General features: G+C 60.9%; 45 protein-coding genes and 1 pseudogene. 28 read left to right on the top strand and 18 right to left on the bottom strand.

From position 1 onward, the window contains the following. The first annotated feature begins 9 nt into the window (after positions 1–9). Complete coding sequence (locus KTN04_RS17105; RefSeq protein WP_328515988.1) at positions 10–162, top strand: DUF1302 family protein; 153 nt, start codon at positions 10–12, stop codon at positions 160–162. A gap of 89 nt (positions 163–251) precedes the next feature. Beyond that, positions 252–1,430, top strand: coding sequence for a beta-ketothiolase BktB (gene bktB, locus KTN04_RS13600; protein ID WP_328515987.1), 1,179 nt, complete (start codon positions 252–254; stop codon positions 1,428–1,430). An 82-nt stretch (positions 1,431–1,512) separates the two neighbouring features. Here the strand turns inward: bktB and KTN04_RS13595 are convergent, their stop codons facing one another. Continuing rightward, on the bottom strand, positions 1,513–2,256 hold the full coding sequence (locus tag KTN04_RS13595) for an enoyl-CoA hydratase-related protein (protein WP_217335781.1): 744 nt from the start codon (positions 2,254–2,256) through the stop codon (positions 1,513–1,515). 16 nt (positions 2,257–2,272) lie between these two features. After that, positions 2,273–3,718 (bottom strand): aldehyde dehydrogenase family protein, encoded by a 1,446-nt coding sequence (locus tag KTN04_RS13590; RefSeq protein ID WP_217335780.1) that lies wholly within the window; start codon positions 3,716–3,718, stop codon positions 2,273–2,275. A 202-nt stretch (positions 3,719–3,920) separates the two neighbouring features. On the opposite strand from KTN04_RS13590, the gene KTN04_RS13585 reads away from it, so the two are divergent. From KTN04_RS13585 to KTN04_RS13515, 15 genes are all read left to right on the top strand, one after another. Beyond that, positions 3,921–4,889: a flavin reductase family protein gene (locus tag KTN04_RS13585; RefSeq protein ID WP_217335779.1), complete on the top strand. Its 969-nt coding sequence runs from the start codon at positions 3,921–3,923 to the stop codon at positions 4,887–4,889. Between the two features lie 33 nt (positions 4,890–4,922). Next, the gene (locus tag KTN04_RS13580; protein ID WP_217335778.1) at positions 4,923–5,693 is read left to right on the top strand and encodes a glucose 1-dehydrogenase; all 771 of its coding nucleotides are present in this window, start codon (positions 4,923–4,925) and stop codon (positions 5,691–5,693) included. 10 nt (positions 5,694–5,703) lie between these two features. Continuing rightward, positions 5,704–6,495, top strand: a complete 792-nt coding sequence (locus tag KTN04_RS13575; protein ID WP_217335777.1) for a fumarylacetoacetate hydrolase family protein — start codon at positions 5,704–5,706, stop codon at positions 6,493–6,495. A gap of 88 nt (positions 6,496–6,583) precedes the next feature. Beyond that, on the top strand, positions 6,584–7,495 hold the full coding sequence (locus tag KTN04_RS13570) for an acetaldehyde dehydrogenase (acetylating) (RefSeq protein ID WP_217335776.1): 912 nt from the start codon (positions 6,584–6,586) through the stop codon (positions 7,493–7,495). A gap of 14 nt (positions 7,496–7,509) precedes the next feature. Beyond that, entirely contained in the window at positions 7,510–8,538 is a 1,029-nt protein-coding gene (dmpG, locus tag KTN04_RS13565) for a 4-hydroxy-2-oxovalerate aldolase (protein ID WP_217335775.1), read from the top strand. A gap of 76 nt (positions 8,539–8,614) precedes the next feature. Next, a complete protein-coding gene (locus tag KTN04_RS13560; RefSeq protein WP_217335774.1) occupies positions 8,615–9,937 on the top strand; it encodes a spinster family MFS transporter in 1,323 nt (440 codons plus the stop codon). A 69-nt stretch (positions 9,938–10,006) separates the two neighbouring features. Beyond that, on the top strand, positions 10,007–10,774 hold the full coding sequence (locus KTN04_RS13555; RefSeq protein WP_217335773.1) for an SDR family oxidoreductase: 768 nt from the start codon (positions 10,007–10,009) through the stop codon (positions 10,772–10,774). A gap of 14 nt (positions 10,775–10,788) precedes the next feature. Further along, positions 10,789–12,129: a serine hydrolase domain-containing protein gene (locus KTN04_RS13550; RefSeq protein WP_217335772.1), complete on the top strand. Its 1,341-nt coding sequence runs from the start codon at positions 10,789–10,791 to the stop codon at positions 12,127–12,129. 138 nt (positions 12,130–12,267) lie between these two features. Continuing rightward, positions 12,268–14,238 (top strand): GGDEF domain-containing protein, encoded by a 1,971-nt coding sequence (locus KTN04_RS13545; RefSeq protein WP_217335771.1) that lies wholly within the window; start codon positions 12,268–12,270, stop codon positions 14,236–14,238. A 66-nt stretch (positions 14,239–14,304) separates the two neighbouring features. Then, complete coding sequence (locus KTN04_RS13540) at positions 14,305–15,396, top strand: 4Fe-4S dicluster domain-containing protein (protein WP_217335770.1); 1,092 nt, start codon at positions 14,305–14,307, stop codon at positions 15,394–15,396. 185 nt (positions 15,397–15,581) lie between these two features. Next, positions 15,582–16,733 (top strand): iron-containing alcohol dehydrogenase, encoded by a 1,152-nt coding sequence (locus tag KTN04_RS13535; RefSeq protein ID WP_217335769.1) that lies wholly within the window; start codon positions 15,582–15,584, stop codon positions 16,731–16,733. Between the two features lie 199 nt (positions 16,734–16,932). After that, positions 16,933–17,775: an FAD/NAD(P)-binding protein gene (locus KTN04_RS13530; RefSeq protein WP_217335768.1), complete on the top strand. Its 843-nt coding sequence runs from the start codon at positions 16,933–16,935 to the stop codon at positions 17,773–17,775. Continuing rightward, positions 17,775–18,611, top strand: coding sequence for an NADH-quinone oxidoreductase subunit B family protein (locus tag KTN04_RS13525; protein WP_254262557.1), 837 nt, complete (start codon positions 17,775–17,777; stop codon positions 18,609–18,611). The genes KTN04_RS13530 and KTN04_RS13525 overlap by 1 nt, the downstream gene beginning before the upstream one ends. Continuing rightward, positions 18,604–19,899, top strand: a complete 1,296-nt coding sequence (locus tag KTN04_RS13520) for a Ni/Fe hydrogenase subunit alpha (protein WP_217335767.1) — start codon at positions 18,604–18,606, stop codon at positions 19,897–19,899. Before KTN04_RS13525 ends, KTN04_RS13520 begins: the two co-directional genes overlap by 8 nt. Beyond that, positions 19,896–20,405 (top strand): hydrogenase maturation protease, encoded by a 510-nt coding sequence (locus tag KTN04_RS13515; protein ID WP_217335766.1) that lies wholly within the window; start codon positions 19,896–19,898, stop codon positions 20,403–20,405. Before KTN04_RS13520 ends, KTN04_RS13515 begins: the two co-directional genes overlap by 4 nt. Here KTN04_RS13515 and KTN04_RS13510 read toward each other — a convergent pair. The 8 genes and pseudogenes from KTN04_RS13510 to KTN04_RS13470 form a co-directional block, all read right to left on the bottom strand. Further along, positions 20,360–20,686: a DUF2149 domain-containing protein gene (locus KTN04_RS13510; RefSeq protein WP_217335765.1), complete on the bottom strand. Its 327-nt coding sequence runs from the start codon at positions 20,684–20,686 to the stop codon at positions 20,360–20,362. The two genes, KTN04_RS13515 and KTN04_RS13510, sit on opposite strands and share 46 nt — an antisense overlap. Next, complete coding sequence (locus tag KTN04_RS13505) at positions 20,683–21,189, bottom strand: MotA/TolQ/ExbB proton channel family protein (RefSeq protein WP_217335764.1); 507 nt, start codon at positions 21,187–21,189, stop codon at positions 20,683–20,685. The genes KTN04_RS13510 and KTN04_RS13505 overlap by 4 nt, the downstream gene beginning before the upstream one ends. A 40-nt stretch (positions 21,190–21,229) precedes the next feature. After that, positions 21,230–25,324 carry a cobaltochelatase subunit CobN gene (cobN, locus tag KTN04_RS13500; RefSeq protein WP_217335763.1) on the bottom strand — a complete coding sequence of 1,365 codons (4,095 nt, stop codon included), beginning with the start codon at positions 25,322–25,324 and terminating at the stop codon, positions 21,230–21,232. 11 nt (positions 25,325–25,335) lie between these two features. After that, the gene (locus tag KTN04_RS13495; RefSeq protein ID WP_217335762.1) at positions 25,336–27,603 is read right to left on the bottom strand and encodes a TonB-dependent receptor; all 2,268 of its coding nucleotides are present in this window, start codon (positions 27,601–27,603) and stop codon (positions 25,336–25,338) included. Between the two features lie 2 nt (positions 27,604–27,605). After that, positions 27,606–28,388 carry a TonB family protein gene (locus KTN04_RS13490; protein ID WP_217335761.1) on the bottom strand — a complete coding sequence of 261 codons (783 nt, stop codon included), beginning with the start codon at positions 28,386–28,388 and terminating at the stop codon, positions 27,606–27,608. 17 nt (positions 28,389–28,405) lie between these two features. Next, a complete protein-coding gene (locus KTN04_RS13485; RefSeq protein WP_217335760.1) occupies positions 28,406–28,816 on the bottom strand; it encodes an ExbD/TolR family protein in 411 nt (136 codons plus the stop codon). Positions 28,817–28,831: 15 nt separating this feature from the next. After that, positions 28,832–29,334: pseudogene (locus KTN04_RS16895) on the bottom strand (MotA/TolQ/ExbB proton channel family protein). Between the two features lie 139 nt (positions 29,335–29,473). Further along, positions 29,474–30,292 carry an ATP-grasp domain-containing protein gene (locus KTN04_RS13470; protein WP_217335757.1) on the bottom strand — a complete coding sequence of 273 codons (819 nt, stop codon included), beginning with the start codon at positions 30,290–30,292 and terminating at the stop codon, positions 29,474–29,476. A gap of 168 nt (positions 30,293–30,460) precedes the next feature. Between KTN04_RS13470 and KTN04_RS13465 the strand changes: the two genes are divergently transcribed. Then, a complete protein-coding gene (locus KTN04_RS13465; RefSeq protein ID WP_217335756.1) occupies positions 30,461–31,405 on the top strand; it encodes a DMT family transporter in 945 nt (314 codons plus the stop codon). A 72-nt stretch (positions 31,406–31,477) separates the two neighbouring features. On the opposite strand, the gene KTN04_RS13460 is transcribed toward KTN04_RS13465, so the two are convergent. The 4 genes from KTN04_RS13460 to KTN04_RS13445 all read right to left on the bottom strand — a co-directional run bounded on the left by KTN04_RS13460 (position 31,478) and on the right by KTN04_RS13445 (position 35,450). Beyond that, a complete protein-coding gene (locus KTN04_RS13460) occupies positions 31,478–31,777 on the bottom strand; it encodes a DUF3817 domain-containing protein (RefSeq protein ID WP_217335755.1) in 300 nt (99 codons plus the stop codon). 109 nt (positions 31,778–31,886) lie between these two features. Further along, positions 31,887–33,338 (bottom strand): DNA recombination protein RmuC, encoded by a 1,452-nt coding sequence (gene rmuC / locus KTN04_RS13455; RefSeq protein ID WP_217335754.1) that lies wholly within the window; start codon positions 33,336–33,338, stop codon positions 31,887–31,889. Positions 33,339–33,743: 405 nt separating this feature from the next. After that, a complete protein-coding gene (locus tag KTN04_RS13450; RefSeq protein WP_217335753.1) occupies positions 33,744–34,979 on the bottom strand; it encodes an OmpP1/FadL family transporter in 1,236 nt (411 codons plus the stop codon). A 138-nt stretch (positions 34,980–35,117) separates the two neighbouring features. Further along, a complete protein-coding gene (locus KTN04_RS13445) occupies positions 35,118–35,450 on the bottom strand; it encodes a 4a-hydroxytetrahydrobiopterin dehydratase (protein ID WP_217335752.1) in 333 nt (110 codons plus the stop codon). 141 nt (positions 35,451–35,591) lie between these two features. Between KTN04_RS13445 and doeB2 the strand changes: the two genes are divergently transcribed. The 4 genes from doeB2 to KTN04_RS13425 all read left to right on the top strand — a co-directional run bounded on the left by doeB2 (position 35,592) and on the right by KTN04_RS13425 (position 40,862). Next, positions 35,592–36,749, top strand: a complete 1,158-nt coding sequence (doeB2, locus tag KTN04_RS13440) for a N(2)-acetyl-L-2,4-diaminobutanoate deacetylase DoeB2 (protein ID WP_217335751.1) — start codon at positions 35,592–35,594, stop codon at positions 36,747–36,749. A gap of 222 nt (positions 36,750–36,971) precedes the next feature. Next, on the top strand, positions 36,972–38,234 hold the full coding sequence (locus KTN04_RS13435; RefSeq protein WP_217335750.1) for an aspartate aminotransferase family protein: 1,263 nt from the start codon (positions 36,972–36,974) through the stop codon (positions 38,232–38,234). Further along, positions 38,227–39,492, top strand: coding sequence for an ectoine hydrolase (gene doeA, locus KTN04_RS13430; protein WP_217335749.1), 1,266 nt, complete (start codon positions 38,227–38,229; stop codon positions 39,490–39,492). The genes KTN04_RS13435 and doeA overlap by 8 nt, the downstream gene beginning before the upstream one ends. Further along, positions 39,492–40,862 (top strand): NAD-dependent succinate-semialdehyde dehydrogenase, encoded by a 1,371-nt coding sequence (locus KTN04_RS13425; RefSeq protein ID WP_217335748.1) that lies wholly within the window; start codon positions 39,492–39,494, stop codon positions 40,860–40,862. Before doeA ends, KTN04_RS13425 begins: the two co-directional genes overlap by 1 nt. Here the strand turns inward: KTN04_RS13425 and KTN04_RS13420 are convergent. Then, complete coding sequence (locus KTN04_RS13420) at positions 40,859–41,176, bottom strand: SMR family transporter (RefSeq protein WP_217335747.1); 318 nt, start codon at positions 41,174–41,176, stop codon at positions 40,859–40,861. The genes KTN04_RS13425 and KTN04_RS13420 overlap by 4 nt on opposite strands. Continuing rightward, positions 41,173–41,517, bottom strand: coding sequence for a DMT family transporter (locus KTN04_RS13415; RefSeq protein ID WP_217335746.1), 345 nt, complete (start codon positions 41,515–41,517; stop codon positions 41,173–41,175). Before KTN04_RS13415 ends, KTN04_RS13420 begins: the two co-directional genes overlap by 4 nt. Before the next feature lie 127 nt (positions 41,518–41,644). Here KTN04_RS13415 and KTN04_RS13410 point away from each other — a divergent pair, with 127 nt between their 5' ends. The 4 genes from KTN04_RS13410 to KTN04_RS13395 all read left to right on the top strand — a co-directional run bounded on the left by KTN04_RS13410 (position 41,645) and on the right by KTN04_RS13395 (position 47,093). Next, a complete protein-coding gene (locus KTN04_RS13410) occupies positions 41,645–42,547 on the top strand; it encodes a LysR family transcriptional regulator (RefSeq protein ID WP_217335745.1) in 903 nt (300 codons plus the stop codon). A gap of 123 nt (positions 42,548–42,670) precedes the next feature. Continuing rightward, entirely contained in the window at positions 42,671–43,534 is an 864-nt protein-coding gene (locus KTN04_RS13405; RefSeq protein WP_217335744.1) for an MBL fold metallo-hydrolase, read from the top strand. Between the two features lie 49 nt (positions 43,535–43,583). Next, a complete protein-coding gene (locus KTN04_RS13400; RefSeq protein ID WP_217335743.1) occupies positions 43,584–45,320 on the top strand; it encodes a bifunctional protein tyrosine phosphatase family protein/NAD(P)/FAD-dependent oxidoreductase in 1,737 nt (578 codons plus the stop codon). Between the two features lie 27 nt (positions 45,321–45,347). Further along, a complete protein-coding gene (locus KTN04_RS13395; RefSeq protein ID WP_217335742.1) occupies positions 45,348–47,093 on the top strand; it encodes a SulP family inorganic anion transporter in 1,746 nt (581 codons plus the stop codon). Here KTN04_RS13395 and KTN04_RS13390 read toward each other — a convergent pair. Both KTN04_RS13390 and KTN04_RS13385 read right to left on the bottom strand, forming a co-directional pair. Then, positions 47,077–47,535, bottom strand: coding sequence for a methyltransferase family protein (locus tag KTN04_RS13390; protein ID WP_217335741.1), 459 nt, complete (start codon positions 47,533–47,535; stop codon positions 47,077–47,079). The two genes, KTN04_RS13395 and KTN04_RS13390, sit on opposite strands and share 17 nt — an antisense overlap. Then, a complete protein-coding gene (locus KTN04_RS13385) occupies positions 47,532–47,978 on the bottom strand; it encodes a phosphate-starvation-inducible PsiE family protein (protein ID WP_217335740.1) in 447 nt (148 codons plus the stop codon). Before KTN04_RS13385 ends, KTN04_RS13390 begins: the two co-directional genes overlap by 4 nt. 114 nt (positions 47,979–48,092) lie before the next feature. Here KTN04_RS13385 and KTN04_RS13380 point away from each other — a divergent pair, with 114 nt between their 5' ends. Further along, positions 48,093–49,415: a DASH family cryptochrome gene (locus KTN04_RS13380; protein WP_217335739.1), complete on the top strand. Its 1,323-nt coding sequence runs from the start codon at positions 48,093–48,095 to the stop codon at positions 49,413–49,415. A gap of 181 nt (positions 49,416–49,596) precedes the next feature. After that, positions 49,597–49,935 carry a GreA/GreB family elongation factor gene (locus KTN04_RS13375; RefSeq protein WP_254262556.1) on the top strand — a complete coding sequence of 113 codons (339 nt, stop codon included), beginning with the start codon at positions 49,597–49,599 and terminating at the stop codon, positions 49,933–49,935. Positions 49,936–50,001 lie beyond the last annotated feature (66 nt).

The following is a 50,001-nucleotide window of genomic DNA, read 5'->3' as shown; positions in this document are numbered from 1 at the left end:
CGCTTCAGCATCGGCGCGGATTTCACTCATCGCACCGGCCTGCAAGTGGGCGTGAATTACCTGACCTACCTGGGTGATGCCGACGAGGACGACAAGCCGTACGAGCAGCTCAGCCTGTCCGACCGTGACAACCTGTCGCTGTCGGTGAAATACGCTTTCTGATACAGGGCGGCTGATAACATTTCTTCACTTCATTTTCCGGCCTCTTCTGAGGCCGGCTTTTTTTCCGGCACCCGTCAAGGAGCATGACCATGCAAGATGTCGTATTCATTCAGGGCCTGCGAACCGCCATCGGCGGCTTTGGGGGCGCTCTGGCCCAGCAGCGCCCGACCGACCTGGCCGCTGCGGTGGTCCGTGAACTGATCAACCAGACCGGCTGCGACCCTCAGCGGGTCGGACAAGCCGTGTTCGGCAACGTATTGCACAGCGAGAACGCCGACATGTACCTGTCACGCGTAGCGGCCCTCAACGGCGGCCTGCCGCACTCGACCACCGCCCTGACCCTCAACCGCCTGTGCGGCAGCGGCCTGCAGGCGATCGTCACCGGCGCCCAGCAGATTCAGCTGGGCATTGCCGATGCCGTCGTCGCCGGTGGCGCCGAATCCATGTCGCGCACGCCCTACCACCTGCCCAGTGCCCGCTTCGGTCAGCGCATGGGCGATGCCCAGATGACCGACCCCATGACCGGGGTCCTGACCTGCCCGTTCAACCTCTATCACATGGGCGTAACCGCCGAGAACGTGGCCGAGCACTTCAATGTCAGCCGCGAGGACCAGGATGCGCTGGCCGTGAGCAGCCACCAGCGCGCTCAGCGGGCATTGGAAGAGGGCCGCTTCGAGTCACAGATTGTCTCGATCGAGGTGGGCAAGCGCGGAAAAAGCGAACTGTTCAGTCGCGATGAACATGTGCGCGTGGACTGCCAGCTGGAGCAGTTGAGCAAAATGCGCCCCGTGTTCAAGCAAGACGGCAGCGTCACCGCCGGCAATGCCTCCGGCATCAATGACGCCGCAGCCGCCGTGCTGATGACCAGCGCCGCCGAAGCCGAGCGCCAGGGGCTCACGCCGATGGCGCGACTGGTGGACTATCACCTGGTGGGCGTAGACCCGCAGATCATGGGTATCGGGCCGGTACCGGCCATTCGCGAGCTGCTGGAGCGCCATCAGTTGAGCGTCGATGACATTGACCTGTTCGAGGTAAACGAAGCCTTCGCGGCCCAGGCGCTGGCGGTTCAGCGCGAACTGAACCTGCCCAACGAGCGCCTCAACCCCAATGGCAGCGGCATTTCACTGGGTCATCCGATCGGGGCAACCGGCAGCATCATCATGGTGAAAGCCCTGCACGAACTGCAGCGCAGCGGCGGCCGCTACGCCGTGGTGGCCTTGTGCATCGGCGGTGGTCAGGGTATCGCCACCCTGATCGAGCGCTGCTGAGCCAGCTAGCCCCCAACAAAAACGGCCGCTGAATCAGCGGCCGTTTTACGTCATGGGGTGTCAAGGCACGACCCTGATACCTTCATCGGTTCACGAATGCGTGCAAGGCCTGCTGCGCCGCCTCGCCCTCAAGCAGCTGCTCGAACAGGTCCATCTCCGCACGCATCAGTGCCTCCAGTTGCGCGCCGGCGGCCTGCTGCAGACGGCGACGGGACTGCTGTACCGCCTCGGGATCCAGCGCCGCCAGTCGGGCTACCGCCTTGTCCACCTGTACCGTCAGCTGCTCCGGCGGCAGCACCGCATTGATCAAACCATACTGGGCCGCATCCGCCGCAGTACAAGGCTGGCCCAGTACCAGCCATTCAAAGGCTTTGACATGTCCGGCCAGCTGCGGCACCAGCTGGGTACTGCCGCCTTCCGGGCACAGTCCCAGCGCCACGAACGGAAACATCAGCGCCGAGCCTTCACCGGCATAGACAAGATCGCAGTGCAGCAGCAGCGTGGCACCGATGCCCACGGCCTTGCCGTTGACCTCGGCCACGATCGGCTTGCGGCAGCGCCGCATCGCCTGCAGCAGATGCAGCGGCGGATCGGTCCGCCGCCCCTGCTCCGGCTCGGCCAGAAAGTCGGCAATGTCATTGCCGGCACTGAAACAGCCGCCTTCGGCGCCCAAACGTATCACCCGCACGTCGGGGTCGGCATCCGCTGCCTGCAGCGCCGCGGTCAGCTCAGCATAGAGTTCGCGGTCAAAGGCGTTACGCTTGTCGGCCCGGTTGAGGGTCAGGCGCAGTACGCCGTCCTCCCGGTATTGCAGCAATGTGCTCATGTTCACCTTGCCTCCCTCAGTCGCGGGTTACCTGGGCACGCATCATCGCCTCGAAATGGTCATGGTGCGGCGGCAGCATGCCCCACTCGCCCCGCGGATCATATTCGGGGGCGCGGAATACGGTGCGTGCATGGCTGAACTCCAGGAAGCCTTCATAGCCATGATAGTGCCCCATGCCAGAGCCGCCTACACCACCGAAGGGCGCTTCATGCATGGCCGCGTGCATCAGCAGGTCGTTGACGGTCACGCCGCCGGACAGGGTATGCGTCAGGACATGCTGCTCTTCATCCTGATCGGTGCCGAAATAGTACAGCGCCAGCGGGCGCTCGCGGCTGTTGATGTCCTCGATGGCGTTATCCAGCGCCGTATAGGGCTTGATAACCAGAGCGGCGCCGAAAATCTCCTCCTGCATGATCAGGCTGTCAGCCGGCGGATCGATCACCAGCCGTACCGGGCGCTTGCGGCTGGTGCCGGAAGCTTCGGGATGACTGGATTCGATGCGCACACCACGCCCCTTGGCATCCGCCAGGTAGCTTTCCACCCGCTGCAGGTGCGGCTCATTGATCGCCGCCACCAGGTCCGGGTTGTCATCCACCGTCGGGTACAGGCTGCGGAACTGCTGCTTGAGCCCGTCCACCAGACCTTCGAGCTTGTCCGCCGGGACATAGACGATATCGGGGCAGATGCAGATCTGGCCGCCATTGGTACCCTTGGCGATGGCGAGCCGACGGCAGGCATCGTCCAGATTGGCGCTGGCACCGATGACCACCGGCGACTTGCCCCCCAGCTCCAGCGTGACCGGCACCAGGTTGTCCGCCGCTGCGCGCATGATCTTGCGTCCCACCGCCGTACTGCCGGTAAAGACCAGATGGTTGAAGGGGGCTGCTGCAAAGGCGGCACCGATATCGGCATCGCCCACCGCCACGCCGACAACCTCGGGATCAAAGTGGGCACTGATCAGTTCGGCCACCAGGGCGGCCGTGCGCGGCGCAACTTCGGAGGGTTTCAGGATGGCACGGTTGCCCGCTGCCAGTGCGCAGGCCAGCGGGCTGAACAGGGTAAACAGCGGCGCGTTCCAGGTCCCGATGATGCCGACGCTGCCCTTGGGCTGATGCATCACTTCGGCACGGCCGCCCAACTGGTCATAGGGTGCGAACGCCGTGCGCTCATCCACCTGCAGCCACTGTTCCAAATGGTCGCGACTGTGCTTGAGCGATCCCAGCGAGCCAAGGATGTCATTCATGATCGAGAAGGCGCGGGGACGGCCGCCGTTTTCGCCTTCGCCGAAATCGGCCCCCATGGCATCGGCCAGGGCGTCACAGTGCTCGACCAGCAGATCGATCACCTGCTGAATGCGTGCCTTGCGGGTGGCGGCACTGACAGTACCGGCCTGATTGAATGCCTGCTGTTGGCGACTCAACAGCGTCTGTATTCCGGCGGGGGTGGTGACGGCTTCGGCCATGGGGTGTCTCCTGAGTTGGGCGGCAGCATCCGAACTGCCTGAGTTCTTGTTATTGCTGTCACATTACTACCGCCTGAGGCCACTGAAAACCTCGTCCAGATGGACGACAGCGCCACATTCGCCTTAGTCCATAAAGACGATGATCCCCCTTGTGCCCGCTGCAATACTCGACTCAGACTCACCGGCCAGCAGAGGCAACGCCATGACCAATACCAGCTTCGATTCCAAAGCCTTCCGCTCCGCGCTGGGCACCTTCACCACCGGTGTGACCATCATCACGGCCACCGCCGCCGATGGCACCAAAGTGGGCATGACCGCCAACAGCTTCAACTCCGTCTCCCTGGACCCGCCGCTGGTGCTGTGGAGTTTGGCCAAGACGGCCAACAGCCTGCCGGTCTTTACCGAAGCCAAACACTGGAACGTGCATGTGCTGTCGGTCGAGCAGGAACCGCTGTCCGGCCGCTTCGCCTCCCGTGGCGAAGACAAGTTTGCCGGCCTGGATCTGGATGACGGCCTGACCGAAGCGCCACTGTTGCCCAACTGCACCGCCCGCTTCCAGTGCCGTACCGCCTTCATGCATGATGGTGGCGATCACATCATTTTCATCGGCGAGGTGCTGGGCTTTGATCAGACAGACCTGCCGCCGCTGGTATTCCAGAGCGGCCAGTATGCCCTGACTGCACGCAAGCCGCGCGAAGAGGTTCGTCTGGCCAAGTCCGAGCCGCCGCCGGAGTGCAGTTACACCGAAGACCTGCTGGGCTATCTGCTGGGCCGTGCGCATTTTCAGATGGTCAATCGTCTGCAGACCCTGCTCGACCAGCAGCAACTGGAGCAGGCTCAGTTTTTCATCCTCTCGGTGCTGTGCATCCGTGATCGTCTCACGCTGGCTGGCATCAACGAATACATCGCCTACACCGGCTACACCGTGGATCAGGCCGATATGGAGGTACTGATCAGAGGCGGGCATGTCGTGATTGAAGAGGGGCGTTTCCGCCTCACCGCCGACGGGCGTGATGCTTCGCTGCACCAGATTGCCCAGGCCAAGGCGATTGAAGAAGAGCTGGTCGAGGCGCTGGGACCGGGTGACGCCATGGCCCTGAAACTGCTGCTCAAGCGCCTGATCGAACGCACGGACCCGGGCCTGCCCGATCTCTGGTCCGTATCCGCCTGAACCATCGATAACGTATAAAAACAAGGAGTTGTCATGTCCATTCTCAACCGTTTCACTCTCGAAGGTCAGGTTGCCGTCATCACCGGCGCAGGCCGCGGTCTGGGTCGCGCCATCGCCCTGGCCTACGCCGAAGCGGGTGCCGATGTGGTCTGCTCGGCCCGCACCCTGGCCGATGTGGAAGCTGTTGCCGACGAGATCCGTGCCCTGGGCCGTCGCGCCTTGGCCGTGAGCTGCGATGTCAACGATCAGAGCCAGCGCGAAGCCCTGGTGGCCGCCGCCGTGGAAGGTATGGGCACGATCACGCACCTGGTCAACAATGCCGGCGGCTCCGGCCCCAATGACCCGCTCAAGATGAGCCCGGAAGACTTTGCCGGTGTGCTCGAATTCAACGTCACCTCCGCCTACTCCCTGACTCAGCTGTGCGTGCCGCACATGCGTGCAGCCGGTGGCGGTAACGTGATCAACATCACTTCCGGTGCCGCCCGTTACATCCAGAAGCACTTCAGCGCTTACGGCACCGCCAAGGCCGCCCTGACTCATATGACCAAGCTGCTGGCGCAGGACTTCTCGCCGGAAGTGCGCGTCAACGCCATCGCGCCGGGCCCGATCCGCACCGCCGCGCTGGAAAATGCCGCCCCCGCCGCCATGCTCAAGACCATGGCCAAGAACACGCCGCTGCAGCGCATCGGTGAGCCGGAAGATATCGCCGCCGCCGCGCTCTATTTCGCCACGCCCGCCTCTGCCTGGGTCACCGGCAAGGTGATCGAAGTGGATGGCGGTGCCGAAGGCAGTGTCTGGGGTTGAGGAGCTGAACATGACCACATCTCTGGTTGCCCAGCTGGGCGAAGAACTGCATCAGGCGCTCAAGGGCGCCCACACCCTGCCGCCACTGGTAGAACGCCACGATGGCCTGACCATTGATGATGCCTACCATATCTCCCTGCACACGCTGAAGCTGCGCGAAGCCGATGGCGAACGCGTCATCGGCAAAAAGATCGGCGTTACCTCCAAGCCGGTGCAGGAGATGCTCAACGTGCATCAGCCGGACTTCGGCTTCCTCACCGATCGCATGCACTTTGCCGATGGCGCGGCTGTGAGCCTGGCCAAGGCCGGGCTGATCCAGCCCCGTGCCGAGGGCGAGATCGCCTTCTGCCTGAAAGCGGATCTGGTCGGCCCCGGTGTCACCGCCGAGGACGTGCTGGCCGCCACCGAATGGGTCGCGCCCTGCTTCGAGATCGTGGACTCGCGCATCGACGACTGGCGCATCAGCATTGTCGATACCGTGGCCGACAACGCCTCCTGCGGCGTCTTCGTCATTGGCGAGACCCACACTGACCCGAGCACTCTGGATCTGGCCGCCGTGGCCATGGCGATCGAGAAGAATGGCCAACCGGCCGGTTCCGGCCTGGGCTCGGCCGTGCAGGGCCATCCGGCCGAAGCGGTGGCCTGGCTGGCCAATACGCTTGGCGAGTACGGCATCCCCTTCCGCAAGGGCGAGATCATTCTGTCCGGCGCGCTGGCACCGTTGATCCCTGCTCAAGCCGGTGACCACTTCAGCCTCACCGCCGAAGGCCTGGGCCGCTGCTCGATCAGCTTCGTTGAATAAATCTTCACGCATGGCAGGCACTGGCTGTCGCGAAATAGAGAGTGCCTGCCGCGTTCGAACCGGTCTACACGAATAACTGGAACTGACTATGTCCAAAAAACTGAAAGCGGCCATCATCGGCCCGGGTAACATCGGTACGGATCTGCTGATGAAAATGCAGCGCTCGGAATGGATCGAGCCGGTGTGGATGGTCGGCATCGACCCGGAATCCGAAGGCCTCAAGCGTGCCGCCGAGATGGGCATCAAAACCTGCGCCACCGGCGTCGACGGTCTGCTGGAGCATGTAATCAAGGATGACATCCGCGTGGCGTTCGATGCCACCTCCGCCTATGTGCATGCCGAGAACAGCCGCAAGCTGAACGAGCTGGGCGTGATCATGATCGACCTGACCCCGGCTGCCATCGGTCCCTTCTGCGTGCCGCCGGTAAACCTAGCCGACCACGCCAAGAACCTGGAGATGAACGTCAACATGGTCACCTGCGGTGGCCAGGCCACCATCCCCATGGTCGCCGCGGTCAGCCGCGTGCAGCCGGTGGAATACGGTGAGATTGTTGCCACCGTCTCCTCCCGTTCCGTGGGGCCGGGCACGCGCCAGAACATCGACGAGTTCACCCGCACCACCGCCGGTGCCGTGGAGAAGGTCGGCGGCGCCAAAAAGGGCAAGGCGATCATCGTCATCAACCCGGCCGAGCCGCCGCTGATCATGCGCGACACCATCCACTGCCTGACCGAGGGCGAGCCGGATCAGGCCGCCATTACCGAGTCCGTGCATGCCATGGTGAAGGAAGTGCAGAAGTACGTGCCAGGCTACCGCCTGGTCAACGGTCCGGTGTTCGACGGCAACCGCGTCACCTGCTTCATGGAAGTGGAAGGTCTGGGCGACTTCCTGCCCAAGTACGCCGGCAACCTGGACATCATGACCGCCGCCGGTCTGCGTACGGCCGAGATGTTCGCCGAAGAAGCGGCCAACGGTGCCATCACCCTGCCTGAGCGTGGCTAACGGAGAATTACGATATGAATCTGAACGGTAAAAAAGTCACGCTGCATGATATGTCTCTGCGTGACGGCATGCACGCCAAGCGTCACCAAATCAGCTTGGACGAGATGGTCAACATCGCCACCGGCCTGGACGAAGCGGGCATGCCACTGATCGAAGTCACCCACGGCGATGGCCTGGGCGGCACCTCGGTCAACTACGGCTTCCCCGCCCACAGCGATGAAGAATACCTGGGCGCCGTCATTCCGAAGATGAAAAACGCCAAAATCTCCGCCCTGCTGTTGCCGGGGATCGGCACGGTGGATCATTTGCGCATGGCCAAGGATCTGGGCGTCTCCACCATTCGCGTCGCGACCCACTGCACCGAAGCGGACGTATCCGAGCAGCACATCGGCATGGCCGCCAAGATGGAAATGGACACCGTCGGCTTCCTGATGATGGCGCACATGGTCAGCCCGGAGAAGATTCTGGAGCAGGCCAAGCTGATGGTCAGCTACGGCGCCAACTGCATTTACGCCACCGACTCGGCCGGTTACATGCTGCCGGATGAAGTGACGGCCAAAATCGGCCTGCTGCGTGCCGAACTGCCCGCCAATGTGGAGATCGGCTTCCACGGCCACCACAACCTGGGCATGGGCATCGCCAACTCGCTGGCGGCGATCGATGCCGGTGCGTCCCGCATCGATGGCTCCGTCGCGGGGCTGGGTGCCGGTGCCGGCAACACCCCGCTGGAAGTGTTCTGCGCCGTGCTGGATCGTATGGGCGTCGAAACCGGGATCGACCTGTACAAAATCATGGATGTGGCCGAAGATCGCGTGTTCCCGATCATGGACCAGCCGATCCGCGTTGACCGCGACGCTCTGACCTTGGGGTACGCCGGTGTCTACTCTTCCTTCCTGCTGTTTGCCCAGCGCGCAGAGAAGAAGTACGGCATCCAGGCCCGTGACATCCTGGTCGAGCTGGGCCGTCGCGGCACCGTGGGCGGTCAGGAAGACATGATCGAAGATCTGGCACTGACCATGGCCCGGGAGAAGGGCCTGATCTGAACAACGTCTACCAACCGGCCTGGACAGGGTCGGTTGCTGCCGTTGACAGCCCTGTTGACCAACAAGGAGAGTACCCGTGGTGAAACACGCTGCCTCACGCTCGATTCCCGCCTGGCGTCGCCACGGCCTGCTGCTCCTGCTCACCCTGCTGTACACCGACACCTTCATCGGACGCCAGATCATGGCGGTGATGATCGAGCCGATCAAGCAGGAGTTCAACGCCAGTGATACAGCCATGGGTCTGGTATCCGGGCTCGCCTTTGCCGGGGTCTATGCCCTGTTCGGGCTGGGAGCCGGCCGGCTGGCTGACCGCTTGCCGCGCACCCGCGTACTGGCGGTCAGTGCACTGCTCTGGAGCGCCACAACCATCATCTGCGGCTTTGCCACCGGCTTCATGTTGCTGGTGATGGCGCGCATGCTGGTCGCCATCGGCGAGTCGGCAGTCACCCCCAGCTCCATTTCGATGATAGCCGACCTGTACCCGGTCAACCGTCGCGCCTTTGCCATCAGCTGCTACAGTACTGCTCCGACGCTGGCGGCCATTGTGGCCATGAGTGCCGGCGCCTGGCTGGTGGATCTCTATGGCTGGCGCACCGGCTTTATCGTAGTTGGCCTGCCGGCCTGTCTGATTGCCGTGGTGATGCTGCTGATGCGCGAGCCAGGCCGCGGTACCTGGGATCATCCCGTCGCCGAGCCTCAGGCGCCGCTGTCACTGCTGGCCACGCTGCAGTCGCTGTGGGCACTCAAGCCCTACCGCTTCCTGATTCTGGCCGCCGGCATGAGCACGCTGGGCGCCAACGCCTACGGCATGTGGAATGCTACCTTTCTGGTCCGCTCACACGGGCTGGAGCTGCAACAGGCGGGCATTCTGGCCGGCTTTGTCGGCGGCGGGTCGGCGGCCCTGGGCATGCTGTTCAGTGGCTGGTTCACCGACCGTCTGATCAGCGCCCACCCGCGCTGGCAGCTGCTGATTCCGCAGGTCGGCCACGCCATCGGTATTCTGGCCATGGCCACCTACCTGCTGTGGCCGGCCGCCAGCACCTTCATGCTGGCAGGCTACAGCATTCCGACCGCCATGATCTGGTGCGCCCTGAACGGCTTTTTTGCGGTCTGGTGGGTCGGGCCCTGTTTCAGCATGATCACCCGTATCGTGTCACCGGACAGCCGCGCCGTGGCGATGGCCTGCCAAACCGTGATCGTCACCCTGCTGGGGGTCGGCATCGGCCCCCTGGCCGTGGGGGCGCTGAGCGATTTGATGGCGCCTCTGTTGGGCGAGGAGTCACTGCGCTACTCCCTGCTTCTCGGTTGCATCAGCACGGCACTGGCCATGGGGCTGCTGTTCATGGTGGGATACTGCCAGCGACCGGGCACGCCCGAACCCCGTGCCGCTCTAGTCTAATTGGACGTCGAGCCCCTGTTTTAACGCTTGCATAGTCGAGCCAAACACCAATAAAAAGAGGATTCAACCATGTCTACCATCGCTGTTACCGGTGCCGCCTCCGGCATTGGCGCTGCCGTCTGCCGCCACCTGGAAGCCGCCGGCCATACGCTGATTCGTGTTGACCTGCGCGATGCCGATGTCAATGCCGATCTGTCCAGTGCCGCGGGCCGCCAGGCGGCCGTGGAGCAGACCCTGAGTGCCTGCAACAACCGACTGGATGCCGTGGTCGCCTGTGCCGGTGTTGGCGTGACCGCACCATCGGTGGGCCTGATTGTCGGTGTGAACTACTTCGGCGTCAGTGAATACCTCGACGGACTGGAAGACGCACTGGCCGCCAGTGGCAACGGCAAGGCGGTCATCATCGGTTCCGTAGCCGGCAGCCACATGGTGGCAACACCGCACCCGATGGCCGCTGCCATGCTGGAAGGCGACGAAGCCAAGGCTTACCAGCTGGCCGAAGAGAGTGCAAACCCTTCCGCCGCCTACGCCGCCTCCAAGTACGCCGTGACCGTATTCGGCCGCCGCAAATCCGTAGAATGGGGCAAGCGAGGCATGCGCCTGAACATCATCGCGCCGGGTGCCGTGGAAACGCCGCTGCACAAGGCATCCCTGGATGACGCCCGCTTCGGTGAAGCCGTGAAGAACTTTGTCGCACCCATGGGCCGCGCCGGGGTACCGGACGAAATCGCCGATGGGGTGGATTTCTTGCTCTCCGATCAGTCCGCATTCGTGAACGGTTCGGTACTGTTCATTGATGGCGGCATGGACGCCATGGTGCGCGCCAATACCTTCTGAGCCGAGGAATCGCCATGCGCTTGAATACATCCGGCTGGCTGCTGGCCGCCCTGCTGGGCGCTGCAGCGCTGCCTGCCCAGGCCAGCCAGTGCGCGGCACCGACCGATACCCCCTATCCGGCCGCCGCCGCTTCAAACCCGACCGACATGGGCTGGATGCAGGGCAGCCCGCCACCTGAAAACCGCCGTGTACAGCTGGCGGACGGCTCCTTTTTCCGCTTCCCGGCACTGCGTTACAGCGTCCGCCACATGAGCGAGTTTCTGCCGGTCACCCGCGTCAGCCGCCGCAATACCGCGCCGATGGCATTGTCTTACGCGCTCAGTGACGGCCTGACCGAGTTGGCGATCACGCCCTGGGGCTCCGATACGCCCCTGAACTGGGAGCAGATGCTGGCGCAAACCTACACTGACGGCCTTATTGTCCTGCATAAGGGCCAGGTGGTGTACGAAACCTACCGCGACGACTTCAAGGACTACGATCTGCACCTGATGATGTCGATGACCAAGGCGGTAGCCGGCACCCTGGCGCTGGACTTGGTCAAGCGGGGCAAGCTGGACGAGAACCAGCCGGTCAGTCATTACATTCCCGAACTGGCTGAATCCGGCTTTGGTGACGCCACGGTCGGTCAGGTGTTGAACATGACCACCGGCATCGATTTCGATGAGCACTACGCCGACCCGAAATCGGAAATCTGGGCCTTCTCTGCGGCCGGCAACCCGCTCCCCAAGCCCAAGGGCTACAAGGGGCCGCACGGCTATTACGAGTACCTGCCACAGGTGCGCAAGCTGGGCAAACACGGCGAGGGCTTTACCTATCGCACGGCCAACACCGAAGTGGCCGGCTGGCTGGTGGCCCGCGTCACCGGCATGTCGGTGGCCGACTATCTTGAAGAACGTATCTGGAGCCGCATCGGCATGGAACGTGCCGCCCAGTTTCAGGTGGATGCACTGGGCACACCGTTTTCCGGTGGCGGTCTCAATGCCAGCCTGCGCGACCTGGCCCGTTTCGGCGAGCTGATGCGCAATAACGGCAAGCTGGGTGACGAGCAGATCTTGCACCCGGACGTGGTGCCGGACATCCGCAGCGGGGCCCATTATCCGGCCTTTGCACAACCGCTGGATGACAGCCTCGCCGACTGGTCCTTCCGCAGCATGTGGTGGGCCACCGGCAACGAACAGGGTGCCTTCATGGCTCGGGGCGTACATGGCCAGAGCCTGTACATCGATCCCGAGAATGAGATCGTCATCGCCCGCTTCGCTTCCCACCCGATCGCGGCCAACGCGGCCAACGACTGCATCAGCCTGCCTGCCTATCAGGCCATTATCGATCACCTCTCCGACACACGGCACCCCTGAAAAGCGGCGACGGTGGGACTCGGCTCCCACCGTCCCGATCATTAGAGTTGCCGATGGGAAACAATTTCTCCAATAAACGGGTGATTAACGTACCGTATTTCGCTATAACTTAAAGACCCACCAGGCAAGAGCGGTTTCATGAACACTACACCCTCGACCCCTGCCCCCACCCTGTTGACCGGTCAGCTGAAACTGACCGCCATGCTGCATGGCCGCGACCCGATGTTAATGCGCCTGATTCTGTTGATGTGGCTCACCAGCACGGGACTCTCGGTACTCTTGGGCGTGGCGGCCGTAGAGCTGAACTGGAGTGCAATGCCGTTCGAGTTCAGCGGTCACCGCTTTCATGTCACCCTCTACCCCCCTTTGATTTTGGGCATGTTCTGGCTGTTCTGGTTCGGCTTCTGGTGGGCAGCGATTCCCACCTGGAGCAGTACCTTCGTACTCGCCGTGTATTACGGGATGCCAGTGGAATGGGCCATGCTGTTTGCCTGTTCAGACCCACTCGGGCTGGCTCTGATCGCCATGATCTATCGCTCGCTGCCGGAGTCGATGCAGATCCGCCACCTCGGCAATATTGCCCTCTTTGCCCTGATCAGCTTTGCCGCGGCGGTCCTCAGCTCTGTGGGGGCCTTCATCTGGAGCCATGCCACCCAGGCCCATGTAACCGACCTGTACCTGATCTGGGAAGGCTGGTGGCTGGGCTTCTGGTTGCAGAATCTAGTGCTGGTGCTGCCACTGCTGCTGCTGTTTGACCCGACCATGCGGCGCTGGCAACACCGGACAGGGTTCTGGGTCGCACGCCGCTACAGCGAAAATGCCCTGCGCCAGACTCTGGTGGTCGCTTTGGTACTGGTTTCAACGGCACTGCTGTTTACCTGGTTTAGTGCCCACCTGACCGAGCGCGCCATCATGGTGGCCGCCTACAGTCGCGATGCCCAGATCTGGCAACCCATGGCCCAGCTGGTGCGCGACTCGGTCAACGCGCTGATGACCGTTCTGGTGATTCTGATTGCGGCCATGTCCCTGTTCGGCATTTATCTGTTTCGTTACTGGTCTGCCCGATTGAAACAGTCACATCAGATGCTGATACGCACCAACCGTACACTCAGTAGTGAAATCAGCGAGCGTGAAAAGGTACAAACCGAACTGCAGCAGCGCTACCACATGCTGAACCTGATGGCACAACTGGATGCGCGCTTGCATGCGGCACGGTGCAGCCAAGACATCATTGACGCTCTGTCCGAGTACCTGCCTCAACAGCTGCCGCAGGTGGAGGGCGTGCTGTGCCGCGTCGACGATCAGCACCAGCTGGACATTCTGCTGCACTGGGGGCGCTTTCCGTTGATTGGTTCTCACCATGCCGCTCGCATTCAACTGCCGGATGATCCCAGCGCCTGGAGCCGAGTCAACGTGTACGACCCCAGTGGCAGCCATGATATCCATCGCGCGCTGCCACTGCGCTCCGACAATAACCTGCTGGGTGTCATCCTGCTGGGTCGCTCCCCACAGGGCGACACTGCCGTCGACGCCGTGTTGCAGATTCTCACCGAGCACCTGTCGCTGGCGCTGACCAACCTGAGCTTGCGCGAGCAGTTGATGGAAGAGGCAACCCGTGATCCGCTGACCGGGCTCTATAACCGTCGCTACCTGCACAACCGCCTGGAACAGGAACTGGCGCGCAGTCGCCGCCATCAGCGCCCGCTGAGCCTGATGATGATCGATATCGACCATTTCAAGCGCCTCAATGACTCACTGGGCCATGAAGCCGGCGATCAGGCCCTGCGCGGCATGGCTCGCCACATGGCCGAGCATGTGCGTGAAAGTGACGTGGCCTGCCGGTACGGGGGAGAAGAGATCATCCTGATTCTGCCCGAAGCGGATCGGGACGCCGCCGAAGCCTACGCCCAGCGCTTGCTGGAAGGGATCCGGGCACTGCGACTGACCACCCGGCAGGGGACCGACATGCCTCGCCTCACCGTCTCCATTGGTCTGGCCGTATTCCCCGAGGATGCCGACACCGGTGACAGCCTGATCCAGGCCGCGGACCGTGCCATGTACCGCGCCAAGAAGGATGGCCGCAACCGGGTATGCGTCAAGGGTCGCTGAGCCCTGCTTGCGCGGCGCTCGGACAGGGCCTACCGTAAGACAGGGACTTTCTGTGGATGACGACGCATGCACGACTACCTGCCACGCGCGGCCCTGCCGCAGCTTATCCAGCACCTGCACCGGCACGGGTATACCGTGCTCGGGCCACAGGTGGTGGACAACGCCATTCTGTACCGACCATTGGCCGATACCGACGTCTTGCCCACAGGGATCGAACAGGTGCAACGCCCCGGTGAATATCGCCTGATCCAGACCGACAGCCCACGCCAGTTCAGCTGGGCCAACGGTCCCCAGGCGTTGAAGCCGCTGACCTTCGCACCGCGCGAAACCCTGTGGCGCTCGACCTTGCAGACCGATGGCAGCCTGCGCTTCGAAGAGGTCCTTGCAGACGCCCGTCCCACCGCCGTAATCGGCGTGCGCGGCTGTGATCTGGCAGCACTGGCTTTGCAGGACCAGCACTTTGCCGCTGATCCCTATTACCGTCAGCGGCGGGATGACTTGCTGCTGATCGCCGTGGACTGCTCGCACCCCGCGGATACCTGCTTCTGCGCCAGCACCGGAGACGGGCCAGCCGCCGAAGCCGATTACGACCTGGCCCTGACCGAACTGGACGATGGTTTTCTGCTACGCGCCGGCAGTGACCGGGGCCGTGCGATCATGACGGCGCTGCCATTGCAGCCCTCCCGCGAGGACCAACATCGCCTGGCCGACAGCCAGCATCGGCATGCCTGCCGACAGCTGCGCCAGCTGCCCGCCTTTGACCCGGCGCAGCTGATTCAGCAGGGCCAACACCCGGCCTGGGACACCGTGGCCGACGCCTGTCTCAGCTGTGGCAATTGCACCTCGGTCTGCCCCAGCTGTTTCTGTTTCAGTGAAAGTGAAGTGCCAGAACTGGATGGCAGCAGCTCTGATCACCAGCGCCAGTGGGATTCCTGCTTCAGCGAAGGCCACAGTTACATTCACGGCCACCACTTCCGCCCCGATACCAAGGGCCGCTACCGCCAGTGGCTGACACACAAGTTCGGCAGCTGGGTGGAACAGTACGGCCGCAGCGGCTGTACCGGCTGCGGACGCTGCATCAGCTGGTGTCCGGTGGGTATCGATCCGCTACAGGTACTGCTGCAGTTGGGGCGGGAGCCAGCACGCACAGAGAAATGATGACCCTGAAAAGTCCTCCGGGTTCCCCCCTGCACGCCCGAGTCATGATCCGGATCACCCGGATGCAAAATCGGCTGGACAAGCGTTTACATGTCACCTTCGCGGAGTAGTCTGAGGGCTGTGGATACGCGGCTGTCTGCTGCCGCATCTGCGGTACATCATTCTCCCAATGCAAGGATTTGAACATGGCGACTGAAGCGTTTTTTGTACCCAATGTTTCCCTGATGGGCGCAGGTTGTCTGACGGCCCTGGCCGAGCGTGTCGGTATGCTGGGCGGCAAGAAGCCGTTGCTGGTAGCCGATGGCGGCATGACCCAGCTCGGTTACACCGCGCGCATCGTCAAGCTGCTGGAGGAAGCCGACATTGCCTGTGCGGTCTACGACGGCACCGTGCCCAACCCCACCGATCACAACGTGGAGGAAGGCACCGCTCTCTATCGCGCGGAAGGCTGCGACATGTTGATCTCCCTGGGGGGCGGCAGTGCGCATGACTGCTGCAAAGGCATCGGTATCCTGGCCACCAACGGCGGTCAGATTCAGGATTACGAAGGGCTAGACCAGCTGACTCAGCCGCTGCCGCCCTATATTGCCATCAACACCACCGCCGGTACCGCCAGCGAAATGACCCGTTTCACCATCATCACCAACAGCTCCAACCATGTGAAGATGGCCATCGTAGACTGGCGCGTTACCCCGGACGTGGCGATCAACGACCCGGAACTGATGATCGACATGCCTCCGGCTCTGACCGCCGCCACCGGCATGGATGCGCTGACCCATGCCATTGAGGCCTATGTCTCCACCGCTGCCACACCGATTACCGATGCCTGCGCCCTGCAGGCGATTAGTCTGATCGGCCAGTACCTGCGCAAGGCGGTTGCTCGCGGCGATGATCTGGAAGCCCGCGACAAGATGGCCTACGCGGAATACTTGGCCGGTATGGCATTCAACAATGCCAGCCTGGGCTACGTACATGCCATGTCGCACCAGTTGGGCGGTTTCTACAACCTGCCCCACGGCGTGTGCAACGCCTTGCTGCTGCCGCATGTCTGTCGCGTCAACCTGATGGCCCGCACCGAGCGCTTCGCCGACATCGCCGCTGCGCTGGGCGAAGTGACCGATGGTCTGTCCGAGCGTGATGCCGCCTACATGGCGATCGACGCCATCGAAGAGCTGTCCCATGATGTCGGTATCCCGCAGAGCCTGAGCGAACTGGGCGTGAAGGAGGAAGACATCCCGACCATGGTCAGCAATGCCCAGAAGGACGTGTGCGCCCTGACCAACCCGCGTAAGCTGACCGACGACGAAGTGGCGGCCATCTACATCGAAGCGCTTTGATGTTCGCCTGACCGCACCCTGGATCCGTACGCGGGCACCTTGTTGCCTGCGTACGGTCATTTTTCACGTCGTTACCCCCTCTGCGAACTTGTTCCCCGCCCCATCCCTATCTAGGGTATAAAGCAGATGCTGTTGTGGAGCCGTCCATGATTCGATCTGCCCTTGCCACCCGACCGTACACGACGCGCAGAGGCCCGCCATGACCAACCCGGCCCTGCCTGCCGAGGCCCTGATCCTGAACCGGGTTCAGGAAACCGAAGACATCTTTACCCTGCAGCTGCAGCTGACCGCCCCGGCACAGCAGTGGCGCCTGGGCATTCAGCCCGGACAATTCAACATGCTGTACCGCTTTGGCGTGGGCGAGATTCCCATCTCGTTCAAGGCAATCAGCGCGGATGAGCAGGGACAGCCGGTGCTGGAGCACACCATCCGTGCCGTCGGCCGAGTCAGTCGGGCACTGGCTGCGCTGCCGCCGGGCGAGCGCATCGGCTTGCGCGGACCTTTCGGTCAGGGCTGGCCCCTTGAGCAAGCTGAAGGCCAAGACCTGTGCGTGATTACCGGCGGGCTGGGTTGTGCACCGGCGGTCTCCATCATCGAGCACGCCTTTGCCAACCGCACCCGCTACGGCCATATCCATATCATCCAGGGCGTAAAGCACTCCGCCGACCTGCTCTGGCGCAGCCGCTATGAATTCTGGGCCCAACAGCCCGATACCACCGTGATGATGGCCGCCGATGTCGCCGCCCCGGGCTGGCCCTGGTACAGCGGTCGGGTCACCGAGCTAATCAAGCGCCTGCCGCTCAGGCCGGAACAAACCCTGGTCTGCTGTTGCGGCCCCGAGCCGATGATGCAGGCCAGCGCCGAACAGCTAATCCGCCAGCAGGTGCCGGCCGAGGCGATCTGGCTCAGCATGGAGCGCAACATGCAGTGCGCCAGCGGCCACTGCGGCCACTGCCAGTTCGGTGCCGACTTCATCTGCCGCGACGGTCCGGTCATGCCCTACCCCCGGCTGCGTGACCGTCTGGGCCTGGAGGGCATTTAATGAACAGCCCAATGACCGATCCGGCCGACAAGCCACGGATCGCGGTCCACAAATTCAGCTCCTGCGACGGCTGCCAACTGGCTTTTCTCAACTTGGGCGAAGCGCTGTTGCAGCTGAACGCACAGGTGGAAATCCTGCACTTCCTTGAAGCGGGCATGAGCGACGCCGATGCACCTGTGGATATCGCCTTTGTCGAGGGCAGCCTGTCAACGCCGGACGAACTGGAACGTATCCGTCAGGTACGCGCCCACAGCCGTTATCTGGTCACCATCGGCGCCTGCGCCACCAGCGGTGGGTTGCAGGCCTTGCGCAATCTGGACGGCAGTCATGATGAATGGCGCGACGCCATCTATGCCCGGCCCGAATTCATCCACACGCTGAAGGAGGTGCAACCGATCGCTGCCGAAGTGAAAGTGGATCTTGAACTCTGGGGCTGCCCGATCAGCAGCGCCCAGGTACTGGCGGCAGTGCGCGCCCTGCTCTTTGGTGTAGTCCCGGTGGACGACCGTGATCGCGTTTGTCTGGAGTGCAAGCGCCAGCAGGCAGTCTGCGTGATGGTGACTCAGGGTGCGCCCTGCATGGGGCCGGTGACACGCACTGGCTGCGGTGCCCTCTGCCCACGTTTTGGCCGCGACTGTTACGGCTGTTACGGCCCCAGTGAAACGGCACAGGCGGATACCCTGGCTCGCCGCTTTGCCGGTCTTGGCCTGCTGCCCGATGCCATTGCCCGGCGCTTTCTGCTGATCAACTCGCAGGCGCCGGCGTTTCTGCACACTGGACAGGTGTTTTACCGCTCGTCCACTCAGGATCAGCCTGCAGGTGATCAGGATGACTAGCCGCCGTATTCGTATTGATGTGCCAGCCCTGACCCGCGTCGAAGGCGAAGGCTCACTCCGACTGGAAGTGCGTGATGGCCAGTTGGTGGAGCTGGGGCTATCGATTTTCGAACCACCGCGCTATTTCGAGAAGTTCCTGGAGGGGCGCGAGGCGAAAGAGGTGGTCGATATCGTCGCCCGCATCTGCGGCATCTGCCCGGTGGCCTATCAAATGAGCGCCCTCAATGCACTGGAATCGCTGTCGGCACAGATGGCTTCTCCCTGGGTGCAGCAGATGCGGCGTGTATTTTACTGCGGTGAATGGCTGCAGAGTCACGCTCTGCATATTCATCTATTGGCGCTGCCGGACTTTCTTGGCTTCGATAGTGCGATCAGCATGGCAGGGCAGCATCCGGATGAAGTGAAACGCGGCCTTAAACTTCAGGGGCAGGGCAATGCCCTGATCCGACTCTTTGGCGGCCGCTCGGTGCATCCGGTCGGTGCCCGCCTGGGCGGTTTTCATCATGCACCGGCACCCGAAGAGGTCGCCGCACTGGTGGCCAAACTGCAAGCCGCACAGCAGGATGCACGCGAGCTCACCCGCTTCTGCGCCGCTTTGCCATTGCCGGATGATCCCCAGGCGTTCACCTGTGTCGCCCTGCATCACCCCGACCGCTACGCCATCGAAAGCGGTGAGATCCGCACCAGCACAGGGTTAAGCCTCAGCGCCGACCAGTTCGAACAGCACTTCCATGAAACCCATAAACCGGACTCCACCGCGCTCTGGTCCGATCTCGATGGCCAACCCTACCTGACCGGCCCACTGGCACGGCTGAATATCAACCATAGCCAGCTGCCCGACTTTCTGCAGACCCGCCTGAGCGAAATTGGCCTGACACTGCCCTCCGACAACATGTTTCACAGCCTGATCGCCCGTGCACTGGAAATCGAGTTGGTGCTGCATGAAGCGATCCGACTGCTGGAAGAATACGAATATCCAGCATCGCCCTATACCGCTCTATCGCTCGAGCCTGGCACCGGCTGCGGTATGAGCGAAGCCCCGCGCGGATTGCTTTGGCACCGCTATGAACTGGACAAGAAAGGGCTGATCAAGTCCGCCCGCATCGTGCCGCCCACCAGCCAGAATCAGGCCCGCATCGAGGCTGACCTGCACCGTTCGCTGACCGCCTTCGGGCTGGACCATGACGAAGAGGCGCTGAGACTCAGGGCCGAACAGGTGATCCGCAACTACGACCCCTGTATCTCCTGCGCCACTCACTTTTTGACCCTGGAAAGGGTAGAAACATGAACACCAACCTGCCAAGCGAACAGGCGCAGCTGATTATCGGTATCGGCTCCCCTTTCGGCGATGACCGCGCAGGCTGGGAGGTGGTCGAACAGCTGCAACGAATGGACCTGCCACCCGAAATACGGCTGCTGAGCCTGGACCGACCCGGCGTGGAGTTGATCGAACGGATGCGGGGCCATGCGCGGGTGACCCTGATCGATGCCGTGCACAGCGAGGAGCACCCGCCCGGCACCTGCCTGGAGCTGACACCGGAGCAATTACACCTGCTGGCCTGCACCTCCACTCATGGCTTCGGCCTGGCGGATACCCTGAAACTGGGACAGAGTCTCGATGCTCTGCCCCCCAGCCTTCAGCTGTGCGCTATCTGCATCAGTCCCCCGAAGCAATCACCCGCAGCGATTATCACCCCTGCGATCCAAACGGCCGCCGTTACGCTCGCCCGGCAACTGGCCTTGCAGGTTCACCCCTCAGGTACATACACCATGGAGCCATCCTGCAGCCGGTAGGTGATGCCAGCCTTCACACCCTCGCCTTCGCCCACCTCACCGGAAGAGGTGTAGTGCTTAAGCGTCTCGCCTTCCTTGACGATCATCTCCATGTTGTCCTGCCCCGGATTCTTCACCACCACCACCGAATCGCTGGTCAGTGGATTGAGCGGGTTCTGGATGATGACGATCAGCAGCACGGCGATGATCACCAGAAACACATCGATCAGGTTAACCACGCTGGTGATCGGATCTTCCTCGTCGTCATTCAGAATCGACAGGGGGCGGCGCTGCGTCGTCATGCGGCCTCCTTGAGCGGCACCGATGCCATTTCCTGCTGGCTCAGCAGCTGGTGCAACTCCTCCAGCAGCCAGCGCTTGCGTACCGACAGAATCCAGTAGCTGACCGACGCTGCCAGCAGCGCGATGATCACCGCCGAGAAGGCTACCACCAGATTGTCGGCCATGCTCTGGGTGTTGCCGGCCGCCACCGCCATCAGCGCCGGTCCCATCGGAATCATGGTGGCGATCAGTCCCAGCATGGGCGCAATGCGGTTGATCAGTCGTGGCCATTCGGTCTGCTTCAATAATGCCAGCTCCAGCTGCTCCTGATCCACGCGGCCATGCCGCCGGGCCACCCGTGTCAACGGCCCGGTGCGTTCGGGCCGGGTGCGACGCTGCAGGTATTCCATCAGGAACTGCCCAAGCATGAACAGGGCATAGACAAACATCAGTATCAGCACCAGCAACACCGGGGTCAGGAAGATGCCGGTGATGCTGTACAGCCATTGTTCCAGTTGATTCATCTCATTCGACTCCTTTGATCAAATTCACTTCAGACTCACGTCAGGCACGGACACGGCGGCCCTGATGCCAGAGTCCCGCCGCAATCGGCAACAGCAGCACAAACAGCCAGTAGTCCAGCGGGCTGTCCTGCACCTCCTGGCTCACCTCTTCCAGTTTCTGGCCGCTGACCTGCTCGCCCAGTGGCTGAGGTTCATTGGCGCCTTCCGGCGGTGGCGTGGCGGCACTGCTGGCCTGATCCGGCGCCGGTGCAGCACTGATGCCATAGCCCGCCGCCTTGTCGGCCACGAACTGGGCAAAGGTGCGGTTTTCGGTATAGACGTCATGTTTGGCCGCAATCTCGGTATACACCTCGACCAGCTCACGCAGGGTTTCGTCACTGGCCTCCCAGTAGCCCTTGCGGATCGCTTCGATCATGCGCTCGCTGATCTGCGCCAGCGCCGTGGGGTTGGACTGTTCGAACCACTCGCGCAGCCCCAGTTCATACTTGTCCTTGACGTATACCTCGTGGAAGGCCTGCCACTGGTCGTCCCTGACCACGTTGCGATCCATCACCTGCCAGCCCCAGAAGTTGTTGATTGTTTTCAGCATGTTCAGGGTGCCGGCATAGTCCTCCTGCATCATCTCCTTGACCCAGTTCGGATGCTGGTACACCGACCTCAGCTCCATCGCCATGAAGTTGGCCGCATCCTGCAGCCGTGCCTTGCGCGGGTCACGCATGTTGGAGATATAGAGCTGGGGCGCCTCGCCATCCAGGTATTTCACCGCCATGGAGATCCCCCCCAGATACTCGAACGGATGATCGGTATCCAGCAGTCCGCGCAGGTTGGAGGAGCGCGAGAAGACCGCCGCGTCGGTGCCTTTCAGGTGCTGAGCGTAGGTGTTCACCACCTTGCCTTCGGCGTCGGTCAGCTTGCGGCTCCACTGGCTGGCGTCGGGGCCGTAGGCCCAGGACATGCGCGACAGGTACAGCTCTTCCAGCTTGCCGTCGCCCTCCTGCCACTGGTCCGATCCCAACGTCGCCTCCGGCAGATTGGTGCCGTAATCACCGCTTTCGGTGCCGAACACCCGGGTCAGCGCATGATTTTCCGCCGGCTCGGCAGGAATGCCCTGCGCCAGCAGCTCCACACGAATACGCTCGGTGTTGGCACGGACGAAGTTGAGTTCTTTCGGCTCCTTCAGCGCCGCCACCAGCATCACCGCTTCATTGAAACGCTCCATCACCACCGGGAACTGGTCACGGTAGAGCCCGGTCAGCGAAATGACGGTGTCGATACGCGGACGCCCCAGCTCCTGCTGCGGAATCGCTTCAACAGCGATCACCCGGCCACCGCGATCCCACACCGGCTTCACCCCCAATGCCCAGAAGATCTGCGCCTCCAGCATGCCCAGATGACGCATGGTCTCGGTGCTCCAGAGCGTGAAGGTCAGTTTCTGCGGATAACGACCATGCTGCGCCTTGTAGTTGTCGATCAGCTCCTGCATCGCCTTCACCCCGGCATCATAGGCCGATTTGGTGGGCACCCGGTTGGGGTCGAAGCCATAGATGTTACGCCCGGTCGGCAGCGCATCGGGGTTGCGGATCGGATCGCCCCCATAGCTCGGGTCGATGAAGCCACTGGACAGGCCGGTGCTCAGCGCCCGGGTTTCCGCTTCGGCGGCATAGTTGTCCGCCAGCTGCCGTGCTTCCCTGACCAGTTGCTGCTGCGCGGGCGGCAAGGCATCCGTTGCAGCCTGCTGCACCACATACGTGAGTACAAAGCGGTAGGGTTCGGTCTGCTTGATCTGCTCGTAATCCGCCACGAACAGGGCATCCGGGTTATCGATGCCCAGCTCGGCGGCCAGTGGCTTGAGCAGAATCAGCATCAGATTCATCGCCCGGTGCTCGTCCGTCATGGTGTCGCCAAAGGTGTGCAGGCCCAACGGTTGCAGGGCTCCGGCCAGCAGTTCGATATGGTCTTCGACTCGACGCAGGTGGGTTTCGAAGCCCTGCCGCCAGGTCTGTTCCTCCAGCCCCACGTCCTTGTGCAGGTTCTGCTCGATCACTGCCTCAATGATATTGGCCCTGGCGGCCTGCTTGACCATACCTTCATCCACGCTGTGGTATTCCTGCAGCATGTCGTTCAGCGCTGTCAGTTCCGGTGCCAGCCCGGCCGGTGAAAAGGCCGGTGTCTGGTGCGAAACCACCACCCCGCGACCACGGCGCTTGACGTGGATCGCTTCGCCGATGTTGTCGACGATGTAGGGATAGAGCACCGGCGTATTGCCCACCAGCAGATTGGGATAATCATAGGCCCAGAGTCCGCGCTCCTTGCCCGGCGTCCACTCCTGGGAGCCGTGGGTACCGAAGTGGATGATGGCATCGCTGCCAAAGCCTTCGCGCAACCACAGGTAGGTGGCCAGATAGCCATGGTGCAGCGGCACCTTGGTGTCGTGGAACAGATCCTTCTCGCGTTCGTCACCGGGACGGTCACTGCGCTTGGGCTGCGGCAGGATCACCAGATTGCCCGCCTTTATACGCGGGATGGCAAAGCCCTTTTCCCCGTCCTTTTCCACCAGCCAGCCACTGCTGTCCGCTTCACCCCAGAACCCGGTGATCTCGCTGCGCACACTGGCGGGCAGAGCATCAAACCAGCGCTGGTAGTCCGCCAGCGGCATAAAGGCCCAATGCTCGGTCGCCGTCAGTTCCTGCAACGCTTCTTTACGGTAGAAAGGCCGCAACAGCGTACCGAAGCTGTCGATCAGCGTCTGTTCGTCACGGCTCTCCAGCTGGTAGCCCTCGGCCTTGAGGTCTTCGATCAATTTGGCGACCGAGCGCGGCACGTTCATGTTGGACGCACTGATGTTCTGTTCCCCGGCCGGGGTGTTCCAGAACACCAGCGCCAACCGCTTGTCAGCATTGGCCCGGCGCTTCAACTGCGCCAGCTTGATTGTCTTGCCCAGCAACAGATCGAGCTGTTCCGGCATCGGCACCATCTCGCCCCCCTCATTGGTCGACAGCACCACCGGGTCCTGAATACCGATGTACTCCGCCACCGACAGTCGGAACGGGATATAAAAGGTGCTGATACCGGCCAGATCGGCCCGGTATTCCTCGCGGGTGCCGTTGCGATAGTTGATCACGTTCAGCACTGGCACGTTCTGCGCCCGGTAGCGCGCCAGTCGCTGGTCCGGCCCGACACCGAGAAAGGTGTTCACGGTCATCACGTCGACGATCAGTTGCCCGTCCAGCGTGATCAGTGGTTCGTCCAGCTGATGCGGTGCCAATTCCTTTGGATTGGGAAAATCGCCCGGATTGCGTTCGATCACCGGCTCGCCCTGCTCGGCCGCAGCCGTCGGCTGGCCGACTCCCGGCCGGCCCCCTTCCGGACGCCCGCCAGCGGAACGATCTTCACGGCGGGGCGGCGTCAGGCTGCGTGCATCACGGTAGTACACAATGGGCACGGCGCTACGCACTTCAGCACCCTGAATAAATTCATCCAGCATGCGATTTTGCGCATCAGCAATATAGGTCGAGCTGGTTTCCATGCCGATCACCGGCAGGCCTTTCCAACCCTTACCCATACGCTGCTGCCACCATTCCAGATAATCAGCCAGATCGGTAAACAGCTCGCCCGGTGCATCCGGGTGGTAGATGGCGCCATCCGGCATCGGTACTGCATCGGGCACCTGCGCCCAGTATTTTCCTTGCAGCCACAGTGCCAGGAACTGGGCCAGATAGGCCCTGTTCTGCTCACGCCCGCCCAGGTAATAGGCATAGAGGCGCTCGGCAAAATCGGACTCGATCCGCTCGGCCCGCAGCCGGCTCATCCAGCTCATTCGGTTGATATGCACCACCGGCTTGGCAAAACGACGCCAGTAATCGCCTGCCTGACTGTCCACCTCGGCGATATCTTCCTGCCGAGGGGCATCGACAATGATCAGCCGGGCCGCCTTGACAGCAGCTTCCAGTGCAACGTCATCGGTGCGGCTGACATCATGCCAGTTCAGATTCACACCTTCGCTCCTGGCTGCCTGCGCAACCTGATCCAGCTTCTTCCCCAGTACAAAGTCGGTGGTCAGCAGCACGACATCCCCCGCGTTGACGCCGGTCGCCAGCAGACACAACATCACACTGGCCAGCACTCTCGACAACATGCTCAGCTCCCTCAGAAACGATAGCGCACACCGGCCTGCCAGCGGCGGCCGGTGGACGGAACGATGGACAGGTCTTCAGCGTTATAGACACCGTCATACTGCATGCCGGTGGCCGGACTGCCGTTGCTGTCGTTCACGCCACGGGCGATGATCCAGTATTCCTTGTCGAACAGGTTATCGATGCGCATGAACAGCTGGATGTTGTCCTGTTCACCGCTGCCAACCCTGAGGTTGTACTCGGCCATCAGGTTGACCAGCGTACGCCCGGCCCACTTTTCCTGATTGATTTCATCGGCCCAGGCGGTAGAGCGATAGTCCACTTCGGTGGTGACTTTCAGATTGTCGATACCGTACCAGTGCAGCCGCGCATTGATCTGATGTGGCGAAACACGCGGTACCCGGTTACCGCTGTTGTCATAGTGCACCAGGGTGTAGCTGTTGGCAGGATCATTGAAACCGGCCGGATCGACATAGCCGAAGCGGCCGTAGGGGTTGCCCAACGCCTGATAGAAATCGTCGTAGCGGGTAAACACGGAATGCAGCCAGGTATAGGACAGATCAAGCGCCAGGTCCTGATGCGGTTCAGTGGTGAGCTGGAACTCGAAGCCGCGTGTCCGGGTGCCGCCGATATTGTCGTACATGGCCGCTTCGCCCGTCACATCATGACTGGCGCTGTTCGGGCTGTACTGGCCACTGGTGTCGAGAATGAAATCATCACGTTCAACCTGAAACACGGACGCACTGACAGCACTGGGCCAACCGCCCAGGTTGAAGCGTTGGCGCAAACCCAGCTCATAGGTCAGCGACTCTTCAGGCTCAAGATTCGGGTTGTTGGCCACGGCCTGATCACCGCTGAGGTCGGTGCGGTACAGCTGCGACAGGGTCGGTGTTCTGAAACCGGTAGACGCACTGGCGAAGAATGTGGAATCAGGCGTGAAATCATGAGTCAGACCCAGACGCCAGGAGTTGACGTTGAACGCCTTGTCCGCGTCCTGATCGCTCAGCTGATCCCGATAATCGACCTCGATGCGATCATGGCGAGCATTGGCGGTCAACGTGGTGTCCTGCGCCAGCTGGTATTTCAGCTCGGCAAACAGGGCCTGTGTATCCGTACGCCCTTCATCCTGGCTCAGCAAGGTACCGGCCATCGTCGTCTCACCCCGTGAAAAGCTGCGGTAATCTCGCAGTGCACGGACTTCATTGTCGGTCCGGTCCCGGCGCAGATCCAGCCCCAGCAGTGTTCCCAGACGATCGCCGCTATGGTTGAGTTCCAGTTTCAGGCCACGCTGGGTCTGGGCATAATCGGTATCATACTTGTAAGCATCGACTGCGGTGGTGCGCGCCCCCATGCCGTCATAATTCATCGGGCCGGACCAGAAACGGGTGTCATCGGTGTACTGATATACCAACCCCCGCAGACTCAAGCTGTCGTTCAACTCACGCGAATACGCCAGATTGAGGCGAGCCAGATCCACATCAAAGTTGCGGGTGTAATCACGTGAGGCCGTGTTGCCTTCGGGGTCGGTCTCCGCCTGGGTTTTCCCCTTGACCGAGCCGTTGCGGTCCCGGTAGCGATCCGACTTTTCAAACCCGAGGCTTAGATCACTGACATCATCCGGATACCAAGTGATATTGCCCGACAACGTTTCCGCCCTGCTGTCGCTGAGGGCATAAAAGCCGTCTGCACTGCGATCGGCATACTGCACATGTGCCTGCAGATTATCCGTGCCACCACCGGCTCGCAGCACTGAGCGTTCATAGCCGAAACTGCCGCGCTCATGCTCCAGCGAGATCCCTTGCTGCGCGTGGCCGCGCTTGGTCTTGATAATGACCGCGCCGGCCAATGCATCTTCGCCGAACAGATAGGAGGCCCCGCCCTTGACCACATCGATGGACTCGATATTGTCGAGGTCAATATTGACCTTGCCGGTGCGCTCAAACACCGGCACGCCATCAATCACGATCACCACGCCCGGCGGCTCGCCCATGTAGCGCTGATTCTCGACCCCTCGGATCTTGATCTTGATATCTTCACCGCCGGACTGATCGGTGGTGATGCCGGGAATCGCCTGCAACACCTGCTGCAGGTTCTGGGCATGCTGCTGCTCAATCTCTTCCCGTGACAACGACACCGTGGAGCTGGGCTGGGTTCTGTCCTCGCCGAAACGATCCTCGATGGTCGACGAATACACACGGATCACCTGCTCTTCGGCCTGCACACCGGTCGCCGTCATCCCGGCCAGCAACATGGCAGCCCAAAGCCTGTTGGTTCCTTTCATCCTTATATCCTGTCCTGAAGCGAATAAATCATGCGAATTTGAATACTGATGGGTGCCTGCCCAGGATCTGGTGGATAAGGCAGGGCTCGGCGTACCGCCTGCAGTGTCGAGCGGCGAAACACCTGATGTCCTTCCAGCCAGTGGAACGCCAGCATCTCGCCTGCATCATCCACGTTCACGCTGAAACGCACCTCACCTGACAGCCCCCGCTCGCGCGCCCGGCGCGGGTAGCGTTTGTACTGTTCAATTCTGTGTGTCAGTCGCTGGACATAGCTGGGACGCCGGGGTGCCTGAGGCATGTGCTCGATGGGGGCAGCCTGGGGCGCCGCCGTCGCTGGTGACTGTATCGGGGGCGTGGCATTCACCGCCGCTGTACCTGCAACGGCAGCCGTGACTTCCTGAGAGCGAGTCGCCGTAGCCGGCTTCCGGGTTGCGGCAGGCTCAGCGCGTACCATCGGCTTTTTCTGTGGCACCTGAACGTGCCTGGCACTGGGCTCGAGGGTGGGTGCAGAAACGACGGCGGGCGATGGCGCGGGCACTGGAGCAGGCACCGGCGCCTGTTCAGAAGCAGCCGCCTCCTTTGGCCTTGCCTGCTCAGAGGCGGCCGCTGCCACTAACGGTGGTGTCTTCGTCGAAGCCTGAGCAACAGGCTCCAGCGGCTGGAACACCGCCATGAGTACCGCTTCGGGCGCTTCAATGGAAGGCTGCAATGCCGCAACATTCATCCAGCCGTTTTGCCAGACCACCCAAGCCAGCAGCAAGTGCGCCAGGCAGGACAACAGCATGCCTCTCAGCACCATGCTCACTGATGCTCTACCGGTTGCTGCACGGCAAAACCGATGGCGGATACACCCTGTTGTCGCGCCCGGTCCATCAGCGCCATGACCGGCTCAAACGGTGCCTGCTTATCAACTCTCAGTACCAGTGGCTGCCGGTCTCTGGCCATCTGCAGCAACAGACTGTCCAACTGTTCGACCGCGATTAACTGCTCCGCCTGAAACAGCTGCCCATCTGCACGTATACTGATTAGCTTCGGCTGTTCAACGCTTTTTTCCTGCCCGCTTTCAGCATCAGGCAAACTGATTTCAAACTGTTTCTCATTGATAAAATGGGACGTCAGCATGAAGAAAATGAGCAACAGAAAGACAATATCAATCAGCGGCGTGATATTAATACTCTGGCTTGATAACTGTTTGCGTGGATAATACTGCATGGCGATACCCGAAAATCAGCCTCGGTCGTTTTCAACCGGCTCGTGAATCACTTCAGAAACCGCCACATAAAGCCGCCAGTGCCGCTTTTCAACCAGTGCTTCCAATGAATGCAAAAACAGCAGCAAGGGCAAAGCCACAGCCAGACCGACTCCGGTCGTCAGCATTGCTTCCCAGATCCCCCCGCCAGCATCTGCGCATCCACTCCCGCCCCTTGGGACTCAATGACACGAAATGCCGATATCATGCCGATAATAGTCCCCAAAAGGCCCATCAAAGGAGCCGTATTCGCAAGTAAACTCAATGTCTTGAGGCCGGTTTCAAAATGACGAATATGCGCGTCGATCAGGCGCAGGGCCAGGGCCCGCAGGGAAGCCTGATCCACACCGGACTGTTGTGCGGAAATCAGACGACTGAAAATACGCCCATATTCACAGGCGGGATCTTGAGGCAGAGAACGATTAAAATCGGGTTGACGTTTGGCAACAAAACGCAGATAGCCGGATATGACTATTGCCATACCGATAACCGAGTAGGCCATCAGTATCCATATAACCGCACCACCTTTTTGTAATAATTCCATGGCGCCTCCCCTGTTTTGAAGTGGCGCCATTCTATTTAAAAAAGCTCCCTCAAGGGATGTGGCATAGTGTCACAGGTTAAATTGCAGCCGGCAGTGGCGGGGTTGGATCAATCGGATCATCATCCCGCTCGGTCTGTTCCTGCAGATAATCCAGAATAGCTGCTGACACCTGCTGACTCAGCCCCGGCAATCCACGATTGCCAAACAGACGGTTAAACTCCAGCAGGTAGGGGTAACCGTCCACCATTGCCACATCGAAACCGGCATGGTCAATCTCCAGTTGCTGGCTGACCCTGAGCACCAGATCCACCGCCACTTGCGGCAGCGGAGTGTCCGCATCCACAGTGCCTCCCTGAGACAGGTTGTTGTGGAAACCGTCATGGCCCTGACAGCGCCAGAAGCCGGCGACCAGCTTACCGCCCACGACGACCAGGCGCAGGTCGCGATCAATCGGCAGTCGCTCCTGTGCGTAGATCACCGGGGTGCACGCCAGATACGTCGCCCAGTCCGAACGGTTTTCGATCAGAAATACCCCTTGTCCCATGCTGCTCTTGGGAATCTTGGCAACGAATGGCAAGGGCATCTGGTCCCATACCTGCCGGGCATGGTCAGGGGTATTGGGTTCGATCAGGGTCCAGGGAATATGATCGGGTGCTACCAGCTGAAAGGCACGGGTCATCTGCACCTTGTCGTGACCGATCAGGTACGCGGAAAGACCGGGAAAAATGCGTTTTTTCAGCCCGAACACCAGTGCGTTAACCTGCCAGTACTCTGGAAAAAGTACCCATTCGGCCGCCTCGATCACTGCACGTTCGCGGAACATATGCTCAGGTTTGATATAGCGTACACCAGGAAGGTGCAGTGTGCGGAACGCATCAAAGGAAACACATTTCATAGCTGCCTGCCAGCATAATAAAGAGTGGAATAATAGTGCGGCCGATGACCGGCTCAAAGCACTTTTTCAGTGCCTGCCGGCGATTTTTTCCAGCGACGGGAGTGCATGTGAGGGCTACAGTCTGTAATCTACATTACCTTTTCACGTTACCCGCTAGAGGACTGTTTCATGAGTACTGTACGCCGTCACCTCGACCTCATGGCGGTCAGTCTGTTGCTGATGCTGTGCCTGGGCTGGGGGTTCCAGCAGGTTGCCATCAAACTAGCGGCGGATGACATCGCTCCGACTCTGCAGATCGGCCTGCGTTCGGCCTTTGCCGCCACGGTGCTGTTGCTGCTGATGCTGCGACAGGAGGGGCTGAAAGCCTTCGCGGACGGAACCCTCAAGGCAGGACTGTTGGCCGGCACGATGTTCGCGCTGGAGTTCCTGTTTGTCGGCGAGGCCCTGGCCCGTACTCACGCATCCCATGTCGTGGTGTTTCTTTACACTTCACCGATCTTTACCGCACTGGGGCTGCATTTTGTGCATGCGGACGAGCGTCTCGCCGGTCTGCAGTGGGGCGGTATCGGACTGGCGTTCATCGGTGTGTGCATCGCGTTTCTGGGCGGAGGTGACGTTGCCGGCACCAGCCTGACGGGGGATGCCATGGCGCTCCTGGCCGGTGCGATCTGGGGTCTTACCACGGTGGTAATTCGCGGCTCCAGCCTGTCGGAGGCGCCGGCCGTCAAGACGCTGTTCTATCAGATGGCCGTCGCGGCCGTGATGCTAATCGGTGCTGCCTTCATCATGGGCAACGGCCGCATGCACTGGACGCCTGACACCACACTCAACCTGGCCTTCCAGGCTGTCGTGATCGCCGTGGGCAGCTACCTGACCTGGTTCTGGCTGCTCAAGCGCTACCTGGCATCACGCATGGCCACTTTCGTGTTCATGACACCGCTGGTGGGTGTGCTGTTTGGAGTCATGATTCTGGATGAAGCCCTCAGCCGCGGCTTCGTGGGGGGCGGCCTGCTGGTGCTGGCGGGCATCTTTCTGGTCAGCGCCAAGGACCTGCTTAACCAGCGCAAGGCACGCCGGGTACAGGAAGCTCTGGAGACGGCCCGCGACCGTTGAGCCCTTCACCGCGCCCGTGTTCGAGCCACCCTGCTCGCCCACGGGACGCATCCTGACGCACACATTCATGGCCTACTGTGCGGCTTCCGCCGTCGCCACATCGGTCTCGTCAGACTGTTTTTTCAGGAACATTTCGACCGCGATGAACGCAAAGGGCACCAGCGATGCCAGGAACACCAGCAGCCATACCATCACTGACCAGCCTTTCTTGTGCGATGCCTGCAGTGACAGCACCAGATACAGGATAAACAGCACACCATGGGCCATACCCAGCATGGATACGAATTCGCGGCTGATCGCACCCAGTGTAACGCTCAGGATTAACAGATAGGACAACCCTTCCAGAACGCTGATTGCTCGAAAAAATTTCAACTCCCGATCTCCTTAAAACATCGTAAACGGTGCCGCCATACTACCTGAGTTCCGCGAACGCCAACACGCTACCGGACGTGCGGCTTGCCATGCATCAAGCCAGACCGGTTCAAACGCCGCTATCCAGCTCCAGTCGCGCCTTGTCGACCAGTTCGGCGGGCAGTTCCTTCTGTACCGACACGCCCAGATCCTTGAACTCGGCCGCCTGCTTGATCAGGTTGCCGCGCCCCGAATACAGCTGACCGAAGGCCTTGTCATAACTGGCGCGCGCCCCGTCCAGCTTCTTGCCCACATCCTGCATGCTGGTCAGGAAGCTGTTGAGCTTGGTGTAGAACTTCTCCGCCCGGTCGGCCAGTTCGGCGGTATGGCGGTTCTGGTCCTCGAAGCGCCACAGCTGACGCACGATGTTGAGACTGGTCAGCAGCGTGGTCGGCGTGGCCACCAGCACGTTCTGTTCCAGCGCACGCTGATACAGGGTTTCATCCGCCTTGAGAGCTTCCACGTACGCCGACTCGACCGGAATAAACATGATCACGATCTCGGGCGAATTCAACCCCGGCAGGCGGTCATAACGGCGTTCGGCCAGCTCCTTGATGCGGTCCGAGACCGCGCGGGCATGTTCGCGCAGTGCCTGCTGGCGCTCACTGTCCTGCTCGGCGTTCACGTAACGGGTGTAGGCGGCCAGCGAGGTCTTGGCATCGATGATCAGATGCTTGTCGCCGGGCAGGTAGACAATGGCATCCGGGCGCTGACGGCCCTCTTCCGTGTTGATGCTGACCTCGCGCTTGTAGTCCTGCCCCAGACGCAGGCCGGCATTGTCGAGCACGTTTTCCAGCATCAGTTCGCCCCAGTTGCCCTGCACCTTCTTCTGCCCCTGCAGTGCCGTGGTCAACTTGTGGGCCTGATCGGTAATCGCCTGGTTCAGCTGCTGCAGGTTCTGCAGCTCGGTGCGCAGCTGGATGCGCTGCTCGGTCTCACGCAAATGGATGTTCTCTACCTTTTCGCGGAAGCCCTTCATCTCGGTCTGAATCGGGTTCAACAGCTGATTGAGGCTCTGCTCACTCATTTCGGTAAAGGCCTTGCCCTTGCGCTCCAGAATCTCGCCGGCCAGCTGTTCGAACTCCTTTTTAAGCAACTGGCGGCTGTCTTCCAGCTGCTGCAGCTGCGCCTTGAAATGCAGCTCCTGTTGATCGCGACGCGTAGCAACGGCGCTGTGTTCGGCCTGCAGCTGTTGATAGTTGGCCTGCAGCTGCTGATAACGCTGCTGTTCCTGCTGCCACCAGGCCTGGTATTGCGCCAGTGTCTGGTCGCGCTCCTCGGCACGGGTCTGCAGCCGCCCCAGTTCCACCTGCAATCGGCTCTGCTCCTGCTGCAGGGAAAGACTCTGGTCGCGCAGCATGTCGGCTTCGTCCTGCAACCGGTCAACCTGGTGGCGCAGCTGCTCATTGGCAGCCTGCAGCTGCTGCTGGCGCGTCGAGGCCTGCCAGCGTGTCAGCGCCCAGACCGACAGGGCGACCAGGCAAGAGGCCATCAGCGTGGGAAGTAGTATTTCCAGGGTCATGGTATCGGGTCCACTACCAGCATTTTCAAAGGGTTCGCTGCATCTTAGCAGACCCCGAGCACTGAGCTGAAACATCAGCCTTTCATGCCCCGGCGCGAATACTCTGCGTCCCCCGGACACACCGGGCTGAGGAACAATCGCCGCAGGAACCACTGGCCAATGTGCCAAGCATGCGGCTGTATCCTGGCCCACGCCCTGCTATGGCTGAATAACTCTACTCCCTTTGAGGTAATAACCGGATCTCATCACAAGCAAGTCGCTGAAAGCTGCCGTGCATGATCTGTTCTCAACCGGCACAGCAACGGCCGGCACCGGACAGATACATAATACGAGCCAAGATGAGGCATGGCTGGCAAGCTCAAATTCGCCAGCCATAATGATGATGTGATTGTGGTGAATATTAACTCAGTACCGGTATTGCCAGGCAACGCCCAGGATATCCTGGCTCATGCTGAGGTCGGCCTCACCACCGCCCAGCACACCCGGGATAGCGTTTTGTCCTTTCACGCTCTCTTCCAGTGCACGGGTGTAGGAAAATGTCAGTGACTGCGCCGGGCCCATCTGCCAGCTGGCACCGACACTGGCGTGATCCTGAATCACGCCCGGCGCCAGAATATTGAGCAGTGTCTGGCTGGCCGGGATCGGCTGATCAGCGTGACTGATGCCGGCGCGCAGCGTGACCCTGGGGCTGGCGGCATAGATCACGCCCAGCTTGTACACATCGATATCCTGCCAGCCGAAACCCGGCCCTCGGTCGGCCCCCAACGGAGCATTGAATGCGAGCGGGTTGCCGACCGCCTTGACCTCGCTGTATTCGATACGCTCCCAGTCACCGGCCAGCGTCCAGCGCGGGCTCAACTGCCAAGCAAAACCAATACCGTAACTCTCGGGCACATCGAAACCGCCCTGCTCGGCAAAGAGTCCGCGGTACTCCTTGAAACGGTCGGTTTCGATACGCGATGACCAGCTGACGCCCAGAGTCAAACGGTCGCTGACCTTGCCCTGCCAGCCCAGCTTAAGCCCCCAGCCATCGGCACTGTCGTGGCCGTTATTGGTCACGGCACCCGGGGCAGTACTCCAGCCGGCATTATCGAACCCTTGCAGCCCCTGGGCTGCAAAGCGCTGATGAACATAAGTGACGCCGGCACCGATACTGTGACGCTCGTTGAGCTTGTAGGCCACCGAGCCGGTCACAAACAGCTGGCTCAGATCAACACCGGCCGAGCCTGTGCCACCATAGGGGTTTCGGGCATAATCGGTGTTCATGCCACCATTGGCATACATGGCCAGGCCATAGGCAATACGATCATTGTGGCGGCGGGCAAAACCGGCTTCGGGAATCCAGAAGGGTCCATCACCGTTGCCGTCGTATCGACCATCCAAAAAGGCATTGCCTTCGATACTGGCGCTACGACTGGGGTCAAAGAAAGTTAGTCCAGCGTCATACTGGCTACCCAGGGCTATCAGCGAGGCAGGGTTGCTGGCCGCCTTGATGCTGTCATGCGCCAGCGCCAGACTGACACCAGCCATGCCCTGAGATTTGACGCTGCTGCCATGCATGAAATAGCCATTGGTTGCCTGTGCAGCCAGGGGTAATCCGGCCAGAGCCAGAAACAGTGTGGAACGCAGCGCGGGTGTCATCAGGGACCTCCTTGGGGTTTGAAACAGTTAAGACCCGCGCAATATATTCTTTATTGATATATAAAATAAATATTATTTTGTTATTTAGATATATGCGATATAGCCCTATTGTCGCTCCAAGCGTGCAAATATGACGACCTAAACCTCCGGCAGCCGGTCGACTCGGGCAGCAAACACGAAATCATTCTCATGCAGGCCGCCGATCTTGTGTGTCCAGATTTCGACGCGGGCATGCCCCCAGCCAAAGCTGACCTCGGGGTGATGGCCCATCTCTTCCGCGATCCGGCCCACGTGGTTGACGAACGTGAGTGCCGTGTTGAAATCGGCAAAGGCGAAATCGCGGGCAATCCGGCTGGCATTATCCGACAGTGCCCAGCCGTCCAGTTGCTGCAGGTACGGGGTAATCTCTTCCCGTGTCAGGGCTGGCACACCGCCGCGACAGGGGGTACAGCGTTTGTCTGCCAATGACATGACGATGCTCCTCGATTGTGGTCCTGATGATGTCTAGCCTGCAGTCTAGCCTGTGACCGACAAAGAGCCACGTCGGAGGATTTGCCCCCCGACGCCTTCCTCTGCCAAGCTGGAGACATATCCACCGACACCGGAGGTGACATGGACACTTGGCATAGCGTCATGCAGCAGGCCGTACGCCTGCGCCATCAACTGCACCGCCAGCCGGAGCTGAGCTGGGAGGAAGAAAACACCAGTCGAGTGATTCGCGAACAGCTGGATGCGCTGGATATTGCCTGGCGCAGCTGTGCCCGCTACGGCACAGTGGCAACCCTTGCCCCCCAGGCCAAGGGCCGACACCTGGCTCTGCGGGGCGATATCGACGCCCTGCCCATCAACGAACTAGCCGATCTGCCCTACCGCTCACAGACGCACGGCAAGATGCATGCCTGTGGCCATGACGGTCATACAGCGGCGCTTTGGGCCGCCGCCGCCTGGCTCAAGCATCATGAAGCCAAGCTTCCCGGCCCGGTGACACTGCTGTTTCAGCCGGCCGAAGAAGGCGGTCACGGTGCTCGCAGCATGATCGAAGACGGTGCGCTGGAGGGTGTGGACTGCATCTACGGCTGGCACAACTGGCCCGCCATTCCTTACGGCAAGGCCGTTTGCCCTGACGGCCCCGTCATGTCCGGCAACGGCACCTTCGAAATCGAGCTCAGCGGCAAGGGGGGCCATGCCAGTCAACCCGAACTCTGCCGCGACCCGGTACTGGCGGCGGCGGCCATCACGCTCAACCTGCAACAGATTGTCAGTCGGCGCCTGCCCCCCCAGTCCGCCAGCGTCATTAGCGTCACTCAGTTCGAGGCCATCAGCGCACCAACCGTCACCCCGGAACGCGTCAAGATCGGCGGCAGCATTCGCCTGGCACAACCGGAACTGCGCGCGACCATTAACCAGCTGATCGAAGAAATCAGCGTGGATACTGCACGCAGTTACGGCGTCAGCGCGCAGGTTGAAACGGTCAAGCGTTACGAGGCCACCATCAATCACACATCGGCGGCCGCCGACTGTCGTCAGGCGCTGTCCGAGGTGCTCGGGCCTGACTGGCAACATGACCGCATTCACCTGCCGATTATGGCGTCGGAGGATTTCAGTTATTACCTGAACGAGGTGCCCGGCGCCTTTGCCTTGATTGGCATGGCCCGAGAGGACAACTACCAGGCCCCTTGCCACAGTCCACACTATGTCTTCAATGATGACCTGATTCCGAAGGTCGTCGAAGTATTCGCACGGCTGTGCAGCGCCCCCGTACCTGAATAGCAACGCCTAACTGCCGGAAACCAAAAGATTTTTGGTTTCCGGCTTGCCCACTCGGTTTTTGTCTCCTACGTTGAAGGTATCGTTCACCTTCAACCGGCTCGTGAGCCGCACGCGCCAACTCGGCTGTACCTCTTCCGGTCTTGTACCGGCCACACATTCAAAACCAAGGCGGCAGGCATCGTCTGCACACGCTGCTACAACTTGTTGCAGAAGGAGATCAGTATGGAACTGTTCGAACAATGGGAATCCGAAATTCGTGGTTACTCCCGTGCGTACCCGACTGTGTTCACCACAGCCTCCAATGCCCGCCAAACGGATGAACAGGGCCGCAGCTATATCGACTTCTTTGCCGGTGCCGGGGTACTGAACTTCGGACACAACAACCCACGCATGAAGGACGCGCTGATCCGCTTTATTGAATCGGATGGCGTGGCACACAGCCTGGACATGGCCACTAGCGCCAAGCGCGATTTCATCGCCGCCTTTGTGGAGACCATCCTCAAGCCGCGCGACTGGACTTACAAACTGCAGTTCATGGGGCCCACCGGCACCAATGCGGTGGAGGCCGCCCTGAAACTGGCCCGCCGCGTGACCGGCCGCAGTCACGTGATCGCATTCAGCCAAGGGTTCCATGGCATGACGCTGGGGTCACTAGCCTGTACCGCTAACCAATATTTCCGCAACGCCGCCGGGGTACCGCTGAACAACGTCAGTCACGCCCCTTTTGAAACGCCCAACGGGTGCGGCATGGGCTGCCTGAAGACCCTGCGCCAAACCCTGGAAAACAGCTCCAGCGGGCTGGATGCACCAGCGGCCTTCATCGTTGAGCCGATTCAGGCCGAAGGCGGCGTCAACGTGGCCAGCCGCGAGTGGCTGCAGGCACTGCAGCAATTGGCACGTGATACCGGCGCCCTGCTGATTTTTGATGACATTCAGGCCGGCTGCGGCCGTACCGGCCATTATTTCAGCTTTGATGACATGGGACTGGACCCGGACATCATCTGCCTGGCCAAGGGGATCGGCGGCTTCGGCACACCACTGGCCATGAATTTGGTCAAGCCCGAGCACGATGCCCACTGGCAGCCCGGCGAACATACCGGCACCTTCCGTGGCCAGGGCTTGTCATTCGTGGCGGGACGCGAGGCGTTGCGCTACTTCGAGGACGATACGCTGATGCAGCAGACCCGTGCCAACGGTGACAAAGTGCATGACCGCCTGCAGGCGCTGGCTGAGGAGTACCGCAGTGCCGGCTTTGAAGTCCGCGGCAAGGGCATGATGCAAGCGCTGGATGTGGTCGATGGCACTCGTGCCAAGGCGATTGCGCGCGAATGCTTCGAACGCGGCCTGCTGGTGGGTCCCTGTGGCATCGGCGGCCGCGTGGTGAAACTGATTCCGCCGCTCACCATCCCCGGTGACGACCTGGAACAGGGTCTGCGCCTGCTGGAGGACGCAATCCACCATGTGATGGAGGCTGAAGATGCGTGAACGTGATGACATGACCTTTCCGATAGAAGAGTACCAGCGCCGACTGGGCGAGCTGCGCCAGCGCATGGCCAAGCGCCTACTCGATGCGGTGATCATCACCGACCCGGAAAACCTGATGTACCTGACCGATTACCAGACTACCGGCTACTCCTATTTTCAGGCGCTGGTGGTACCGCTGGAAGACGAGCCGTTCATGATCACGCGGATGATGGAGGAGTCCAATGTCCACGCTCGTACCTGGGTGGAGAAAACACGCCCCTACTCAGACACCGGCGATGCCATCCAAATGCTGATCGAGGCACTGCGCGAATTCGGTCTGTCGGACAAGGTACTGGGCTACGAGCGCAACAGCTACTTCTTCCCGGCCTATCATCAGGACTACTTCAAGACCGCCTTCAAGGACGGTCGCCTGATGGACTGCTTCGGGATCGTCGAGGAGGGCCGCAAATGCAAGTCGGCTGCTGAGCTTGACGTCATGCGCATCGCGGCCCGAGCTGCCCGCGCCGGCATGGAAGCCGGCATCGAAGCCTGTCGGCCCGGCGTCACCGAAAACGAGATCGGCGGTGCCATCAGCGCCGCCATGTTCAAGGCCGGCGGCGATTTCCCGGCGGTGATGCCCTATGTCACCTCCGGGCCGCGCACCATGATCGGCCATGCCACCTGGGAAGGGCGCACGGTACAGCCCGGCGAGCATGTTTTTCTGGAAGTCGGCGGCTGCTACCGCCGCTACCATACCGCGCTCATGCGCACAGTCATCTGTGGCGAGCTGAGCGACTCCATGTACAAGGCACAGGAAACAATGAAACTGGCGCTGCGCCAGCTGCGCGCCGAGTTGCGACCGGGACTGACGGTCTCGGATGCCGACCATCTGGTGCGCACGATCATCACCGACAACGATGTCGGTGCCCGCCTGATCACGCGCTCGGGCTATTCCATCGGCATCGCCTTCCCGCCCAGCTGGGATGAAGGCTACATCGTCAGCCTCAAAGGCGGCGACAGCTCAGTGCTGGAGCCCGGCATGACGTTCCACATCATCCCCTGGATGTGGGGCGTGGATGGCGACAAGACCTGTGGCATTTCCGATACTTTCTACATCACCGAGCGCGGCTGTGGCTCGTTCTTTGAAGATGTGCCCCAGGACTTCGCACTCAAGCCCGATGCCGACACCAGCAAGATGCCCACACCAATCAGCACCCTTGCCTCGGCCGGCAAGGAAATCAAATCCAAGGTTGCGCGCAAACAGGGAGGAGAAACCTGATGCTGAATGTGATTAACCCCACCACCGGTCAGCCCCTGCATGAATACCCGGCCCTGGATGCGACCGAAATGGATGCCCGCATCCGGGCCGCATCCACGGCTTTTCGCCACTGGCGGACGCGTTCGCTGGCCGAGCGTGCCGAAGTGCTCACCCGGGTTGCGGCGCTGATGCGCGAGCAGGAAGCTGAACTGGCACACCTGATGACACTGGAAATGGGCAAGCCGGATAAGGAAGCGCGTGGTGAAGTACTCAAGGCCGCCTGGTGCGCCGAACACTACGCCGAACATGCCGAAAGCTACCTTGAGGCGCTGAATCTCCACTCCGACGCCATGCACAGTTATGTTCAGCACCTGCCGCTGGGGCCGGTCCTGGGCATTCTGCCCTGGAACGCCCCCTTCTGGCTGGCGTTCCGTTTCTGCGCCCCTGCCTTGATGGCGGGCAACACCTGCCTTATGAAGCATGACCCGCATGTCCCGGCCTGTGCCGAGGCCATTGCCAAGCTCTTTATCCAGGCCGGCGCCCCGGACGCCATTCTGCAGAGCCTGCCGCTGGCCACGGCGGAGGTCGCAAGTGCCATTCGGCATCCACACATCCAGGCGGTTTCCTTCACCGGCTCCAGCCAGGCGGGCAGTAAGGTGGCGGCAACCGCCGCCGAGCAGATCAAGCCGGCTGTACTGGAGCTGGGTGGCTCGGACCCGGCCATCGTGCTGGCCGATGCCGACCTGGAGCAGGCCGCCGATGCCATTGCGCTGTCACGGATCATCAATGCCGGGCAGTCTTGTATCGCCGCCAAGCGCATCATTGTGGAAGCCCCGGTGCACGACCATTTTGTAACGCTGTTACAGGAACGGCTGGAGAAATTGCGCATGGGCGACCCGGCCAGCCCCGACACGGATATCGGCCCCATTGCGCGTGATGACCTGCGCCAGGCGCTGGCGCGTCAGGTCGACGAAACAGTTGCTGCGGGTGCCAAGTGCCTGCTGGGCGGCAATATCCCGGATGGACCCGGCTTTTTCTATCCGGTTACCCTGCTGACACATGTAACCAATGACATGCCGGCCTGCCGGGAAGAAACCTTCGGTCCGGTGGCTGTAGTCCTGCAGGCGGACTCCGCCGAGCACGCGCTGCAAATTGCCAATAACACCGAGTACGGCCTGGCGGCGTCCATCTGGACCGACCGGGTTCGGGGCGAAGCAATGGCGCGTCAAATCGAAGCGGGGCAAGTGGTGATCAACGGTATCGTCAAGACCGATCCACGCCTGCCCAGCGGCGGTATCAAACGCTCGGGCTACGGCCGCGAGCTGGGGCCACACGGCATACTGGAGTTCGTGAACGTGCAGCAGGTGTGGATCGGGCCCAAGCGGGATTAACCCAGCCGCATCAGCAGAATGGCAAAGATCAGCAGGCTGATGCCCAGCCAGCTGATCCAGTTGAGGCGCTGGCCAAATACGGCCCACGTGGCCAGCGCCGTGCCCGTAATCGAGAGCACACCCCAAATGGCATAGGCAATGAACAGGTCCATGGTCTGCACGGCCAGGGCCAATAGCGCGAAGGCCGCCATGATCGCCACCACCGCCAGCCACCCCCAAACACGATGCTTGAAGCCGGCCGAGCGCTCTAGCGACAGGTTGGCCATAATATCCAGCACCACCGACCCGAGCAGATACATCATACCAACACTCATGCGGCCCCCTGCTGTTCCTGACGGAAGTGACCATAGTTGGTAACGGCAACACCAATCAGCGCCAGTACCAAGCCGGCCATTTGTGTGGTGGAAATCTGCTCACCCAGCCAAAACAGCGAAACCAGCGCAATCAATACCATGCCGACCCCTTCCCAAAAGGCGTTGGCCAGCGTAATCGGGATGCGCAGCGTTGCCCGGCTGAGAAACAGATAGGAAAGCCCTACCATTACCAGCGCAATCAGTGTGCCGTACAGCAGGTATCCCTCCTCCACGACATACTTCATCAAGGTTGTGCCCAAGACTTCACCCACAACCGCCAGAATCAGAAATACCCAATGCATTAAATCCTCAACCTGTACCGTCAACCGATACATTGCCAATTTAACGCCACTTTAGCGAAGGCTAAAAATATAGGCCAATCACTGAGCATCAATTATCATGACGCTCACGCCTTCAGCGAGCACACCCATGAGAATCGAGCATCTATACTATTTTGTCACTGTAGCAGAAAGGGGCTCCATCGCCGCCGCCGCTGCCGAGCTGGGTCGCAACCGCAGCACCCTCAGCATGGCCATCAGCGCCCTGGAAGACGAACTCAACTGCCGACTGTTCGAACGGCGCGGCAACAGCCTGCAACTGTCGGACACCGGCACCCTGATTCTTGATGATTGCCAGCGCCTGCTGGCACTACAGGAAAAAATCAGCTACCGCTGCGCCAATCCGCCTGGAGAGGACAGTATTGAGCTCAGCATCGGCCGAGACGATGTCCTGACCGAGTCATTTTGGCGTCGTGTCATCACCCGTGTGCGCACGCACCTGCCAGACCTCAAGCTACGCATGCGCTTTGCCGGCTCGGACGAACTGCCGGAACTGGTCCGCCAGGGCCAACTGGATATCGCCTACGCCATGGCATTCAACCCGGCCTATGCCGGTGACAGCCTGTGTCAGCGTATTCTGACCAAGACCCGCATGCAGTTGATGGCCGCACGCCAGCACAGGCTGGCCCGGCTCGGATATCTGAATGACAGTGACCTGGCAGGTTCAACCCAGGTGACCTACCTCGACAGCGACCAGCAGGAGCGCTTTCGTCTGCACAACATCAGTCGTGACACTCTGGCCCTGAGCAGCTATGAGCTGATCCGTGATGCCATTCAGGATGGCCTGGGCTGGGGTTATGTTCCCGAGCCGCTGCTGATCATGGAGGAAGCAGACTCCAGCGAGCTGCAACTGCTCAACCACGGCCTCAACACCGCCTGGTACCCCTACCTGGTTTACAGCCGCGATCCCCTTGGTCATGACCGCCGCCCCACACCCGTTCAGCAAATTCATAAATTGGTCATCGAAGAGATGGCACAAGCCGGCATCCTCTGACCGGCACTGCATGAGAACACGGATGTTTATAACCATTTCCTATTTGGCTTTGCGGCAACGGCCCACTAGAATATTCAAAAGTGTTATAAGAATATAATAAAAGGATTTAACAACGGAGGGAGTATGCACCCGATCGTCACCGCGTTTTTTGATGAACCGACATTCACCTACAGTTACGTGGTTCAGGACCCGAATTCGCGCCAATGCGCCATCATCGACTCGGTACTGGATTTCAACTACGCCGCCGGCAAGACCGGAACCGACTCGGCCGATGCCATTCTGGCCTTCATCGCCGACCAGGGCCTGAACGTAGCATGGATTCTGGAAACCCATGTCCATGCCGACCACCTGTCAGCCGCCCCTTATCTGCAGCAGCAGACCGGCGCCCGTATTGGCATTGGCGCCCACATCACTACTGTTCAAGACACCTTCGGCAAGGCCTTTAACGCCGGTACCGAATTCGCTCGTGACGGCAGCCAGTTCGATGCCCTATTCAACGACAGCGATACCCTGCAGATCGGTGAACTGCAGGGCCGTGCCCTGCATACCCCCGGCCACACACCGGCGTGCATGACCTATGTGTTCGGCGATGCCGCCTTTGTCGGCGACACCCTGTTCATGCCGGATTTCGGGACCGCACGCTGCGATTTTCCCGGCGGCGATGCCCGTACCCTGTACCGTTCCATTCAGCGCGTGTTTTCACTGCCGGGCGATACACGCCTGTTCATGTGTCACGACTACAAGGCGCCCGGCCGGGATGAGTTTGCCTATGAAACCACGGTCGCCGAAGAACGTACCCACAACATTCACGTCAAGGAAGGCATCAGCGAGGAAGAATTCGTGCGCATGCGCAGCGAACGTGATGCCACGCTGGACATGCCACGCCTGATTTTGCCATCGGTACAGGTCAACATGCGCGCCGGACAGATGCCCCCTGCCGAAGACAACGGTCAGCGCTATCTGAAGATTCCGATCGACCTGTTTTAACGCCTTCGCGCCAGGGATTCATAATAACAATACGAAAAGGAACACGTGCATGGACATTCATCAGCTTACTCCATTTCTCAGCGTCAGCCCGCAGATCACGGCGGCTGACGTCGGTCTTGCAGCAACCTTGGGCTTCAAGGCCATCATCTGCAATCGCCCGGACAATGAAAGCCAGGAACAGCCCGACAGCAACGCGATTCGCGAAGCGGCCGAGCGTCACGGTCTGGAATGGCATTACCTGCCGGTGGTATCCGGCAAAATCAGTGACGCCGATGTCGCGGAATTCCGCGCCCTGCTCAACCGTCTGCACGGCCCGGTATTGGCTTTTTGCCGCACGGGCACTCGCTGCAGCACTCTGTGGGCGCTTGCAGAAGCACCACGACTGGATGTAGACGCTATCCTCAAGGCGACGGCGGCGGCCGGCTATGATCTCAGCGCACAACGGGATCGCATTGCGGCGCTTGCCGAACACGGCGAAGGCACACCTCGCATGTCGGCTGCCCCCCGGCGCCATGATGTACTGATCGTCGGCGGCGGTGCCGCGGGCCAAGCTGTCACCGGTAGCCTGCTTCAGCGACAACCTGACCTGGATATTGCCATCATCGAGCCCAGCGCCGAACACTACTATCAGCCTGGCTGGACGCTGGTGGGCGGTGGTGTCTTTGACCGCAAGCAGACCCTGAGACCCATGCACGATGTCATGCCCGAGGGCGTTAAATGGTACCAGGCCGCAGCGGCCGCCTTCCGCCCGGAGCAGCAACAGGTAGTACTGGAGGATGGTGAGCGCCTGGGCTACCGTACCCTAATTGTGGCTCCGGGGCTGACACTGGATTGGGATGCCATCCCCGGATTGCGCGAAACACTGGGGCGCAACGGCGTGACGTCCAACTACCGCTTTGACTTGGCGCCCTATACCTGGGAACTGATCAACAGCACCCGCAAGGGGCGCGCCCTGTTTACCCAGCCCCCCATGCCGATCAAGTGCGCCGGTGCCCCCCAGAAGGCGATGTATCTGGCTTGTGACCACTGGCGTCGTAGCGGCGCCCTGCCGGATCTGCAGGTTGAATTCTGCACCGCTGGAGCGGCCCTGTTCGGGGTTGCCGATTATGTGCCGGCACTGATGGAATACGTGGATCGCTATCGTATCAACCTGGCCTATCAGCACACCCTGATTGCGGTTGACGGCGACAACCGCCTGGCCCGCTTCCGGGTCACGGATGCCCAGGGCAACAGCGAAGAGGTCGACAAGTCATTCGACATGCTGCATGTATGCCCGCCCCAACGTGCACCGCGCTTCATCAGCGACAGCCCGCTGGCCGACGCCGCCGGCTGGATCGACCTGAATCCCGAAACCCTGCAACACCGGCGCTATGGCGACATCTTCGGCCTTGGAGATGCCGGCAATACACCCAATGCCAAAACCGCAGCAGCAGTGCGCAAGCAGGCGCCGGTGGTGGCGGAAAACGTGCTGCAGGCCCTCAAGGGCCAGCCGCCCCGTGCCGTGTACGACGGCTATGGGTCCTGCCCCCTGACAGTGGAGCGCGGCAAGATCGTGCTGGCCGAATTCGGTTACGGCGGCAAGCTACTGCCCAGCTTCCCGATTTGGCTGGTCGAGGGGACACGCCCAAGCCGGTTGTCCTGGCTGCTGAAGGAAAAGATGCTGCCCTGGATTTACTGGAATGCCATGCTCAAGGGCCGGGAATGGCTGGCCAAACCTGAAATTCTGACACACCGACCGGCGGATCATGAGGCAAATGCGGCCTGTGACTTTGCCGAGAAAAAATAACCCGAACGCTCCCGACAGGACGCACTCATGCTTGAACGCTACCTCCCGATACTCCAGTGGCTGAAGGTATACGACCGTAATACGCTGACCAGCGACCTGGTTGCAGCGATGATCGTCACCATCATGCTGATTCCGCAGTCACTGGCCTATGCCCTGCTGGCCGGCCTGCCGGCAGAAGTGGGGCTGTACGCCAGTATTCTGCCACTGGTGGCCTATGCGATCTTCGGCACCAGCCGAACGCTGGCGGTGGGTCCGGTTGCGGTCGTCTCGCTGATGACGGCTGCTGCGGTCGGCAACCTGGCCCTGCAGGGCACGGCCGAGTATCTGGCGGCAGCGACCGCCTTAGCGTTTCTATCCGGGGGTATTCTGATTCTGATGGGGCTGCTGCGGTTGGGCATTCTAGCCAACTTCCTCAGCCACCCGGTGATTTCGGGCTTTATCACCGCCTCAGGGATTATCATTGCCGCCAGCCAACTCAAGCATATCCTGGGCGTGGATGCCAGTGGCCACAACCTGCTGGAGATCCTGTTGGCACTGGGCTCTCAGCTGCACCAGATCAACCTGCCGACCCTGATTATCGGGGTCGGGGCGACGGCTTTTCTATTCTGGGTACGCAAGCAACTCAAGCCGCTGTTGATGCGCACCGGCATGAACGCCCGCCTGGCGGATATCATCGCCAAGGCCGGTCCGGTACTGGCGGTGGCCGCGACAACACTGGCCACCTGGGGATGGGACCTGCAGACCGCCGGTGTCCGTGTGGTCGGCGAGGTCCCCAGCGGTCTGCCGGGGCTGCAGCTACCCGCTTTCGATGCCGAGCTCTGGCAGCAACTGCTGGTTTCCGCTCTGCTGATCAGCGTGGTCGGGTTTGTCGAATCCGTGTCGGTTGCCCAAACACTGGCGGCCAAGCGTCGCCAACGCATCGCACCGGACCAGGAACTGATCGGCCTGGGTAGCGCCAATATTGCTTCTGCAGTCTCCGGCGGTTTCCCGGTAACCGGCGGCTTTTCCCGTTCGGTGGTCAACTTTGATGCCGGTGCCGAAACACCGGCAGCCGGCGCCTTTACTGCAGTAGGCATTGCCATTGCAACGCTGGTGCTGACGCCGCTGATTTTCTTCCTGCCCAAGGCTACGCTGGCCGCCACCATTATCGTGGCGGTGCTGTCACTGGTCGACCTGGGCGCACTCAAACGCACCTGGGACTTTTCTCGTTGCGACTTTGCCGCCATGCTGGCCACCATCGTGTTGACTCTGGTGGAAGGCGTAGAACTGGGCATCATGGCCGGTGTCGGCTTGTCTATCCTGCTACACCTGTACCGCACCAGCAAGCCGCACAGCGCCATCGTCGGCCGAGTACCCGGTACACAGCATTTTCGCAATGTCGACCGCTTCAAGGTGGAAACCTGCAAGCAGATCATGACCCTGCGTATCGATGAAAGCCTCTATTTTGCCAATGCTCGCTACCTGGAGGACCGGGTGTATGACCTGGTGGCCAGCCACCCCGACTTACGGCACTTGGTGCTGATGTGCCCGGCGGTTAACCTGATTGATGCCTCCGCGCTGGAAAGCCTCGAAGCGATCAATCATCGCCTGCATGACAGCGGAGTCCAGTTCCACCTGTCCGAGGTTAAGGGACCGGTCATGGACAGCCTCAAGCGCAGCCACTTTCTCGATGAACTCAGCGGACAGGTTTTCATGAGCCAGTATGAAGCCTGGGAAGCGCTGGGCCGGCTGACCGGCTGCAACCACCGGGAACATGCTAAAGCCAGCGTCTGACCCGACGGCAATAGTCCCGGTACTCCTCGCCGAACACCTGCGCCAGAATGCGCTCCTCGGGGCGAATCTGGAAGCGGGTAATCCAGGCCACGAACAAGGCCCAGCCCAACGGCGCCCCGGGCCAGCCCAGGTGCAGCGACCAGGCAACCAGCATCAGCAGCAGCGCCAGGTACATGGGATTTCGACTGAAGCGATAGACGCCGCGCGCCACCAATACACGGCTTTTGTCGGGGCAGTGCGGGTGCACCGTGGTACCGACCTGAAAAAAGTGGGCCACCGCCGCCACCCCGATCAGCAGAGCCAGCGCCACTACCCCCAACACCAGCCCGGTCGGAGCAGTACCCAGCCAGGCCGCCGGCCAGAGCCAGTCACCGCCATAGATCAGCAGTGCGACCACCGCCGCCATGGCCGGCGGCGGCACTTTCAACTCCAGTGCATTCATCCATGCCCTCCCTCGTCAGAGCCGTACCGCTGCACGATCAGATAGGCAACGCTCATGGCCACCACGATCAGCGCAATGCCCCATAGATACTCAGGCGGTGTGGTCTCAAGGTCGAGGATAATGACTTTTCGCGCAATGGCCATCAAGGCGGTGGCAATCACGATTTTCACGTGAATGACATTATCCCGCAGGTAGATAGTGATATTGATGAATATCTCGATAGCGATCAGTACAGCCATGAAGGCGCCAAAGGTCGCCAGCATATCGGAAATGGTCAGAATGTACTTCGGAGGGGTAATCAGCTTTTCGTACAGGGTCCAGCCGACATCAACAACGCCCATCATGATCACGAATACCATCAATACAGCCAGCAAACGCACCGACCAACGGATCAGGCGCCCCAGCCACTGCAACAGCCTTTCATCATGTGGAATTTTTTCCATTCACCCTCTCCTTTGCTTACATGAAGCATATGACATCACGGCATTTGATGCCCTGAATCGGCAAACCGGCACCTTCCCATATACGTACAACCCGGCAAGACACAAGGAGCTGCCATGAATACAGGACTTTACTGGTTTACTCACGATCTTCGCCTGGATGACAATCCTGCGCTGCAACAGGCAGCACGTCAGTGTGATTATCTGTTAGTGGTATACGTTCAGGACCCTTCCCTCGAGCGCCCCGACACCTTCAACACTGCGCGTCTGGGTTCCAAACGCAAGCATTTTCTCATCGAAGGCTTGCATGATCTTGCCCAGCAGCTGCAAACCTGTGGCCAGCAGCTGCACTGCCTGACCGGCAATCCGGTGGACGTACTGACTGACCTGATCAGCCAGCTGGGCATTGATCGACTGTATTGCACACGCCCGGTGGGCTGGTACGAACAGCGCCAGCTGAGTGAGCTGAGCCATCGCTTCCCGCATCTGCAGCCGGTCACAGCTGATGCCTACACCCTGTTCGACCAGGCCCAGATGGCAGAGCTGCTGGACCCCTTCCCGGTCAGTTTTTCCGCCTTTCGCCGCCGGGTCGAAAAGAAACTGACCCTGCCTGCCCCGCTGCCTCCGGTACGGGATTTTCCGCCCATGCCCCGCGTGGCAATCGATGCGGCAGCCCCAATACTGAAACCGGACACCGCAGACAACGGCTGGTTCAAGGGCGGTGAGCTGGCAGCCCAGACACACTTGCAGCGTTACTTCAGCTCCTCACTGCCGGCGACCTACAAGCAGGTTCGCAACGAGCTGGACGGACTGGACAACGGTACCCGCTTTTCACCCTGGCTGGCTCAGGGTAGCCTGTCCCCTCGCCGAGTCATGCGGCAACTGCAGCAGTATGAACAGCGTGAGACAGCCAACGAGTCCACCTACTGGATTTTCTTCGAACTGCTCTGGCGCGAATATTTCCAGTGGTATGCGCGTCACCATGATCACCGCCTGTACCATCTGCATGGCATTCAGCAACGCTCGCCCCTGACCAGCTTTTATCCACAGCGCTTCAAGTCCTGGTGTGAAGGCAGCACTCCCTGGCCGTTGGTCAACGCCTGCATGAAGCAGTTGAAGGCAACCGGCTGGATGTCCAACCGCGGCCGCCAGATCGTCGCCAGCTGCCTGGTTAACGAGCTGGCGCTGGACTGGCGTTATGGCGCCGCCTGGTTCGAGCAGGAACTGCTGGATTATGATGTTGCCAGTAACTGGGGCAACTGGCAGTACCTAGCCGGAGTCGGCGCCGACCCGCGTGGCAAGCGCCGTTTCGATATCGCCAAGCAGACCCGCCAGTACGATCCTCAGGGCGACTTCATCCACCGCTGGCAGGGCGAGGCCCAGACACTGGCGCTGGACCATGTCGATGCAGCCGACTGGCCGATTCCGGTTCGGCATTAAGCCTTAAATAATGCAGCTTGCCTTTTATTTTATCCAAGGTATGATCATGCCAATTCCATTTTAAATAAAACAAGCATGATTATCAGTCATTACAGTCTCCCGCCCATCACCTTCCCGAATTAAGCCGGAGAGTAAAAACTCTCCGGCATATATTCATGTACTTGGATATCAGGAGGGTTTTATGCTTCATGTCAGAACATCGTTCAGGCACATTGCCACACGCCTGATCAAACATTTTATGGCAGAGGGCAGTGCCGGCTTTTCCAGCCCACTGCAACTGCTGTCAACATTCAGCCGTATCGAGCGCCTGCGCCACAGCAACCAGGCACACTGCGCCCGTCCGGGCTCTCGGCTGCTGCTCCGTATCCAGCAAACCGATGAAACCTGCATACTGCAGCTGGTTCTACCGGCAGAAGCGGCCCCAGAGCAACAGCGCATATCGGTTCTTTCACCGTTGGGCGCCGCCCTGCTCGGTTTATCGCCGGGTGAAAGCCAGGGCGAGAGCGTGAACATTTTTTAAGCATGTATCACCCTCTCCATGTACTCAATGTCCATGGCAGCCATCCGCTGTTTGCGCCGAATACCG

It is taken from the genome of Marinobacterium weihaiense (assembly GCF_019061305.1).
GTDB classification, from domain to species: domain Bacteria; phylum Pseudomonadota; class Gammaproteobacteria; order Pseudomonadales; family Balneatricaceae; genus Marinobacterium; species Marinobacterium weihaiense.
Note: the sequence above shows the minus strand (reverse complement) of the source record. Positions and strands in the feature narration are given on the sequence as shown.

Coding starts and splice junctions, on each gene's coding strand:
- bktB (WP_328515987.1), top strand. CDS start 252: ATGCAAGATGTCGTATTCATTCAGGGCCTGCGAACCGCCATCGGCGGC.
- KTN04_RS13595 (WP_217335781.1), bottom strand. CDS start 2,256: ATGAGCACATTGCTGCAATACCGGGAGGACGGCGTACTGCGCCTGACC.
- KTN04_RS13590 (WP_217335780.1), bottom strand. CDS start 3,718: ATGGCCGAAGCCGTCACCACCCCCGCCGGAATACAGACGCTGTTGAGT.
- KTN04_RS13585 (WP_217335779.1), top strand. CDS start 3,921: ATGACCAATACCAGCTTCGATTCCAAAGCCTTCCGCTCCGCGCTGGGC.
- KTN04_RS13580 (WP_217335778.1), top strand. CDS start 4,923: ATGTCCATTCTCAACCGTTTCACTCTCGAAGGTCAGGTTGCCGTCATC.
- KTN04_RS13575 (WP_217335777.1), top strand. CDS start 5,704: ATGACCACATCTCTGGTTGCCCAGCTGGGCGAAGAACTGCATCAGGCG.
- KTN04_RS13570 (WP_217335776.1), top strand. CDS start 6,584: ATGTCCAAAAAACTGAAAGCGGCCATCATCGGCCCGGGTAACATCGGT.
- dmpG (WP_217335775.1), top strand. CDS start 7,510: ATGAATCTGAACGGTAAAAAAGTCACGCTGCATGATATGTCTCTGCGT.
- KTN04_RS13555 (WP_217335773.1), top strand. CDS start 10,007: ATGTCTACCATCGCTGTTACCGGTGCCGCCTCCGGCATTGGCGCTGCC.
- KTN04_RS13550 (WP_217335772.1), top strand. CDS start 10,789: ATGCGCTTGAATACATCCGGCTGGCTGCTGGCCGCCCTGCTGGGCGCT.
- KTN04_RS13545 (WP_217335771.1), top strand. CDS start 12,268: ATGAACACTACACCCTCGACCCCTGCCCCCACCCTGTTGACCGGTCAG.
- KTN04_RS13540 (WP_217335770.1), top strand. CDS start 14,305: ATGCACGACTACCTGCCACGCGCGGCCCTGCCGCAGCTTATCCAGCAC.
- KTN04_RS13535 (WP_217335769.1), top strand. CDS start 15,582: ATGGCGACTGAAGCGTTTTTTGTACCCAATGTTTCCCTGATGGGCGCA.
- KTN04_RS13530 (WP_217335768.1), top strand. CDS start 16,933: ATGACCAACCCGGCCCTGCCTGCCGAGGCCCTGATCCTGAACCGGGTT.
- KTN04_RS13525 (WP_254262557.1), top strand. CDS start 17,775: ATGAACAGCCCAATGACCGATCCGGCCGACAAGCCACGGATCGCGGTC.
- KTN04_RS13520 (WP_217335767.1), top strand. CDS start 18,604: ATGACTAGCCGCCGTATTCGTATTGATGTGCCAGCCCTGACCCGCGTC.
- KTN04_RS13515 (WP_217335766.1), top strand. CDS start 19,896: ATGAACACCAACCTGCCAAGCGAACAGGCGCAGCTGATTATCGGTATC.
- KTN04_RS13510 (WP_217335765.1), bottom strand. CDS start 20,686: ATGACGACGCAGCGCCGCCCCCTGTCGATTCTGAATGACGACGAGGAA.
- KTN04_RS13505 (WP_217335764.1), bottom strand. CDS start 21,189: ATGAATCAACTGGAACAATGGCTGTACAGCATCACCGGCATCTTCCTG.
- cobN (WP_217335763.1), bottom strand. CDS start 25,324: ATGTTGTCGAGAGTGCTGGCCAGTGTGATGTTGTGTCTGCTGGCGACC.
- KTN04_RS13495 (WP_217335762.1), bottom strand. CDS start 27,603: ATGAAAGGAACCAACAGGCTTTGGGCTGCCATGTTGCTGGCCGGGATG.
- KTN04_RS13490 (WP_217335761.1), bottom strand. CDS start 28,388: ATGCTGTTGTCCTGCCTGGCGCACTTGCTGCTGGCTTGGGTGGTCTGG.
- KTN04_RS13485 (WP_217335760.1), bottom strand. CDS start 28,816: ATGCAGTATTATCCACGCAAACAGTTATCAAGCCAGAGTATTAATATC.
- KTN04_RS13470 (WP_217335757.1), bottom strand. CDS start 30,292: ATGAAATGTGTTTCCTTTGATGCGTTCCGCACACTGCACCTTCCTGGT.
- KTN04_RS13465 (WP_217335756.1), top strand. CDS start 30,461: ATGAGTACTGTACGCCGTCACCTCGACCTCATGGCGGTCAGTCTGTTG.
- rmuC (WP_217335754.1), bottom strand. CDS start 33,338: ATGACCCTGGAAATACTACTTCCCACGCTGATGGCCTCTTGCCTGGTC.
- KTN04_RS13450 (WP_217335753.1), bottom strand. CDS start 34,979: ATGACACCCGCGCTGCGTTCCACACTGTTTCTGGCTCTGGCCGGATTA.
- KTN04_RS13445 (WP_217335752.1), bottom strand. CDS start 35,450: ATGTCATTGGCAGACAAACGCTGTACCCCCTGTCGCGGCGGTGTGCCA.
- doeB2 (WP_217335751.1), top strand. CDS start 35,592: ATGGACACTTGGCATAGCGTCATGCAGCAGGCCGTACGCCTGCGCCAT.
- KTN04_RS13435 (WP_217335750.1), top strand. CDS start 36,972: ATGGAACTGTTCGAACAATGGGAATCCGAAATTCGTGGTTACTCCCGT.
- doeA (WP_217335749.1), top strand. CDS start 38,227: ATGCGTGAACGTGATGACATGACCTTTCCGATAGAAGAGTACCAGCGC.
- KTN04_RS13425 (WP_217335748.1), top strand. CDS start 39,492: ATGCTGAATGTGATTAACCCCACCACCGGTCAGCCCCTGCATGAATAC.
- KTN04_RS13420 (WP_217335747.1), bottom strand. CDS start 41,176: ATGAGTGTTGGTATGATGTATCTGCTCGGGTCGGTGGTGCTGGATATT.
- KTN04_RS13415 (WP_217335746.1), bottom strand. CDS start 41,517: ATGCATTGGGTATTTCTGATTCTGGCGGTTGTGGGTGAAGTCTTGGGC.
- KTN04_RS13410 (WP_217335745.1), top strand. CDS start 41,645: ATGAGAATCGAGCATCTATACTATTTTGTCACTGTAGCAGAAAGGGGC.
- KTN04_RS13405 (WP_217335744.1), top strand. CDS start 42,671: ATGCACCCGATCGTCACCGCGTTTTTTGATGAACCGACATTCACCTAC.
- KTN04_RS13400 (WP_217335743.1), top strand. CDS start 43,584: ATGGACATTCATCAGCTTACTCCATTTCTCAGCGTCAGCCCGCAGATC.
- KTN04_RS13395 (WP_217335742.1), top strand. CDS start 45,348: ATGCTTGAACGCTACCTCCCGATACTCCAGTGGCTGAAGGTATACGAC.
- KTN04_RS13390 (WP_217335741.1), bottom strand. CDS start 47,535: ATGAATGCACTGGAGTTGAAAGTGCCGCCGCCGGCCATGGCGGCGGTG.
- KTN04_RS13385 (WP_217335740.1), bottom strand. CDS start 47,978: ATGGAAAAAATTCCACATGATGAAAGGCTGTTGCAGTGGCTGGGGCGC.
- KTN04_RS13380 (WP_217335739.1), top strand. CDS start 48,093: ATGAATACAGGACTTTACTGGTTTACTCACGATCTTCGCCTGGATGAC.
- KTN04_RS13375 (WP_254262556.1), top strand. CDS start 49,597: ATGCTTCATGTCAGAACATCGTTCAGGCACATTGCCACACGCCTGATC.